The 56,452-nt window shown below is 69.7% G+C and carries 56 protein-coding genes (1 of these 56 cut by a window edge); 35 read left to right on the top strand and 21 right to left on the bottom strand.

Features of this window, described 5'->3' with window-relative positions; genetic code table 11:
• Both ABFX54_RS07140 and ABFX54_RS07135 read right to left on the bottom strand, forming a co-directional pair.
• Positions 1 to 95: the beginning of a lysylphosphatidylglycerol synthase domain-containing protein gene (locus ABFX54_RS07140; RefSeq protein WP_346102471.1), read on the bottom strand. Its footprint begins 817 nt before the window's first position; the window shows 95 of its 912 coding nt (coding positions 1–95); it begins with the start codon at positions 93 to 95; the stop codon falls past the left edge of the window.
• Positions 92 to 919 carry a class I SAM-dependent methyltransferase gene (locus ABFX54_RS07135; protein ID WP_346102469.1) on the bottom strand — a complete coding sequence of 276 codons (828 nt, stop codon included), beginning with the start codon at positions 917 to 919 and terminating at the stop codon, positions 92 to 94. Before ABFX54_RS07135 ends, ABFX54_RS07140 begins: the two co-directional genes overlap by 4 nt.
• Positions 920 to 1,011: 92 nt before the next feature.
• Between ABFX54_RS07135 and ABFX54_RS07130 the strand changes: the two genes are divergently transcribed.
• The 3 genes from ABFX54_RS07130 to ABFX54_RS07120 are packed head-to-tail and all read left to right on the top strand — an operon-like array spanning position 1,012 to position 4,179.
• Positions 1,012 to 2,127: an SPFH domain-containing protein gene (locus tag ABFX54_RS07130; protein WP_346102467.1), complete on the top strand. Its 1,116-nt coding sequence runs from the start codon at positions 1,012 to 1,014 to the stop codon at positions 2,125 to 2,127.
• Between the two features lie 60 nt (positions 2,128 to 2,187).
• Positions 2,188 to 3,210: a hypothetical protein gene (locus tag ABFX54_RS07125; RefSeq protein WP_346102465.1), complete on the top strand. Its 1,023-nt coding sequence runs from the start codon at positions 2,188 to 2,190 to the stop codon at positions 3,208 to 3,210.
• A 9-nt stretch (positions 3,211 to 3,219) separates the two neighbouring features.
• On the top strand, positions 3,220 to 4,179 hold the full coding sequence (locus tag ABFX54_RS07120; RefSeq protein ID WP_346102463.1) for a lysylphosphatidylglycerol synthase transmembrane domain-containing protein: 960 nt from the start codon (positions 3,220 to 3,222) through the stop codon (positions 4,177 to 4,179).
• On the opposite strand, the gene ABFX54_RS07115 is transcribed toward ABFX54_RS07120, so the two are convergent.
• The 3 genes from ABFX54_RS07115 to ABFX54_RS07105 form a co-directional block, all read right to left on the bottom strand.
• The gene (locus tag ABFX54_RS07115) at positions 4,080 to 5,141 is read right to left on the bottom strand and encodes a glycosyltransferase family 4 protein (RefSeq protein ID WP_346102462.1); all 1,062 of its coding nucleotides are present in this window, start codon (positions 5,139 to 5,141) and stop codon (positions 4,080 to 4,082) included. The two genes, ABFX54_RS07120 and ABFX54_RS07115, sit on opposite strands and share 100 nt — an antisense overlap.
• 2 nt (positions 5,142 to 5,143) lie before the next feature.
• Positions 5,144 to 6,073, bottom strand: a complete 930-nt coding sequence (locus ABFX54_RS07110; protein WP_346102460.1) for a glycosyltransferase family 2 protein — start codon at positions 6,071 to 6,073, stop codon at positions 5,144 to 5,146.
• A gap of 95 nt (positions 6,074 to 6,168) precedes the next feature.
• The gene (locus tag ABFX54_RS07105; protein WP_346102459.1) at positions 6,169 to 8,280 is read right to left on the bottom strand and encodes a glycosyltransferase family 39 protein; all 2,112 of its coding nucleotides are present in this window, start codon (positions 8,278 to 8,280) and stop codon (positions 6,169 to 6,171) included.
• Between the two features lie 224 nt (positions 8,281 to 8,504).
• On the opposite strand from ABFX54_RS07105, the gene ABFX54_RS07100 reads away from it, so the two are divergent.
• From ABFX54_RS07100 to ABFX54_RS07080, 5 genes are all read left to right on the top strand, one after another.
• Complete coding sequence (locus ABFX54_RS07100) at positions 8,505 to 9,947, top strand: hypothetical protein (protein ID WP_346102457.1); 1,443 nt, start codon at positions 8,505 to 8,507, stop codon at positions 9,945 to 9,947.
• Between the two features lie 218 nt (positions 9,948 to 10,165).
• Positions 10,166 to 11,821 carry an LCP family protein gene (locus ABFX54_RS07095; RefSeq protein ID WP_346102455.1) on the top strand — a complete coding sequence of 552 codons (1,656 nt, stop codon included), beginning with the start codon at positions 10,166 to 10,168 and terminating at the stop codon, positions 11,819 to 11,821.
• Between the two features lie 176 nt (positions 11,822 to 11,997).
• Positions 11,998 to 13,287 carry an acyltransferase family protein gene (locus tag ABFX54_RS07090; protein ID WP_346102453.1) on the top strand — a complete coding sequence of 430 codons (1,290 nt, stop codon included), beginning with the start codon at positions 11,998 to 12,000 and terminating at the stop codon, positions 13,285 to 13,287.
• Positions 13,288 to 13,343: 56 nt separating this feature from the next.
• Entirely contained in the window at positions 13,344 to 14,306 is a 963-nt protein-coding gene (locus tag ABFX54_RS07085; RefSeq protein ID WP_346102451.1) for a glycosyltransferase, read from the top strand.
• Positions 14,307 to 14,464: 158 nt separating this feature from the next.
• A complete protein-coding gene (locus ABFX54_RS07080; protein ID WP_346102450.1) occupies positions 14,465 to 15,178 on the top strand; it encodes an acetoacetate decarboxylase family protein in 714 nt (237 codons plus the stop codon).
• An 81-nt stretch (positions 15,179 to 15,259) separates the two neighbouring features.
• On the opposite strand, the gene ABFX54_RS07075 is transcribed toward ABFX54_RS07080, so the two are convergent.
• The 6 genes from ABFX54_RS07075 to ABFX54_RS07050 form a co-directional block, all read right to left on the bottom strand.
• Entirely contained in the window at positions 15,260 to 16,144 is an 885-nt protein-coding gene (locus tag ABFX54_RS07075) for a glycosyltransferase family 2 protein (protein ID WP_346102448.1), read from the bottom strand.
• 183 nt (positions 16,145 to 16,327) lie between these two features.
• Positions 16,328 to 17,095 (bottom strand): CDP-alcohol phosphatidyltransferase family protein, encoded by a 768-nt coding sequence (locus ABFX54_RS07070; RefSeq protein WP_346102446.1) that lies wholly within the window; start codon positions 17,093 to 17,095, stop codon positions 16,328 to 16,330.
• Positions 17,073 to 18,113, bottom strand: coding sequence for an iron-containing alcohol dehydrogenase family protein (locus ABFX54_RS07065; protein ID WP_346102630.1), 1,041 nt, complete (start codon positions 18,111 to 18,113; stop codon positions 17,073 to 17,075). Before ABFX54_RS07065 ends, ABFX54_RS07070 begins: the two co-directional genes overlap by 23 nt.
• Before the next feature lie 28 nt (positions 18,114 to 18,141).
• Positions 18,142 to 18,876, bottom strand: coding sequence for a phosphocholine cytidylyltransferase family protein (locus ABFX54_RS07060; RefSeq protein WP_346102444.1), 735 nt, complete (start codon positions 18,874 to 18,876; stop codon positions 18,142 to 18,144).
• Positions 18,877 to 18,997: 121 nt separating this feature from the next.
• Positions 18,998 to 19,621, bottom strand: a complete 624-nt coding sequence (locus tag ABFX54_RS07055; protein ID WP_346102442.1) for a DUF5941 domain-containing protein — start codon at positions 19,619 to 19,621, stop codon at positions 18,998 to 19,000.
• Positions 19,618 to 21,075, bottom strand: a complete 1,458-nt coding sequence (locus ABFX54_RS07050; RefSeq protein ID WP_346102440.1) for a CDP-alcohol phosphatidyltransferase family protein — start codon at positions 21,073 to 21,075, stop codon at positions 19,618 to 19,620. Before ABFX54_RS07050 ends, ABFX54_RS07055 begins: the two co-directional genes overlap by 4 nt.
• A gap of 72 nt (positions 21,076 to 21,147) precedes the next feature.
• Here ABFX54_RS07050 and ABFX54_RS07045 point away from each other — a divergent pair, with 72 nt between their 5' ends.
• On the top strand, positions 21,148 to 22,437 hold the full coding sequence (locus ABFX54_RS07045) for an SDR family oxidoreductase (protein WP_346102438.1): 1,290 nt from the start codon (positions 21,148 to 21,150) through the stop codon (positions 22,435 to 22,437).
• Positions 22,438 to 22,463: 26 nt separating this feature from the next.
• Complete coding sequence (locus tag ABFX54_RS07040; RefSeq protein ID WP_346102436.1) at positions 22,464 to 24,203, top strand: CDP-glycerol glycerophosphotransferase family protein; 1,740 nt, start codon at positions 22,464 to 22,466, stop codon at positions 24,201 to 24,203.
• A 29-nt stretch (positions 24,204 to 24,232) separates the two neighbouring features.
• Here the strand turns inward: ABFX54_RS07040 and ABFX54_RS07035 are convergent, their stop codons facing one another.
• On the bottom strand, positions 24,233 to 25,291 hold the full coding sequence (locus ABFX54_RS07035) for a glycosyltransferase family 2 protein (RefSeq protein ID WP_346102434.1): 1,059 nt from the start codon (positions 25,289 to 25,291) through the stop codon (positions 24,233 to 24,235).
• Positions 25,292 to 25,373: 82 nt separating this feature from the next.
• Between ABFX54_RS07035 and ABFX54_RS07030 the strand changes: the two genes are divergently transcribed.
• The 5 genes from ABFX54_RS07030 to ABFX54_RS07010 all read left to right on the top strand — a co-directional run bounded on the left by ABFX54_RS07030 (position 25,374) and on the right by ABFX54_RS07010 (position 29,906).
• A complete protein-coding gene (locus tag ABFX54_RS07030; RefSeq protein WP_346102432.1) occupies positions 25,374 to 26,813 on the top strand; it encodes an LCP family protein in 1,440 nt (479 codons plus the stop codon).
• A 34-nt stretch (positions 26,814 to 26,847) separates the two neighbouring features.
• A complete protein-coding gene (locus tag ABFX54_RS07025) occupies positions 26,848 to 27,195 on the top strand; it encodes an STAS domain-containing protein (RefSeq protein ID WP_346102430.1) in 348 nt (115 codons plus the stop codon).
• 199 nt (positions 27,196 to 27,394) lie between these two features.
• Positions 27,395 to 28,225 carry a GNAT family N-acetyltransferase gene (locus ABFX54_RS07020; protein ID WP_346102428.1) on the top strand — a complete coding sequence of 277 codons (831 nt, stop codon included), beginning with the start codon at positions 27,395 to 27,397 and terminating at the stop codon, positions 28,223 to 28,225.
• Positions 28,222 to 29,061, top strand: coding sequence for an LLM class flavin-dependent oxidoreductase (locus ABFX54_RS07015; RefSeq protein ID WP_346102426.1), 840 nt, complete (start codon positions 28,222 to 28,224; stop codon positions 29,059 to 29,061). The genes ABFX54_RS07020 and ABFX54_RS07015 overlap by 4 nt, the downstream gene beginning before the upstream one ends.
• Before the next feature lie 182 nt (positions 29,062 to 29,243).
• Complete coding sequence (locus tag ABFX54_RS07010) at positions 29,244 to 29,906, top strand: DUF4097 family beta strand repeat-containing protein (RefSeq protein WP_346102424.1); 663 nt, start codon at positions 29,244 to 29,246, stop codon at positions 29,904 to 29,906.
• Between the two features lie 211 nt (positions 29,907 to 30,117).
• On the opposite strand, the gene ABFX54_RS07005 is transcribed toward ABFX54_RS07010, so the two are convergent.
• A complete protein-coding gene (locus ABFX54_RS07005) occupies positions 30,118 to 30,954 on the bottom strand; it encodes a hypothetical protein (protein ID WP_346102422.1) in 837 nt (278 codons plus the stop codon).
• Positions 30,955 to 31,144: 190 nt separating this feature from the next.
• On the opposite strand from ABFX54_RS07005, the gene ABFX54_RS07000 reads away from it, so the two are divergent.
• Positions 31,145 to 31,333 carry a hypothetical protein gene (locus ABFX54_RS07000; protein ID WP_346102420.1) on the top strand — a complete coding sequence of 63 codons (189 nt, stop codon included), beginning with the start codon at positions 31,145 to 31,147 and terminating at the stop codon, positions 31,331 to 31,333.
• A gap of 48 nt (positions 31,334 to 31,381) precedes the next feature.
• Here the strand turns inward: ABFX54_RS07000 and ABFX54_RS06995 are convergent, their stop codons facing one another.
• Complete coding sequence (locus tag ABFX54_RS06995) at positions 31,382 to 34,714, bottom strand: hypothetical protein (RefSeq protein ID WP_346102418.1); 3,333 nt, start codon at positions 34,712 to 34,714, stop codon at positions 31,382 to 31,384.
• 101 nt (positions 34,715 to 34,815) lie between these two features.
• Positions 34,816 to 35,235, bottom strand: a complete 420-nt coding sequence (locus ABFX54_RS06990; protein ID WP_346102417.1) for a VOC family protein — start codon at positions 35,233 to 35,235, stop codon at positions 34,816 to 34,818.
• A gap of 79 nt (positions 35,236 to 35,314) precedes the next feature.
• Here ABFX54_RS06990 and ABFX54_RS06985 point away from each other — a divergent pair, with 79 nt between their 5' ends.
• Both ABFX54_RS06985 and ABFX54_RS06980 read left to right on the top strand, forming a co-directional pair.
• Complete coding sequence (locus ABFX54_RS06985) at positions 35,315 to 36,121, top strand: NAD(P)H-binding protein (RefSeq protein ID WP_346102415.1); 807 nt, start codon at positions 35,315 to 35,317, stop codon at positions 36,119 to 36,121.
• Between the two features lie 164 nt (positions 36,122 to 36,285).
• Positions 36,286 to 37,251 carry a hypothetical protein gene (locus tag ABFX54_RS06980; RefSeq protein WP_346102413.1) on the top strand — a complete coding sequence of 322 codons (966 nt, stop codon included), beginning with the start codon at positions 36,286 to 36,288 and terminating at the stop codon, positions 37,249 to 37,251.
• Positions 37,252 to 37,290: 39 nt separating this feature from the next.
• Here ABFX54_RS06980 and ABFX54_RS06975 read toward each other — a convergent pair whose 3' ends face one another.
• On the bottom strand, positions 37,291 to 37,659 hold the full coding sequence (locus ABFX54_RS06975) for a hypothetical protein (protein WP_346102412.1): 369 nt from the start codon (positions 37,657 to 37,659) through the stop codon (positions 37,291 to 37,293).
• Between the two features lie 108 nt (positions 37,660 to 37,767).
• Here ABFX54_RS06975 and ABFX54_RS06970 point away from each other — a divergent pair, with 108 nt between their 5' ends.
• Both ABFX54_RS06970 and ABFX54_RS06965 read left to right on the top strand, forming a co-directional pair.
• Entirely contained in the window at positions 37,768 to 39,192 is a 1,425-nt protein-coding gene (locus tag ABFX54_RS06970; RefSeq protein ID WP_346102410.1) for a serine hydrolase domain-containing protein, read from the top strand.
• Positions 39,193 to 39,337: 145 nt separating this feature from the next.
• The gene (locus ABFX54_RS06965) at positions 39,338 to 40,060 is read left to right on the top strand and encodes a MerR family transcriptional regulator (RefSeq protein WP_346102408.1); all 723 of its coding nucleotides are present in this window, start codon (positions 39,338 to 39,340) and stop codon (positions 40,058 to 40,060) included.
• 25 nt (positions 40,061 to 40,085) lie between these two features.
• On the opposite strand, the gene ABFX54_RS06960 is transcribed toward ABFX54_RS06965, so the two are convergent.
• Positions 40,086 to 40,490 carry a YybH family protein gene (locus tag ABFX54_RS06960; protein ID WP_346102406.1) on the bottom strand — a complete coding sequence of 135 codons (405 nt, stop codon included), beginning with the start codon at positions 40,488 to 40,490 and terminating at the stop codon, positions 40,086 to 40,088.
• 102 nt (positions 40,491 to 40,592) lie between these two features.
• Here ABFX54_RS06960 and ABFX54_RS06955 point away from each other — a divergent pair, with 102 nt between their 5' ends.
• Together ABFX54_RS06955 and ABFX54_RS06950 are read left to right on the top strand one after the other, a co-directional pair.
• Complete coding sequence (locus ABFX54_RS06955) at positions 40,593 to 40,946, top strand: winged helix-turn-helix transcriptional regulator (protein ID WP_346102404.1); 354 nt, start codon at positions 40,593 to 40,595, stop codon at positions 40,944 to 40,946.
• Between the two features lie 99 nt (positions 40,947 to 41,045).
• On the top strand, positions 41,046 to 42,119 hold the full coding sequence (locus ABFX54_RS06950) for a hypothetical protein (RefSeq protein WP_346102402.1): 1,074 nt from the start codon (positions 41,046 to 41,048) through the stop codon (positions 42,117 to 42,119).
• A 51-nt stretch (positions 42,120 to 42,170) separates the two neighbouring features.
• Here the strand turns inward: ABFX54_RS06950 and ABFX54_RS06945 are convergent, their stop codons facing one another.
• Complete coding sequence (locus ABFX54_RS06945; RefSeq protein WP_346102400.1) at positions 42,171 to 42,743, bottom strand: DUF4240 domain-containing protein; 573 nt, start codon at positions 42,741 to 42,743, stop codon at positions 42,171 to 42,173.
• 5 nt (positions 42,744 to 42,748) lie between these two features.
• Here ABFX54_RS06945 and ABFX54_RS06940 point away from each other — a divergent pair, with 5 nt between their 5' ends.
• Positions 42,749 to 42,946: a helix-turn-helix domain-containing protein gene (locus ABFX54_RS06940; RefSeq protein WP_346102399.1), complete on the top strand. Its 198-nt coding sequence runs from the start codon at positions 42,749 to 42,751 to the stop codon at positions 42,944 to 42,946.
• A 193-nt stretch (positions 42,947 to 43,139) separates the two neighbouring features.
• Entirely contained in the window at positions 43,140 to 43,799 is a 660-nt protein-coding gene (locus ABFX54_RS06935) for an ankyrin repeat domain-containing protein (protein WP_346102397.1), read from the top strand.
• 184 nt (positions 43,800 to 43,983) lie between these two features.
• Here ABFX54_RS06935 and ABFX54_RS06930 read toward each other — a convergent pair whose 3' ends face one another.
• Together ABFX54_RS06930 and ABFX54_RS06925 are read right to left on the bottom strand one after the other, a co-directional pair.
• Positions 43,984 to 44,121, bottom strand: a complete 138-nt coding sequence (locus tag ABFX54_RS06930) for a hypothetical protein (protein ID WP_346102395.1) — start codon at positions 44,119 to 44,121, stop codon at positions 43,984 to 43,986.
• Positions 44,122 to 44,912: 791 nt separating this feature from the next.
• Positions 44,913 to 45,713, bottom strand: coding sequence for a hypothetical protein (locus ABFX54_RS06925; protein ID WP_346102393.1), 801 nt, complete (start codon positions 45,711 to 45,713; stop codon positions 44,913 to 44,915).
• Between the two features lie 423 nt (positions 45,714 to 46,136).
• Here ABFX54_RS06925 and ABFX54_RS06920 point away from each other — a divergent pair, with 423 nt between their 5' ends.
• From ABFX54_RS06920 to ABFX54_RS06870, 11 genes are all read left to right on the top strand, one after another.
• Positions 46,137 to 46,745 (top strand): HNH endonuclease, encoded by a 609-nt coding sequence (locus tag ABFX54_RS06920; RefSeq protein WP_346102391.1) that lies wholly within the window; start codon positions 46,137 to 46,139, stop codon positions 46,743 to 46,745.
• Positions 46,746 to 47,856: 1,111 nt separating this feature from the next.
• Entirely contained in the window at positions 47,857 to 48,564 is a 708-nt protein-coding gene (locus ABFX54_RS06915) for a hypothetical protein (RefSeq protein WP_346102389.1), read from the top strand.
• A 55-nt stretch (positions 48,565 to 48,619) separates the two neighbouring features.
• Complete coding sequence (locus tag ABFX54_RS06910) at positions 48,620 to 49,645, top strand: hypothetical protein (protein WP_346102387.1); 1,026 nt, start codon at positions 48,620 to 48,622, stop codon at positions 49,643 to 49,645.
• Between the two features lie 441 nt (positions 49,646 to 50,086).
• Positions 50,087 to 50,398, top strand: coding sequence for an SCO3933 family regulatory protein (locus ABFX54_RS06905; RefSeq protein WP_487047318.1), 312 nt, complete (start codon positions 50,087 to 50,089; stop codon positions 50,396 to 50,398).
• Positions 50,391 to 51,722: an FtsK/SpoIIIE domain-containing protein gene (locus tag ABFX54_RS06900; RefSeq protein ID WP_346102383.1), complete on the top strand. Its 1,332-nt coding sequence runs from the start codon at positions 50,391 to 50,393 to the stop codon at positions 51,720 to 51,722. Before ABFX54_RS06905 ends, ABFX54_RS06900 begins: the two co-directional genes overlap by 8 nt.
• Before the next feature lie 24 nt (positions 51,723 to 51,746).
• Entirely contained in the window at positions 51,747 to 52,442 is a 696-nt protein-coding gene (locus ABFX54_RS06895; RefSeq protein ID WP_346102381.1) for a DUF2637 domain-containing protein, read from the top strand.
• A 14-nt stretch (positions 52,443 to 52,456) separates the two neighbouring features.
• On the top strand, positions 52,457 to 52,795 hold the full coding sequence (locus tag ABFX54_RS06890) for a hypothetical protein (RefSeq protein WP_346102379.1): 339 nt from the start codon (positions 52,457 to 52,459) through the stop codon (positions 52,793 to 52,795).
• Positions 52,796 to 53,045: 250 nt separating this feature from the next.
• Entirely contained in the window at positions 53,046 to 54,353 is a 1,308-nt protein-coding gene (locus ABFX54_RS06885; RefSeq protein WP_346102629.1) for a replication initiator, read from the top strand.
• Positions 54,350 to 54,526, top strand: coding sequence for a helix-turn-helix transcriptional regulator (locus ABFX54_RS06880; RefSeq protein WP_090930191.1), 177 nt, complete (start codon positions 54,350 to 54,352; stop codon positions 54,524 to 54,526). The genes ABFX54_RS06885 and ABFX54_RS06880 overlap by 4 nt, the downstream gene beginning before the upstream one ends.
• A gap of 3 nt (positions 54,527 to 54,529) precedes the next feature.
• Entirely contained in the window at positions 54,530 to 54,919 is a 390-nt protein-coding gene (locus ABFX54_RS06875) for a hypothetical protein (protein ID WP_346102378.1), read from the top strand.
• The gene (locus tag ABFX54_RS06870) at positions 54,819 to 55,526 is read left to right on the top strand and encodes a tyrosine-type recombinase/integrase (protein WP_428834505.1); all 708 of its coding nucleotides are present in this window, start codon (positions 54,819 to 54,821) and stop codon (positions 55,524 to 55,526) included. Before ABFX54_RS06875 ends, ABFX54_RS06870 begins: the two co-directional genes overlap by 101 nt.
• 321 nt (positions 55,527 to 55,847) lie before the next feature.
• Here the strand turns inward: ABFX54_RS06870 and ABFX54_RS06865 are convergent.
• Positions 55,848 to 56,452: DUF4240 domain-containing protein (locus tag ABFX54_RS06865; RefSeq protein WP_346102374.1), on the bottom strand; the 605-nt coding region annotated here is incomplete at its 5' end.

Genomic DNA, 56,452 nt, shown 5'->3' with positions numbered 1-56,452 from the left:
AGCGCGACCGCCAGAAAGCCGTATCTGACCAGCCGGCGACCCATGGACCGGCGGCGCGGGACGGGCTCCACCGTCGTGTCCTCTTCGACGCTCACAGCGGGCGGACCAGTTCGGGCGGCTGCGGCAGCGTCGCGCCCACCGGCCGGCGCGGCGTCTTGGTCGCCACCCACAGGTATGTCGGCACCACCGGCAGCAGCAGCTTGAGCACGCCGCGCGGCGCTCGTGACAGCACCGCCTTGACCATCTTCCCCGGCAGCCCGGGAAACAGCTCTCCCCCGGCGAACTTCGTGGGCGTGGCGAGCACCGGGAACGTGTAGTCCCACACGTGGAAGGCGCGCAACATCCTGCGCAGCCCGCGCCGCGTCCTGAACCGCTCGTAGTAGTGGTCGGCCCGCCCGAAAGCGCGCACGTAGCGGTCGGCCAGGCCGGGCGGCAGGTAGGACAGGAACGGCAGCTTGTAGTGCGGCTCCATGATCCCGAGCCGGTTGCCGAGACCCAGGTAGAGCGTCCCGTCGTCGGACAGCACCCGGTGCATCTCGGCCACCACGGCGTCGGGGTCGACCACGTGCTCGTAGATGTGGTTGAACACCAGCACGTCGATCGAGCCGTCGGGGAACGGCAGCGCCGTGCCGTCGCCACAGACGAACGCCACCCGCTCGCCGAACCGGTCGGCCGCCTTGCGCAGCCCCGGCACGTCGATGTCGATGCCCAGGGTGTGACCGGCCCCCGCGCCCGCCAGCTCGTCGGCGATGAACCCGGCGGAGCAGCCCACGTCGCCCACGGTCAGCCCGCCGAGCGGCCCGTGGAAGTGTTCCAGCACCGCGATGATCTTCGCCGCCTTCCGCCTGCGCTTCGCCTCGTCGAGCATGGCGGACTGGAACTCTGAGTATTCGAGCTGCGCGACCCGTTGCTTCACCACGGTTCCCCACCGTACCGACCTCCGCGCCACTACGACGTCAAACGCCTTTGGTACGGTGACCGACCGGCGAAACCAGCACGGACGGGGGCGAAGTGGCGCTGTTCGACAAGATCCGCGGCGAATTCATCGACATCGTCGAGTGGCTCGACGACACCCGCGACACCCTCGTCTGGCGTTTTCCGCGCCACGACAACGAGATCAAGATGGGCGCCCGGCTGGTCGTGCGCGAGTCGCAGACCGCCGTCTTCGTCAACGAGGGCCGGATCGCGGACGCGTTCGCGCCGGGGACCCACACGCTGGAGACACGGAACCTGCCGGTCCTGTCCACGCTCGAGGGCTGGAAGCACGGCTTCCACTCGCCGTTCAAGGCCGAGGTGTACTTCGTCAGCACCCGCCAGTTCGCCGACTTCAAGTGGGGCACGCAGAACCCGGTCATCGTGCGCGACCCCGAGTTCGGACCCGTGCGGCTGCGGGCGTTCGGCTCGTACGCGGCAAGGGTGACCGACGCCCCGGCGCTGCTGCGCGAGCTGGCGGGGACCGATCCGCAGTTCCGTACCGAGGAGGTGGAGGGCTACCTGCGCCGGCTCGTCGTGGGCCGGCTCGCGCCCGCCCTCGCGAGCGCCGGCGTGCCCCTGCTCGACCTCGCCGCCGACCAGCACGAGATGGGACGGCGGCTGGCCACGGCGCTGACCGCGGACCTGGCCGGAGTGGGGCTGGCGATCCCCACGTTCACGATCGAGAACGTCTCGCTGCCCGAGGAGGTGGAGCGGGCGCTGGACAAGCGGTCGCAGATGGGGATCGTGGGCGATCTGGGCGACTACGCGAGGTTCCAGGCGGCGAACGCGCTGGAGAACGCGGGCGGGGCCGCGGAGGGCATGGGGCTGGGCATGGGCATCGCCGCCGGCCGGCAGATGGCCGAGTCCCTGGCTCCCCAGAACCCGCGCCCGTCCGGGCATCCCCAGCCGTCCGCGCCGCACCCGTCCCAGCCTTCTGACGGGCCGCCGCCGCTGCCCGGGAACGAACGCTGGTTCATCGGGGTGAACGGTGCACAACGGGGGCCGTTCGGCGCGGCGGAGCTGCCCGGCAGCGGGCTCACTCCGGAGAGCCTGGTGTGGAAGACCGGGATGTCCCAGTGGATCCCCGCCCGCGACGTGCCCGAACTCGCCGCACTCCTGCACGACACCCCGCCCCCGCTCCCACCCTCCTGATCCACCATGGTCTCACCCGCCCAGACCCCCGCCCGTCCCTGCCAGGGTTGCGGCGCGAGCGTGGCGTTCGCTCCCGGCACCGCCGTCCTGCGCTGCCCGTACTGCGGTGCCGAGCAGCGCATCGCCGCGCCCGCCAGGCAGGTACGCGAGTTCTCCTACGACGCCTTCACCGCCAAGCCGCGCGTCCGGGCCCTGGCCAGGCACCAGCTCAGCTGCCCTGGCTGCGGCGCCCGTACGGACAGCGACGCGCTGTCGCGCTCCTGCCAGTTCTGCGGCACCCACCTGGTGGCCGACACCGCGCGGGACGACCAGATCGCCCCCGAGGCGGTGCTCCCGTTCGCCCTGGACCGGGGCCGCGCGCGGGAGGCGCTGCGCACCTGGGTGAAGAGCCGCTGGTTCGCCCCGAACCGCCTCAAGAAGGTCAGCGAGGCGGAGACGATGAAGAGCACGTACCTGCCGCACTGGACGTTCGACGCCCAGACGGTCTCCGACTACACCGGCAAACGCGGCGAGCACTATTACGTCACCACCACCCACACCGACTCGGACGGCAACCGGCGCACCCGCCGTGAGCGGCGAACCCGCTGGTACCCGGCCTCGGGAAGGGTGGCGCGCGGGTTCGACGACGTGCTGACCCCGGCGACGAACCGGGTCCCGGCCGAGCGGCTGACCGCCCTCCAGCCCTGGCCGCTGGCGCACGCGCTGCCGTACGACCCCGCCTACCTCGCCGGGCACCACAGCCTGCGTTACGACCACGAGCCGCAGGCGGGCTTCGAGCAGGCCAAGCAGATCATGGGCGAGGTCATCCAGGGCGACTGCCGCCGCGACATCGGCGGGGACGTGCAGCGGGTGTCGTCGGTGCGCACGAGCTACTCCGGCGTCACGTTCAAGCTGGTGCTGCTGCCGGTGTGGGCGGGCAACTACCTGTTCGCCGGCAAGACGTACCAGGTGCTGATCAACGGGGCGAACGGGGAGGTGCAGGGCGACCGGCCGTACAGCGTGGTCAAGATCTCGATGGCCGTGGCCGCCGTCGTGCTGATCGTCGCCGTGGCCGTCTGGCTATACCTGGTGAACCACGCGTAACCTGAGCCAATGCTCCGCCGCCTGCTGCGCATCGTGCTCGCCCTGGTCGCGCTGGGTTTCCTCGGCTACGGGCTGGCCGCCAACTGGGACGACACGACCACGGCCCTGGCCGCGATGTCGCCGTGGGCGGTGCTCGGGGCCTTCGCGGCGGTGCTGCTCGGCCAGTTCCTCATGCTGCTGGCCTGGCGGGAGATCCTGGCGGGGCTCGGCACGCGGGTGCCGGTGCGGATCGCCGGGCGGATCATGTTCGTGGGGCAGCTCGGGAAGTACATCCCGGGGGCGGTGTGGGCGTACGCGGCGATGATGGACCTCGGCCGCGACCACGGGAGCCCGCCGCGGCGCACGTTCGCCACGATCTCGCTCGGCCTGGTGATCAACCTGGGGGTGGCGATCTCGATCGCCGCGGCCACGCTGGGCCGGCTGGAGGCGGTGCGCGAGGCGTGGTACCTGGTGCTGCTCGTGCCGGCGATCATCGTGTGCCTGCATCCGAAGGTGCTCACCTGGGGCCTCAACCTGGCGTTGCGCGTCGCGCGGAAGGAGCCGCTGGAGAGCGTGCTGCCGGGCCGCACGGTGGTGGTCGCGGTGGCGTGGACGGCGCTCGGCTGGTTCGTCTACGGCGTGCACATCTGGCTGGTCGCGGGCAGCGCCGACCTCTACCTCGTCGCCACCGGCGCGTACGCGTTCGCCTGGGCGACCGGCATCCTCACGGTCGTGGTCCCGGCCGGCGTCGGGGTCAGGGAGGGCGCGCTGGTGCTCGTGCTCGGCCCGGTCATCGGCACGCCGGCGGCGCTGGCGGTGGCGATCGTGTCGCGGCTGGCGTTCACGCTGGCCGACGCCGCCGCCGCGGGCATCGCGTTCCTGCTGGGCCGTCAGGCGCCGAGCAGCGCCCCCGCGTACGCCGACCAGAACGGCTCGGGATCGACCGCCTTGACCCCCGACCGCAACCTCTCTGGCTCGCCCGAGGCGTAGAACCGCTCGATGGCCGCGCGCAGCGCCTCCGCGTCGCCCGGCTCGACCAGCAGCCCGTCCACGCCGTCGGTGACGTGGTCGGCCAGCGCCCCCACCCGGGTGGCGATCACCGGCACGCCGTGCTCGTGCGCGAGCCAGACGTTCTGGCTGGCCGTGGCGCTGCGGTAGGGCAGCACGAGCGCGTCGGCCGCGGCGAACAGCTTCGGCACGTCGCCGGCCGCCACGTAGCCGGGCCGCAGCTCCACCCGCTCGCCCAGGCCCAACTCGGCGATCAGCGCCTTCGTCTCGTCGAGCCCGCCCCAGAACTCGCCCGCGACGGTCAGCCCGATCCCCTCGGGCAACGCCCGCAGCAGCAGGTCGAGCCCCTTGTACGGCCGCACCATGCCGAAGAAGAGCAGCCGCCGGTGCACCTCGGCCGACCGCTCACCGGTCGTCGAAGGCAGGTGCGGCGGCAGCGCGGCCACCTCGACCGGACTTCCGGTGAGCCCTCTGGCCAGCGCCGCCTGCTGCTCGGAGTGGGTCAGCACGGCGTCGGCCCGCTTGAGCAGGGCCGTCATCAGCGGCCGGTCGTACGGCTTGCGCTCGTGCGGCAGCACGTTGTGGCAGAGCGCGATCGTCCGGATCCTGCGCCCGATCCCGAGGAGAATGCCCAGGTAAGCAGGCACCTGCACCGGGCTCAGCACCGCCAGCACCACCAGGTCGGCCGAGCGCAGCCGCCGCCCGGCCGCCACCCAGCCGTCGGGCCGCCGCCAGTCGAGCCGGCGCGCGGTTTTCTCGTAAGGCGTGCCCTCGGGCGCGGAGATCGTCTGCTGCCCCGGATAGAGGAAGGACGGGTATTGCGCCCGCCACGACTCGATCACCACGTCGTGGCCCAGCGCCGCGAGGCGGTGCGCCAGCTCGGTCGTGTGCTGCGCCCCGCCCCCCTTGTACGGATATGTCGGGCCGACGATCGCGATCCGCAACGTCACTCTCCCCGCGAGCGCACGATCAGGTCGGCCAGCAGCGCCACGGACCCGATGAGCATGCCCGACAGGAAGATCATCACGGTGTTGGCCGGGAAGTAGAACGGGTGCTGGACCATGTCCCAGACGCCCTTCACGAACCCGATGCCCACCAGCCACAACGCCGGCGGCATGAGGACCTTGAGCGGGTTGAAGTACATGATCATCCGCAGCACCTGGAGGATGTAGCGGTAGGCGTCGGAGACGAAGCTGAACTTCGACTTGCCGGCCCGCTTGGCGTATTCGGTCGGCAGGTAGTAGACGTCGTGCTGGTTGGACAGGAACGACAGCGTGATCGTGGTGACGCAGGAGAACCCGGGCGGCAGCAGCCGCAGGTAGGGCTTGGCCACCGACTTGCGGAAGGCGCGCAGGCCGGAGTTGAGGTCGGGGATCTTCTGCCCGGCCAGCATCTCCGCCACCTTGCGGATCACGAACTTGGCGGGCACGCGCAGCAGCTTGTGCGAGCCCTCCTCGCTGGTGCGGGCGCCGACGACCATGTCGATGGCGGCGTCCTTCTCCAGGATCTGCACCAGCTCGGGGATGCGCTCGTTGGCGTAGGACATGTCGGCGTCGGTCCAGACGACGATCTCGCCCCTGGCCTCCTGCGAGCCGATGCGCCGCACGGTGCCGGCGCCGCCGTTGCGGTGGAAGGCGCGGATGCGCAGGTGGGGGTAGTCGGGCGCGGCCTGCTTCAGCTTGGCCAGCGTGTCGTCGGTCGAGCAGTCGTCCACGGCGACCAGCTCGTAGGTGTAGCCGCTAGAGTCCATCGCCTTGGTGATGCGCTCCACCTCGTCGATGACGTGATCCTGCTCGTTGTAGCAGGGCAGGACGATCGTGACGTACGGCGCTTCTTCCACGGCAATTCCACTCTTGGGGGTCTCAAGCGTGCTCACGGGGGTCGAGGTTACTCTGCCCAGCCGAAAGGCGAGTCCACATCGGCCTACCGGGAGCTCCTGATTCGGGACAACTTCCAGTCTGGACCATGCGATCAGGCGACGGCCATCCACACGTTCATCCGCAGGGACCACGTGGCGTTCGGGGCGTCCACGAGTGAGCGTTCGTCCTGGCGGGTGACCAGGCCGAGGATCTGCGTGGCGGTCCCGTACGGGGAGACCTGGCCCTGCTCGGCCCCCAGCACGACCGGCACGCGCCCCGCCGCCCGCACCCGCTCGGCCAGCCTGCGCACCTGCTCGGGCGGTGCGGTCTGGCCCTGGTCCGGCCTGGACACCTGCGCCGCGGGCAGGCCGCACATGCCGCGGACGACCTGGGTGAACCGATCGGCGGTGACCCGCTCCACGATCAGCACGGAGGCGTCGCGCGGGATCCGCGCGCACATCGCCTCGACCGCCGCCGCCTCGCCCCGCTCGACCGGGGTGAACGCGGTGCCGATCGAGGTCACGGCCGGCGGCACGAGCACGAGCACCACGGTCAGCACCGCCCCCCACTTGCGCACCAGCGGCCCGTGCCGGTCCGCGAGGACGTGCAGCCGGGCCAGCCCGTACGTGGCGAGCAGGATCATCCCGGGGATGACGATCGGGACCAGGCGGCGCGCGGCCCACGGATGGTCGGGGGTGATCTCGGGGCGCAGCAGCGTCGTGACGGTCGTCCAGCCCACGATCGCGAGCGGCAGCAGCCACTCGAACGGCGCGCCGTCACGCAGCAGCTTGCGCACCAGCAGGGCGGCGCCGAGCGTGGCCAGCAGCACGACGGGGGCGCCGAGGTACCAGACGACCCAGTGCAGGGAGCTCTCGAAGTAGAGCCGGGTGCCGTCGAGCGGCATGCCGTTCGCGCGCTGGATCTGCTGGATCATCTCGAACGTGCGCACGTCGTCGGGGTTGGCCGGCACGCGGGTCACGGTCTGGTACCAGGGGCGGGCGTACAGGAGCGCCATCAGCAGCAGCACCAGCCCCGCGCCCGCCGGCGGCGCCCACGACGGCAGCCGGATCCCGGCCAGCGCCGGCGCGGCGGCCGTGCCGGCCGCGATCAGCACGAGCACGCCCGCGCAGATGAGCAGCAGCGGCCGCACCGACCCGGACAGGTAGGAAAGATAAGGGCGAGCCAGTACGTACGCCGCCAGCATCCCGATCCCGGCCCCGGCGATCAGCCCCGCCAGCAGCCCCGGCCCCACCACCCCCTGCGGCCTGCCGCGCCGCCGCATCGCGATCAGCAGCCCCGCGAACGCCAGCACCGGCAGCACGTCGCGCAGCCCGTCCACCCTGACCAGCACCGCCAGCCCGAACGCCAGCCCGGCCGGCAACCCCTTCCACCAGGCCGGGCGGGCGAGCGCGTCGTACGTCAACGCGAGCCCGCCGAACAGCAGGATCAGCGACGGGATCTCGCTGAACGTGGTGCGCGAGGTGTAGAGGATCGGCAGGCTCACGGCGAACGCGAGCGCCGCGAGCACCGCCCAGCGCGCGCCCGACAGCCGCGCCACCACCCCGGCCAGCGTCAGCACGGCCAGCGCGCCCAGCACGGCCGGGATCAGGAACGGCGTCCCGAGCCAGTTCCCGATCGCGAACAGCAGCGGCGGGCCCGGCATGAACTGCGGCACCACGGCGCCGTTCTCGGCGTAGAAGCCGACGCTCTCGAAGATCAGCTCCGGGTCGGGGCCGCCGAACGCCCCGGCCTGGGCAGGGATGGGCAGGGAGCCGTGGCCGGCGATCCAGGCGGCGTACTGGGCGTAGGTGGCCGGGTCGCGCCTGACGGCGAGCTGCTCGCTGTGCATGATCGCGTTGAACGCCCCGGACGCCACGGCCACCGCCGCGACCCCGCCCACCTGCCACCAGGTGGCCGCCGAACCGGCCTCCCCGGCCGTGGCACCGCCCGGCCGCGACGCGTCCCCGCCCTTCGCGCCACCCGGCCGCGACGCGTCCCCGTCGTTCGCGTCGCCCGGCTTCCGTGCTTCCGTGCGGCGGCCGAGCCCTCGTGTGCCCGCCCAGCACAGCAGCGCCGCCGCGGGCACGCCGAGCAGCGTGGCGAGCGGCGGCGTGACCCGGCCGAGCAGCAGCAGCGGCAGGCCCGCTAGCTGCCAGCCCGCCACGGCCAGTGCGGGCAGTACGGACAGCGCGGCGAGCACCCGGCCGGGTCGATCGACTTCCATGGCTGAGCGAGCGTATCCAACCCGGCACACCCCGTGCGCACGGCACCCGCCGATCTTGCCCCCGCCCCGCGAACCCCCAGGTGGCACCGTCCGCGCCCACCGCACGGGCCGCTCAGGCGGCACGAGTCCGCCCCGATCCCGGGTAGCGTACGGACCACGCGACCAGCGGGCACGTGGCCCTGCGGTCAGGCGCGCGCCGGAGGAGCGGGAGGAACGTGCGGGTGATGTCGGAGGCTCGTGACGCCGAGCCCGCGAAGACCGGCCGCGGCCACCGCCTGCCGCGCGACCCGAAGCCCTGGGCGCGAAGGCACGGCTGGTTCCTGGCGGTGCTCGCCCTCGGCGCCGCCCTGCGCGCGCTGGCCATGCTGGGTTACCGGCCCGCCCTGTGGTTCCCCGACACCTACACCTACGTCGTCACGGTCTTCAGGCCCCGCCCCGACCTGGTGCGCCCGGCCGGCTACTCGATGTTCCTCAAGCTCCTTGAGCCGCTGCACGCCTTCGCCGCCGTCACGGTGGTGCAGCACCTGCTCGGCCTGGCCGCCGGCGTGCTGATCTACCGGGCGGCACGCAGGGCCCCGCGCTGGGCGAGGACGCTGGCCACGGCGCCGGTGCTGCTGGACGCGTACCAGATCGAGCTGGAGCACCTGCTCGTCTCGGACACGCTGTTCATGTTCCTGGTCGTGACCGCCGTGGTGCTGTGCACCACGAGGCGGTCCACCCCGGCGACCGGCACGGTGGTGGCGATCGGGCTGCTGCTGGCCGCCGCCACGCTCACCAGGACCGTCGGCCAGCCGCTCATCGTGGTGGTGGCCGCCTGGTTCGTGCTGCGCCGGCGGTTCAGGCCGGCCGCCGTGCTGCTGGCCGCCGCGCTGGTGCCGATCATCGCGTACGGCGCCTGGTTCCACGCCACCTACCAGCGGACCGGCCTGATCGGCGCGAACGGCGTCTTCCTGTACGCCCGCACGATGTCCTTCGCCGACTGCGCCAAGATGGACCCCCCGCCCGACCTGGCGGTCCTGTGCGACCCGCGCCCGCCGGAGCGGCGGCCCCCGTCGCAGGAGTACATCTGGGCCAAGGACTCCCCGCTCGTCCTGCGGCCGGGCATCACGTTCACGAAGGAGAACGACGACCTGGCGGCCAGGTTCGCGACGCTGGCGATCACCAGTCAGCCGCTCGACTACGCCGCCTCGGTGCTGACCGAGCTGGGCCGCACGTTCACCTGGGATCGCCCGGTCTACCCCGATCCCGAGATCTACGCCTACTACCAGTTCCCGGTGGCCCCTCCCGGACCACCTGGGCGCTATCCCGCGCAGGTCGGCGCCGAGTATGCCAAGCTCTACGAGCAGGGTGCGATCGGTACGGAGATCGTCGAGCCCTACGCCGGATGGCTGCGGGCCTACCAGAGTCTGGTGCGGCTGCCCGGCCCGGTGCTCCTGGGGATCCTGCTGGTGCCGCCGGTCGCGGCGATCGTCCGCCGGCGCCGGAGCAGGCGTCCCGGCACGAAGCAGGCGGGCGCGCCCGCCTGGGCGGTGTCCTGGTCGGTGGCCGTGGTGCTGCTGGTCACTCCGGCCGCGGCGGCCGAGTTCGACTACCGGTACGTGCTGCCGGCCGTGCCCCTGGCCTGCCTGGCGGCCGCCCTGAGCATCAAGTCGAAGCCTCGGGCCTGACCACCGAGCCTGACGACCGAGGACGGATCGGTGGCAGGAAAGAGTTTGGCGATGATATTCCACCCAATGTCCGGCTCTGAGTATGCTGTGCCGCGGAAACATCACACCCGGGTCACGGGCCGTTCCGCACGATCGGGCACGTGGCACGCCGTACGTGACCTAGTCTCGTGGCGCGGAGCGACCAAGCCGGCGGCGCAAGGAGTGAGGCTAGGGGGCGTATGAGTGACTACAGAGGCGTGCCGCCGGTAGTCGATCCCGTGCACGACCGCCGAGGTGCCCCGACGCAGCCGGGCAGCCGGATGGCCCGCCGGGCGGCCGCCGACGCGCCGCCGCCCCCGCCGCCACCGGACCCGCGGCACTCCCACGGGCACCGCTCGGGCGGCTCCGGCAACGGCCAGACCAAGATGCGCGTGCTGGCCTGGGTCAGCATCGGCCTGACCTCGGTGATGGTGGCGGGCACGCTGACGGCGTACACCCTCTACCGCGACGCCTTCGGCAACATCAACGAGAAGAGCGTCAAGGAAGACATCATCAACCCCCGCCCTCCGGACACGGGCGCGCTCAACGTGCTGCTCGTCGGCTCCGACACCCGGGCGGGCAAGGGCAACGCGCGCTACGGCCAGCAGCTGGCCCGCACGGCCGACGCCGGCGGCAAGCGCACCGACACGATCATCCTCATGCACATCTCCCCGGGCCGGGACAAGGCACGGCTGATCAGCTTCCCGCGCGACTCCCTGGTGCAGATCCCCAAATGCAAGAACGAGGCCACCAAGCAGGAGATGGCGCCGCGCCGGGACATGATCAACTCGGCGTACAACTCGGGCGGCATCGCCTGCACGATCTCCACCATCGAGACGCTGACCGGCATCCGGGTCAACCACTTCGTCGAGGTCGACTTCAGCGGCTTCAAGAACATCGTGGACGCGCTCGGCGGCATCGAGATCTGCCTGAAGTCGGGCGTCAACGACAGGGCCTCCAAACTGGTGCTGCCGGCCGGCAAGAGCCTGCTCAACGGCGAGAAGGCGCTGGGCTACGTACGCCTGCGCAAATACGGCGACGGCAGCGACATCCAGCGCATCAAGCGGCAGCAGATCTTCCTGAGCAAGGTCGTGGCCAAGGCGACCAGCAGCGACCTGCTCACCGACGTGGGCCGGCTCAGAGGCTTCATCGCGGCGGCGGCCGGCTCGGTCACCATGGACCCCGAGCTGGCCAACGACACCGAGCAGCTCATCCAGATCGCGATGAGCGCCAAGGAGATGACCGCCGGCGGCGTCAAGTTCACCACGGTGCCCTGGGGTCCCGCCCCCGACGACCCGAACCGGGTGGTCTGGAAGGAGCCGGACGCCACCGAGCTGTTCACCTCGATCAAGACCGACACCGAGCCCGTCCCCGCGCCCACCGCCACCACGAGCGCCAAGCCCAAGGTCGCGATCAAGCCCGAGCAGGTGAAGGTCCAGGTGCTCAACGGCACCAAGACCGTGGGCAAGGCCCGCGAGGTCGCCGACGAGCTGGCCAAGCAGGGCTTCAACGTCGTCGGGCTGGGCAACTTCGAAGCGCCGGGCGGCGTGAGCCTGCCGAAGAGCGAGATCCACTACGCCAAGACGGTCGAGACGGCGGCCGACCACGCCGTGGCGCTGGGCGCCTCGGTGCTGCCCAAGCCGCAGGCCGCGTCGGGCAAGGTGGCGGCGACGAACGCGCAGCCGTACACCACCGCGAACCCCGCCACCACGGCGGGAGCCGGCCCGAAGAAGGGCACCCCGGTGATCCAGCTGGTGGTCGGCGAGGACTTCGAGTCGGTCAAGGTGACCAAGCTGCCCGACAGCGTCAACAACAGCACCATCACCGCCTCCGAGCAGAAGAACGTCTGCACCTGAGCCTCAAAGTTCCCTGTGTAACGGGACGATCTGGGCCGCTGCGTGAGACAGGACCCACGAGTGCGGGATAGTCTGTTTCGGGTCGGCGACGCAGCGCGACACGGAGCCGCAAGGGTTTTCCTGGTCGTGTTGCCGTCGTGTTCCCCGGACCCGAGCGAAGCTGAGCGACTCCCCTAGTGTCTGAGACCAGATCCTCCCGACCGGTCACGCCCCCGCGGAGCCCAGAGGAGGGCCCCGCAGACACGGGGGCCCGGTGGCCGCTTCCCGAGGAGACCTTCTGGAGCGAGGCCACCGACCCCCACGGAGTCGCCCCGGGCGAGCGCACCGCGCCGCAGGCGGCGGTGCCCCCGGTGCAGGCGAAGGCCCCCACCCAGGCCCCCACCCAGGCTCCCGCTCAGGTCCAGGCCGCGGAGTCCGGCGCGAAGCGTCAGGAGCGGCCGGAGCCGCGCCCCCAGCCCGAGCAGCCGAAGCCGCGCAAGCGCGATCCGTTCCTCGACAACGTCAAGTTCATCCTGATCGCGCTGGTGCCGATCGGCCACTCGCTGGTGCCGACCCTGGCCGCCGACTCGGCCAGGGCGCTCTACATCTTCATCTACGTCTTCCACATGCCGCTGTTCGTGGTGATCAGCGGTTACCTGTCGCGCAACTTCTGGAACTCCAACGCGAAGACCAACAAACTGGTCGACACGTTCCTCGTCCCCTACGTGATCGTCGAGGTCGGCTACGCGGCGCTGCGCTTCTCCCTCGGGCAGAAGTGGAGCCTGACCATCATCGACCCGGCGTGGCTCAACTGGTATCTGCTGGCGCTGCTGTTCTGGCGGCTGTCCACCCCGGTGTGGAAGCGGATGAAGTACCCGGTGCCGGTGGCCATCGCGATCTACCTGTTCGCCGGGTTCTCCCAGATCTCCGGCGACTTCAGCATGGACCGCTTCTTCGGCCTGCTGCCGTTCTTCGTCATCGGCCTGGTCCTGCAGCCCGAGCACTTCGAGCTGCTCAACCGCCGCTGGATCAAGATCGTCTCGGTCGTCACCGTGCTCTGCGCGGCGGCGGTGGCGATCCTCATCGCGCCGATGGCCAAGCTCGGCCCGTTCTACTACAAGAACAGCTACCAGGACCTCGACCTGTCCTGGTACATGGGCATCGGCCTGCGCCTCGGGCTGCTCGTGTGCGCCCTGGCCATGTGCTTCGCCGTGCTGGCGCTGGTGCCCAGGCGTGAGACCTGGTACACCGACCTCGGCACCCGCACGCTCTACTGCTACCTGCTCCACGGCATCCCGGTGCTGATCGCCAAGGAGATGGGCTGGCTGGAGTTCCCGTGGCTGCACGGGCCGCTGGGCGTGCTGGCGATCAGCACGAGCTGCTTCGCGCTGGCCATCATCCTGTGCCTGCCGGAGACCCGTACGGTCTTCAAGTGGGTGCTTGAGCCCCGGCTGGTCTGGCTCTATCGCCGTCCCTCCCGAAGTTAAGCGGCCGTTCCTTCCGCATTAACGTCTCCGATTTGGGAGGCGCGGAGCATCGACACATGCGCGCATGTGTCGCCACCACCGTCCATCATCCCGAGGACGCCCGGATCATGCACCGGCAGATCAGGGCGCTGCTCGACGCGGGCCACGAGGTGACCTACGTCGCTCCTTTCAGCTATTTCAACGTGACCCCCGCCATGGGGCTGACCGCGGTGGACGTGCCGCGCCAGGCCTCTTACAGCCGGGCCCGCGGCGCGCTCAGACGCGGCGTGCGGGGCGCGGACCTGCTGCTCGTGCACGACCACCGGCTGCTGCGCGCGCTGCCCCACCGCCGTCCTCCGGTCGTCTGGGACGTGCGCGAGCAGGTCACCCCCAGGCAACTGGCCCGTGCCGGGCGGCGGCACCGGCTGATCACGCCCGCCGAGGTCCCCGAGGCGACCCTGGTGGCCGCGAGCCCGCCGCCACCGGGTGACACGAGGGTCGTCCACCTCGGCCGCCTGTCCGCGGAACGCGGTGTGACCGAGCTGATCGGCTTGGCCGAGCGGCTGATCCCGCACGGCATCAGGCTGGACCTGATCGGCGGTGCGGCCCGCGAGGTGCGGCCGCTGCTGCGGGACGCGCAGCGGGTCGGGCTGCTCGACTGGTTCGGGTACGTGCCCAACCGCCACGCCCTGCGCATGGCCGAGGGCGCGCTGGCCGGCCTGTCCCTGGCCGACGACACGGTCAGGGCGCTGCCCACCAAGATCATGGACTACATGGGCCGGGGCCTGCCCGTGATCACCACCCCGCAGGGCGCCTCGCTGGTCGAGGAGGCCGGCTGCGGGCTGGTGGTGCCGCTGAACGTGGACGCGGTGCTGAACGCCGTACTGGACCTGAAGGAGGACCCGGCGCGCCGGGCCGAGCTGGGCACGCTGGGGCACGCGCGGGCCCGGCTGCGCCACCACTGGCCCGACCACGCCGCCGCCTTCGTCCGCCGCGCCGAGTCCTGGGCCGGGATCCCGACGCACGCCCTCGCCGTGTGACCACCGCCCGCCCAGCCGGCCCGCGCACGTTCTCGCCGTGTCACCGCGTCACCGCGCGCGAGCCCGCTGCCTGGTCGCCAGGGGGACCATGGACATCGCACCTGGACGACACCGGGCCGGGAATGGCCACACGGGCCGCCGGTTGATGTACTGGGTCCATGGCATCGCATCTGATCCAAGGCCGGACGGTGGGCATGCCTGTGCGGGTGAGGGACGCCGAGGTGTGCAGCGCCTTCTACCCGGTGCGTGCCGACGCCGCCAGGGCGGTGATCGCGTACTCCGGCCTAGACGTGGCCGAGGTCCTGCCCGGCAAGGCCGTCTGCGTGCTCGTGTTCGTGGACTACCGCGACGGTGATCTCGACACCTACCACGAGTTCGGCATGGCCTTCCTGGTCCGCCCGCCCGGGCAGCCGGGCTCCACGGGGCTCCGTGACCTGCGCCAGGCCGGGATCTTCGTGCACTGGCTGCCGGTGGACCAGCGGTTCACGCTGGAGGCCGGGCGGACGTTGTGGGGCTTTCCCAAGGAGCTGGCCGACATCGAGTTGCGGCTGGCCTCGCCGTACAAGAGGTGCATCCTGCGCAAGGACGGCCGGCTCGTGCTCGACATGCTGGTCAAGCCGGGCCTGCCCGTGCCGGCCGGCGGCGCCATGGCGCCGCTCGACGCCTTCACGCACCGCGACGGCGTCACCCGGCGCGTCCCCTGGTCCGTACGCGCCCGCGGCGCGAGGATCCGCCCCGGCGGCGCGCTGATCCGCCTGGGCAACCACTCCATCGCCAAGGAGCTGAGCGAGCTGGGGCTGCCCAAGCGGGCCATGTTCAGCACGACCGTCTCGCACGCCGCGATGAGCTTCGAGGACGCCGCGACGACCTGACCCGCCGCCCGGGACTCGCCACCGCGCCGCGACCGCGCCGCGACCGCGCTGTGCCGCGACGACGCGGCACGACGGGGTGGCTCAGACGATCGGCGGGCGGCCCAGCTTGACCATGCGCCACGCGGTCCGCCACGCCATCGGCCGGCGCTCGCCTGCGGGCGTGCGCAGGCCCTCGAAGAAGCCGGCGAACCACGCCTTGAGCGCCGCGGAGGCGCCGCGCTCGCGGATGACGGTCAGCACGACCCAGTTGGTCAGGTAGAGCAGCGCCAGCGGCCACGGCAGGTTGCGCCGGGCCAGCCAGACCCGGTTGCGCGCGTTGAGCCGGTGGAACTCGGCGTGCCGGGTCGGGGGCACCTGGGGGTGGTACATCACCGTCTCGGCGTCGTACTCGATCCGGTAACCCTCGCCCAGCAGCCGCCAGGCCAGGTCGGTCTCCTCGTGAGCGTAGAAGAACCGCTCGGGAAGACCGCCCACCTGGAGGAAGGCCGAACGTCTGATCGCCGACGCGCCGCCCAGGAAGGTGGTCACCGGCGAGGAGCGCTGCGGGTCGCCCGAACGCAGCCGCGGGACATGGCGGCGCTGGCCGATGCCGCCGTCAGGATCCATGATCCGGAAGGAGATCACCGCCAGGTCGGGCTCGGTGGCGAAACGGTCGCGCACGTGCGCGACGACCTTCTGGCTGGCATACCAGCCGTCGTCGTCGAGAAAGAGCACGACGTCTCCCGAGCACTCCTCCACACCGCGATTACGGCCGGCGGGAATGCCCGTGTTCTGGTCGAGCCGGATCGTTTTCACGACCGCGGCCGACCCCTCGGGTGGCGTCGCCGACACCGCGGGCACGTCGGCGCCGTTGCCCACGATCACCACTTCGACGTCGCCGTCGACCTGGTTGAGCGCGGACTCGACCGCCCGGTTCAGCTCCGCGACCCGGTTGCCCATGGTGAGGATGACGCACGAGATCTTCAACGAATCATCGTCCTGACGCGTTGAGAGCACGAGCGGAGCATTCTTTCATGATCACCGAGTCTGCTGGGTTTGCATGGTCTGGATGGTGAAGCTAAGCGTATCGGAACCGGCAGTGAACCCCCACCGAACGGCGGACGTCCGATCAATACGACGGACGAGGGGCGCCTCCGGTTCCGACAGAGATCAAGCAAGTCTTCTCGATGCCATGATGCTGATCAGATGCAGTACGGTCTGCACCGCCGCCGCCAGCAGGCAGGCCACGACGAGCACCCGGGTGGCGGTGAGATTCCCGGCGAACACGTCGATGACCGCGGTCGCCAGCGCGAGCAGGGACAGCTCGATGGGCTGCATGATGCGGTGGAACCGCGTCGCCGCCAGCACCCGCCGGCCCAGCCCCAGCAGCCCCGACCTGAACTGCACCGCCGCCGCCTCGGTCGCGGCGCCCAGCCCGCCCTTGGCCCTGGCCACCTCCACCAGGTCGCTCTCGGCCTTGATCAGGATGGCGCCGAGCGCGGCGGCGAAGCCGAACACGGTGTACCAGTCGGGCAGCACCTCGGAGGCGCGCCAGCCCAGCCCGGCCAGCACGGCCGCCTCGGCGAAGTACGCGCCGACGCGGTCGAGGTAGACGCCGGCCAGGGAGGTCTTGCCCATCCAGCGGGCCAGCTCGCCGTCGGAGCAGTCGAGCAGCAGGTAGACCTGGATCAGCAGGGCGGCGAGCACGGCCGCCCACAGCCCGGGCAGCGCCAGCACGAACCCGGCCGCGACGCCCGCGACCGTCATGATCCAGGTGAGCTGGTTGGGCGTGACCGAGGTCTTGGTCATCATCCAGGTCACGTAGATGGACAGGCGGCGCATGTAGAGGACGCCGGCCCAGTGTTCGCCGTTTCTGCGCTCCAGGTGGCCGGGTGGCTGGGCCACCTGCCGGAGCTCAGCTACCGAAGGCCCGGACATAGTCCCCCACCCGATCGCGGATCTCGGAGTCCTGCATGCGCAGGTGCTCCAGGATCGTGTAACGGCCGGGACGGGTGGCCGGGGCCAGCGCCACGACCTCGGCGAACTGCTCGGCGCTCAGCCCGATGTCACCGGGGACGACGGGCAGCTCGTGCTTGCGCAGGCAGTCGACGACCTGCTTGACGCGGGCCTCGTCCTCCCTGAGGAAGAAGCAGAAGGCGGCACCGATCCCGGCGAGCTCGCCGTGGTTGGAGGTGCCGGGAAAGAGCTGATCCACGGCATGAAGGATCTCATGGTCTCCGCCGCTCGCGGGCCGGGACGACCCGGCCACGACCATCGACATGCCGGACAGGATCAGCGATTCGGCCAGCACGGTCAGGAACGCGTCGGACTCGATGGAGTCGGTCCGCCCGATGAGCGCCTCGGCGGCGGTGCGGGACATCGAGCAGGCCAGCCCGTCGATGGGCTCGCCGCGCTCGACGTTGCCGAGCTGCCAGTCCTCGATGGCCGACAGGTTGCTGACCACGTCGCCCACGCCCGCGCGCACCAGCGCCTGGGGCGCGTTGTGCACGAAGTCGAGGTCGACCAGGATGGCCAGCGGCATCGGCACGCCGAACGTGCCCTTGCCGCCCTCGTAGATCAGGGAGGCGGTGGGCGAGCAGATGCCGTCGTGGGACAGGTTGGTGGCCACGGCCACCATCGGGATGCCGGCCAGCGACGCGGCGTATTTGGTGGCGTCGATCGTCTTGCCACCGCCGACGCCCACCACGACCTCGTAGGCGCCCTTGCGCAGGTCGGCGCCGAGCGAGACGGCCGCGTCGACCGACCCGTCTGCCACCCGGAACACCTCGGCCTCGCCCAGCGTGGGCGCGATCAGGCTCTCGATGTGGTCGCCCTGGCCGCGGCCGACGGCCACGGCCACCCGGCCGGAGGTGGCCACGCGGCTGTCGGCCAGCAGCGCGCCGAGCTCAGCCACCGCGCCCCGCCTGACGTCCATGGTCAGCGGCGCCGGCAACATCCTCGCGAGAAGCGGCATGCGCGCCCCCTCAGTAGCGAACGGCTATGGTGCGGGCCTTGGCCAGGTCGTCGTGGTTGTCCACCTCGACCCAGTCGACCTCGCCGATGGGCGCGGCGTTGATGGTCTCGCCACGGTCGACCATCTCCTGGTAGCCGTCCTCGTAGTAGAGCTGGGGGTCGCGCTCGAACGTGGTCTTGAGCGCGTCGGCCAGCCGGTCGGCCGCGCCGGGCCTGATCAGGGTGGCCCCGATGTACTCGCCGTAGGCCTCGGCCGGGTCCATCAGCTTGGTGATGCGGCGCAGCGAGCCCTCGGGCGAGAGCGTCACCTTCATCTCCTCGTCGGCCAGCTTCTTGACGTCGTCGACGGCGAGCAGGACGTCGCTCGCCTCGGGGGCCGACAGCAGCGTCTTCTCGACCGAGACCGGGTGCACGGTGTCGCCGTTGACCAGGAGCACGCCCTGGGCGAAGTAGTCGCGGGCGCACCACAGGGAGTAGGCGTTGTTCCACTCCTCGGCCTTGTCGTTGTGCACGAGGGTGAGCTTGACGCCGTGCCGCTCCTCCAGGGCGTCCTTGCGCTCGTGTACGGCCTGGGCCGCGTAACCGACGACGACCACGACCTCCCGCAGGCCCACCTCGGCGAGATTGCGCAGCGAGATGTCCATGATCGTGGTTTCGCCGTCGACCGGCACGAGCGCCTTGGGCAGCGTGTCGGTGTACGGCCGCAGGCGTCGTCCGGCTCCAGCGGCCAGAACCATTCCCAGCAACGTGCACTCCTCAGTCGAGCAGGTCTGTTCGGATTCGCGGAGCGTTACGCGGACGTCCGCGAGCGTCCCACCATAGGCCCAAAGAGTATTCGTCTTTGCACCCCGTGCGGGTAATCCGGCGTTAGTCTTGCGTTCCCGTATCGGCCGTTTCGGCCCCGGACACCGGGGCGGCGAGCCAGCAGGTCAGGCTCTCCCAGCCGAACAGGGCCCACAGATAGACCGCGAGCACCACATAGCCGCCGGTCAGCCACCCTGAAAGAGCGGTCAGCGAGACCACCATCATCCGCCCGTCCCAGCCGAGCCCGAGGGTGGCCAGCCACGGCGGCGGGTAGACGCGCTGGCGCAGCCGGTAGACCAGATCGTAATGGTGGAAGGCGAGCGCGCCGAGCAGAAGGAAGATCAGTACGGGGTTCAGCCGGTGGGCGAAGCCGACCGCGGCGATGAAGGCGTACTCGACGAGGCGCAGGATCGGCGGCACGAGCCAGTCGAAGCGGCCGTCGTGCGGGTGGGTGCTGCCCGGCCCGGCCAGCAGCAGCGTCACGGCGGGCGCGAAGACGGCCAGCCCGTCGGAGCCGGCCACGCCGATCAGCAGCAGCATGCCCGTGACGAACGTGCCGGCGAGCACCGGAGGCAGCGGCGGGAGCTGCCCGGCCACGAGCAGGCCCATGGCGCGCGAGAGCGGCCCGTCGTCGCGGTAGGCGACGACCGCGCTGTTGGGTACGGGGGTCAGGTGAACCGTCGTCATCGTGCCGACCTCGCGATCCGTCCGGCGAGCTGATAGAGGGCCGCGACGCCGCCCCAGCAGAGCAGGGACAGGAACGTGACGCGCGCGTTCCAGCCGGCGGCGGTGACGGCGATCAGCGCCATGCGCTCCCCGATGGGCAGGACGACGATCTTCTTCAGCCAGCGCGCGACCGTGCCGCGTTCGAGCCTCTGGGCGAGCTTCAGCACGCCCCCGTGGTCGCGGCGGACGTCGTGCGACTCCATCAGGGAGCGCGCGGGCCTGCCCCACATGGCGCCGACCTTGGCCGCGTCGGCGAGGGCTCCGGCGTACGTGGCGTCGATGGCGTGCCTGACGACCTGGAGGATCATGGCGCCCACGGCCAGCGGCCAGATCCCGGGACCGGCGAAGCCGAAGGCCAGGCCGACGTAGACGACGTATTCCTTGAGCCGGTCGGACATGCCGTCGGCCCACGCGCCGAGCGGGGAGAACGTGCGGGTGTAGCGGGCGAGCTGCCCGTCGAGGCAGTCGAGCGCGAACGACAGGTAGAGCAGCACCGCGCCGGCCAGCCGCCCGCCCTGCGTGCCGGCGGAGAACCAGACAGCCGCGAGCAGGGCCAGCCCGGCCGAGACGCCGGTGACGGTGTTGGGCGCGAGCTTGAGCCGGACCGCCGGTCTGACCAGGTGGCGGGTCCAGGACGAGACGAGGAACGTGGCGAGGAAACCGTCGTCGTCCTTGACGGAGGTGTCGAGCCTGACCTGCTCCTCGTCCACCTCCGACAGCCTGACGACGGCGGCGTCGGCGGCGTTCTGGCCGCTCACCCGCTCGGCGTGCAGCGGCCCGATCGCCGCGGCGCGCACGCCGACGCCCGATCTGACCAGGCCGACCAGCAGCAGATCGACGGCCTCGACCGCGGTGACGGGGCCGAGCTTGCCCGCCTCTGACAGCTCGGCCAGCTCTTCCGCGATGTCGGCGAGCGAGGTCAGGTCGGCCTCGCCGGCCTGCAGCACGCCTCTGAACGTGGCGTTGGCCTCAGGCACGAGGTGGAACGAGCTGCCCGCGGCGACGACCTTGCCGCCCTCGACGCGTACGGGAGGCCGCAGCGGCGAGGTGACCACGTCGTGGGCGATGAGCGCGGCGGTGTCGCGGGAGGGGTGTTCGAGCAGCAGCGCGAGCGCCTCGGTGTGGGCCACCAGGTCGGCGGGGAGCACGGCCACCGTGCCGGTGGTGGTGCGCGCGATCTTGGCGACGCCGCGCAGGTCGGCCCCGAGGCCGCCGCCGGCGCTCACCACCAGGACGTCGCGGACGGGCAGCACGGCGAGCTGGTCGTGGAGGCGGTCGAGCAGGGTGCCGTCACCGCTGGAGAGCCTGCACGCGGGCGTGGTGGCGAGCAGCACGGCCGACGTGGTCGTGCCCCCGCGGATCAGTGAGTCGGGCAAAGCGCAGATCTCCTCCCGGCCGGGGTGGAGTGCGGTCACTTGGGGGTGCGTAGACACAGCGTAGCGACAGGTCACCGCGATATCACGGACCAGCGGCACTACGCTGCCGGTATGGATTCACCGCTGCGGTCGGTTGGAGTGCTCCTCGCGGGCGGCGTGGGGCAGCGGGTCGGGCTCAGCACGCCCAAGCAGCTCATCGAGGTCGCGGGCCGGACGATCATCGAGCATTCGCTGGCCGTCTTCGAGGGCGCGCCGGAGATCGACGAGGTCGTGGTGCTGATGACACCCGGATACGCCGGCCGGGTCAGGGAGATCGTCGCCGCGGGCGGATACCGCAAGGTCAGCAAGGTCGTGGACGGTGGCGCGAGCCGGACGGAGAGCACGTGGCGGGCGCTGGCCGCGCTCGGCGCGGCGGAGTGCAACGTGCTGCTGCACGACGCCGTACGCCCGCTGCTGGAGCCCCGGATCATCACGGAGTGTGTCAGGGCGCTGGAGGCCCACGAGGCCGTCAACGTGGCGATCCCGAGCTCCGACACCGTCTTCGTGGCGGTTCCAGGGCCGGGCGGCGAGGTGATCGGCGAGGTGCTGGACCGGGCGCGGCTGCGGCGCAGCCAGACCCCGCAGTGCTTCCGGCTCTCGGTGATCCGCGAAGCCTACGAGCGGGCGATGGCCGACCCCGGCTTCGGCGACCTGCCCGCCACCGACGACTGCGGCGTGGTGCTGCGTTATCTGCCCGAGGTGCCGATCCACCTGGTGGCGGGCAGCGAGCACAACATCAAGGTCACCCATCCGGCCGACCTGCGCATCGCGGAGCTGCTCTTCGGGCTGCCCGCCGCCGTGCCGACCGGCGCCGCCGACCGGCTGGCCGAGCAGGTCGTGGACGTGGTGGGCGAGTCGGCGCCGGCCGGGCCGGCCCGTGGCGCCGACGTACGCGTGCTGACCAGGGCCGACGGCGTGCGGCCCGAGGACTTCGACACGGTGGCCAAGGCGCTCGACGACGTGGGCCCGGCCGATCACGTGGTGCTGGCGGCGGGCGCGAGCTCATCGGGCGACCTGGTCACGGCGAGCGGCGACAGCGTCGCCGACGTGGTCGCCGCCGGCCAGCTCGGCGCGCTCAACGTGGCCCGCGCCGCCCACCCCTATCTGCGGGCCGCGGCGCGGCGGTCGCGCCCGAGCCTGCTGCTGCAGGTGCCGCCGGGATCCGGGGCCCTGCTACGCGCGGGCGCAGCCGCGGTGGCCGCGCTCACCAGGGCGCTGGCCCGCGAGTGGGCCGCCGACGGCCTCAGGGTCAACTGCGTCAATACCGGCGCCTCTCCCCTCCTCGTCTCGCAGACCTCGCTGGACATCCTCATCTCCGACCTATCAGGGCAAGTCATAGACGTGCGCGTGGACGGCGCTTGACCTGAGCATTGTTACCGTGCGATCACATGAGGAGACTCATCGTGATCGCGGCCCTGCTCGGCTGCTACCCCGCGCTGCTGGTGACGGCGCTGTGGCCGGCTCCGCTGCTGTTCGGCGCGGTGGCCGTGGCCTCGTACGCCGTCGAGTGCGTCGCGCCGCACGCCGCACGCCCGCTGCCCGACCTGCTCGGCAAGGTGCACCTCGGGATCACGCTGCGCTTCGCGGTGCGCGAGACGCTGGCGCTGCTGCTGGTGGCGCGGACGGCGGGGGCCGATTCACCGTGGTTCGTGGCGCTCGCGGCCGGCGTGCTCGCCCTGCACGCCGTACGGGCGCTGCACACGGGCCTGGCGATGCGGTTGCGGCAGACGCTCAGCCGCATGCCGGTGACCACCCGCAACATCGACGTCTCCGCGCTGCGCATCCCCAAGATGCCGCCCAGGCGGCTGCGTGACGCGCGCAGCGTGCCGTTCCTCTACCTGGACACCCTTCCGGTGCTGGGCGCGGTCCACGGGGCCGTGCTCGCCACCCTGGGGGCCGGGGTGGCGCTCGTGGCCGGGCTCGTGGCGGCGCTCGCGCTCATCCCGTACGTGCGCCGCGCCCTGCCCCTCACCGACCGCGCCAACGTGCTGCGGGTGATCGGCGAGCAGGTCGAGCGGTACGCCCCCGAGATCATCCTGTACTTCTCCGGCGCCACCGCCGCCGCCTACCAGGCCAGGATGTGGCTGCCCACGCTGGAGCGGCTCGACCGGCGGGCCATCGTCGTGCTGCGCGAGCGCGGCATGGCCGCGCATCTCGAAGGCACCAGCCTGCCGATGGTGTGCATCCCGTCGTCGGCCGACCTGATGAGCTTCCGCGCGCTGGCCGGGGCCCGGCTCTGCCTGTATGTCGCCAACGTCGGCAGAAATGTGCACATGCTGCGCATCCCCACCCTGCGCAGCGCGTTCCTCAACCACGGCGACAGCGACAAGGAGGCCTCGTTCAACCCGTTCTCACGGGTGTACGACGAGGTGTGGGTGGCCGGCCCCGCGGGCCGCGACCGCTACCGCAAGGCCAAGGTGGGCGTCAGGGACGAGAACATCCACGAGGTCGGCCGGCCGCAGCTGGAGGGCATCTCGACGGAGGGGCCCGGCCTGCCGTACCGGACCGTGCTCTACGCCCCCACCTGGGAGGGCTGGAACGACGACCTGTTCCACACCTCGCTGATCACCATGGGCCCGCGCATCGTGCGGGCGCTGCTCGACCACCGGCCGCCGCTGCGCGTGATCTACAAGCCCCACCCGCTGACCGGGCATCGCGACAAGAGCGCCACCCGGGCGCACAGGAAGATCGTGGCCATGATCGAGGCGGCCGAGCTGGCCAAGTCGAAGGCCCGGCATCCCTCGCACGGGACCGGGGAGGAGGAGCAGCGGATCAGGCACCTGATCGTGGACGGGCCGGAGCCGCACCTGTACGACTGCTTCAACGAGTGCGACCTGCTGATCAGCGACATCTCCAGCGTGGTGGCCGACTTCCTGGCCAGCGAGAAGCCGTACGCGGTGACGAACGTGGCCGGGCTGCCCGAGAGCGCCTTCCACGAGCGTTACCCCAGCGCCGAGGCGGGGGTGTTGCTCGGCGAGGACCTGTCGAACCTCGCCGAGTTCTTGGACGGGGATGACACCCTGGCCGGGGCCAGGGTCAAGCTCAGGAGCCGGCTCTTCGGCCCGGAGTATCCGGACGCGCTGACCCGCTTCAACGCCGCCGTCGAGCGGGTCTTCGCCGGCTCATGACCGCACGCGCCTGAATCGGGCAGGACCGGCTACTCGCCGAAGCGCGGCGCGGGCTCCTCTCTCCTGACGGCCTGCCCCGGCGGGCGGGCCAGCTTTCTCGGGCTGGTCAGGAAGCCCCAGCCCCAGGAGCAGTGCATGGTGGCGTACACGAGCGGCAGCCGCAGCTTCGCCGCCCCCGGCAGCCCGCTGCCCGTCACCGCCGAACCGGCCACGATGGCCAGCGCGTAGCCGCCGGGGACGATCAGCGCGAGCGGGAAGAACGGCGAGACGAGCAGCCCGAGCAGCATCGCCAGCACCGCGGCGGGCGGCGCCAGGTAGCGCAGGTTGATCGTGCCCTCGTGCGTGCGCGAGACCACGCGGCGCCAGCGGCCGTAGTGGAAGTACTGCTTGGCCAGCGCCTTCGCGTTGGGCCTCGGCCGGTAGGAGACCCGCATGCGCGGCTGGAACCACACCAGGCCGCCGGTCTGGCGGATGCGGTGGTTCATCTCCCAGTCCTGGGCCCGCTGGAAGTGCTCGTCGTAGCCGCCGACCCTGGCGAGGGCGGAGCGGCGGAAGACGCCGAGGTAGACGGTGTCGGCGGGACCCGCCGTGCCGCCCACGTGGAAGGCGGCGGCGCCCACGCCGATCTTGGACGTCATGGCGCAGGCGACGGCCTGCTCGAAGGGGGTGATCCCCTCGGCCGCCATGACGCCGCCGACGTTGTCGGCGCCGGTCTCCGCCAGCGTCTCGACGGCGACGCGCAGGTAGTCGGAGGGCAGCATGGCGTGCCCGTCGACCCTGGCGACGATGTCGTTACGCGAGGCGGCGATGGCCGCGTTGAGCGCGTTGGGGGTGCGGCCCGTCGGGTTGGGCACCACCGTCACCCGTCTGTCGGCCGCCGCGATGGCGTCGGCGACCTCCTGGGTGCGGTCCTGGGACGGACCCACGGCGAGGACGACCTCGATCTCGCCTGGGTATTGCTGGGCGAGGACCTGATCGACGGCCTCGCGGAGGTGCCGCTCCTCGTTGAGGACCGGCATGATGACGGAGATGGGGGGCCAGCCGCGCGTCTCCGCGGGCGCGTGCGGCGAGTCGGGGAACTGCTTCATGGCGGGGCTCACGCTACTGTACGACCAGGGGAGGAGGGCAATCGAAGGCCCCGATCCACCGGGGTGACAAAAGGGGGACGGCATGCGCGACCCGGGCGAGGAGGACGGCGGTGTGCTCGTGGGCGGCGACGCCTACGGAGGCGTCAAGCTGACACCCGTCCGCACCCGGAGGCCGCGCAGGAGCGCCAGGGCCCGCCGCCGCAACGTCGTGCTGGCCGGTCTGCTGTCCACGGGCGTGCTGGTCACCACGGGTGTGGTGTGGGCGACCCCGCGCCAGATCGGCACGGTGGACGCCGGGGTGACCGCGCCCTCGTCGTCGGGCGCCGAGAACATCCTCATGGTCGGCGTCGACAAGCGCGACGACCTCACCCGCCAGCAGCAGAACCGGCTCAAGCTCGGCCGCGAGGCCGGCCAGCGCACCGACACCATGATGGTCATCCACCTGTCGGAGGACCACAGGAAGGTGACCGTGGTCAGCCTGCCGCGCGACACCTGGACCACGGTTCCCGGCAAGGGCGACCACAAGATCAACTCGGCGTACCAGTTCGGCGGGCCCAAGCTCGCCAAGCAGACCGTCGAGGCGGTCACCGGGCTGCAGATCAACCGCTACATCGAGGTCAACATCCTGGGCTTCATCGACGTGGTCGACTCACTCGGCGGGGTCACCGTCTGCACGCCCGTGCCGATCAACGACACCAAGATCGCGCTCAACCTGCCGGCCGGCACCCACCAGCTCGACGGCGTGCAGGCGCTCGGCTACGCCCGCACCCGCGCCACCGCCCGCTCCGACCTCGACCGCATCGACCGGCAGCAGCAGGTCATCTCGGCCCTGCTCAACCGGGCGCTCAGCGCCGACACGCTGGCCAACCCGGCCAAGCTGGCCTCGTTCGTCAACTCGACGCTCAGCACGGTCAAGGTCGATCCCGACGACGGGCTGATCGGTCTCGCCACCCAGATGCGCGACGTCTCGCTCGACGACGTGACGTTCGCCGAGGTGCCGCTGTCCGACGTCGACTTCAAGACGCCCACCGGCGAGTCGGCGGTGCTGTGGGACAAGCAGGCGGCCCGCGAGATGTTCGCCGCGATCGACGCCGACCGCGACCCGGCCAAGCCCACGCCGAGCGCCGCCCCGACGCCGTCGGCCAAGCCGTCCGCGATCCCGCCCGGCGAGATCTCGCTCAAGGTCAAGAACGGCACGCTCATCACCGGCCTGGCGGCGCGCGCCAAGACGGCGCTGGTCGCGTACGGGTTCAAGGTGCCCGGCGATCCCGGCAACACCACCAAGAAGGACTACAAGAAGACCATCGTCCGCCACGGCGAGGGCCAGGAGGCGGCGGCGAAGGTCGTGGCGGCGGCCATTCCCGGGGCGGAGATCCGCAAGACCGACACCGAGGGCATCGAGGTCATCCTGGGCAGCGACCAGCTCAAGGTCAAGCAACCGAAGGCGAATGCCACGCCATCCGCGAAGCCCGGCGTTACACCAACCACCAAAACGGCAATGGACAACATATGTAAGAAATAGGCATATCTTTCTGGGCTCGGGGCAGGTGAGGCCAATGGTGGTCAGGTGTTGGCGGGAGGGCCCCTTCACGGTGGTCCGTGTCGTGGGCGACCTGGACGTCGCGGGCGCGCCCCGGCTCCGGGCCGAGCTGGAACAGGCGCTCGGCGCTCCTGCTCCCCTCAACCTGATCGTGGACCTCACCGAGGTGCCGTTCTGCGACTCGGTGGGCCTGGGGGTGCTCGTGGCCACGCTCAACCAGGTCCAGCGCCTGAGGGGGCGGATGGTGCTGGTGGTCGGGCCGGGGATGATCCGGCATCTGCTGACGATCACGAACCTCGACCGGCATTTCGCGACCAGCGAATCCCTCGACGAGGCCCGTACGGCGCTGGGCACCGCCGCCTGAACACCCTCCCTGAGCTCGGTCCGAGCTCCGCTCGGCACTCAGCTCGGCGCGGCTTTGCGGTGGAGGCGCGCGAGAACGTGATCTCCGCTTGATCGCGCGGACGTGTGCGAGAACATGATGGTCATGTCATCGCGGGCGCATCTCCTCCCGACGTATCAGGCGTCGCGGGAGAGCCCTCTCACGTGCGGAGGCTTCCACGTTGTTCGACGAGTTCCCCGAGCCCGCGCGCTCCCAGCTCAGGGCCGCCCATGACGAGGGCAGGACCCAGCCTGAGTGGTGCTTCGCGGAAGGGCGGGCGCGCCTGGCCTACTGGGCGCCCTTCCCCGGCTCGGAGCCGGCGATCGTCTGGCAGTTCGACCCGGGACCCGACCCTCTCGCCGCCGCCGGCCTGCTGCGCCGCAGCCTGGACGCGATGGGGCTGACCAAGATCATTCATGACATCCCGCTCAAGACCGGGCTCACCCCTGTCGTCGATCGCGCCGTCGAGCACGAAGCACTCATCGAGGCCGGATTCACCATGGAGGTGGAGCGGCTGCTGCTGGAGTGGGTGGCGGGCAGCGACGTCCCGGACGATCCGGGGCGGCTGACGTACCGGCCCGCGCGCCGCATGGACCCCGACGCGGTGATCGACATCCTCGTACGCGTCTCCGAGGGCTCGCTCGACCACGACACCCGGGTCGAGGTGGCCACGTCGGGCGCGGAGAAGGAGGCCCGATGGATGTACGACGACCTGTTGAACCGCAAGGCCAAGCCCGGCTGGTTCGTCATCGGCCACCTTGGTGACGTCCCCGTCGGCCTGGTGGCCCCCGACGACCACTCGATCGCCTACATCGGCGTGCTGCCCGAGCACCGCGGCCGCGGCTACGTGAACGACCTGCTGGCCCACGGCACCCGTACCCTCGCCGAGGCCGGCCTGCGGCGCATCGTCGCGGCCACCGACGTCGCGAACGTCCCGACCGCCGACGCCTTCCTGCGTGCCGGATACTCGGAGACCGGCCGTCTCTACCGCTACTACTGGAGGGCATCTTGAGACTCGGAGTCATGTTCGACCGCGACCTGCCGCCCGAGCAGCTCGTCCCGTTCGCCAAGACGCTCGACGAGACGTCCGTGGACGATCTCTGGGTGGTCGAGGACCTGGGCTGGACCGGCGGCGTCTCGTCCGCCGCGACGGCGCTCGCCGTCACCTCCCGGCTGCGGGTGGGCATCGGCATCACCCCCGCGCCGCTGCGCAACCCCATGCTGCTGGCGATGGAACTGGCCAACCTGGCCCGCCTGCACCCCGGCCGGCTGGCCGCCGGCATCGGGCACGGCGTGGGCGCCTGGATGGAGCAGGTGGGCGCCGCCGTCCCGTCGCCGCTCGCCCTCCTGGAGGAGACGATCACGTCCGTACGCGCGTTGCTGCGCGGCGAGAGCGTGACCCTCGACGGGAAGTCGGTCCGTCTGGACGGCGTCACGCTGGTGCACAAGCCCGCCGTGCCGCCGCCCGTGCTGGCCGGAGTCAAGGGGCCGCGCTCGCTGGCGCTGTCCGGCCGGGTGGCCCAGGGCACGATCCTGCCCGAGGGCGTCGGCCCCGACCAGTTGCCCGGAGTGGTCGAACGGATCGGCGCGACCGAGGAGCACGAACTGGTCGTCTTCGCCTACCTGCGCGGGACCGCCGAGCTGGACGAGGCCGCGCAGTCGCTGCTCGACGGGCAGGCGGAGTTCCTGGGGGTGGCGCCAGAGGACGTGGCGATGGCGTCCGGGGCGGCTGAGGAGGCCGCGGAGTGGGTCAAGAGCCTGTGGGCGGCAGGGGCGGACACGGTGGTGCTCCGCCCGGTCGGCGCCGACCCACTCGGCCAGGTGCGCACCCTGCTCGCTGCTCTGTAAGCGACCGAGGCCCCGGCCGAACGGTTCCCGGACCGGCCGAACGGATGAGGGAGCCGCGGGCGGTTCGGCCGGATGGCCGATGGGGGCTGGAGCGGCGCTCGGCCACGATCGTGACCATGAGGCAGATCACGGCATTTGCGGCATGCGCGGCGTTACTCGTCGCGACGACCGGCGCTTGTGGCGTGGAACTCGAAGCGGACGAGGTCCACGCCACCCGGTCGTTCCCGTTCACCGGAACCGACCTGAAGATCAACGCTTCCCTCGGCGGCGTGCGCGTGCTCCCTGGCACGAGCGGCACCGTACAGGTGGAGCGCTGGCTGCGCGGCAAGGCGGCCACGGACGACCCCGCCTGGTCCCTGCGCGACGGCGACCTGCACCTCAGCGCGGACTGCAACCTGGTCTTCGGCGACTGCGGCGCCCGCTACCACGTCAAGGTCCCGCCCGGCGTGAAGCTGTCGGTCGATGCCGGGGACGGCGTCATCCTCAACGACCTCACCCAGGACGTGGACGCGGTCAGCGGGGACCGCATCCAGGTGACGGGCGCCTCCGGCCGGCTGCGGCTGCGCAGTGAGGGCCCGGTCACGGCCGAGGGCCTCAAGTCGGCCGAGGTACGGGTACGCACCTTCGACGGAGCCATCGACGTGGCGTTCACCGCCCGGCCCACCAAGCTCGACCTGCAGTCCACGGACGGGAGGGTGACGGCGAGAGTGCCCTCAGGTGCCTACGCGGTCACGGCGGGCAGCAAGGAGGGCAGCGAACGTTCCGAGGTCGAGCACGACGGCAGGAGCGACAGCACGATCGTGGTGCGCAGCACGTCGGCCGACGTCCGGATCCTGCGGAACTGACCCGGCGGCTCTCAGGCCGCGATCCGAAGGGACGGCCCTCGTGCGGGGTGCGGCCCTGTCGCCGCCCGGCGGCGACAGCGGCGCACATCGCACCCGTACGCTCTCCGGCCCGCCGCCACCGGGAGCGTCGTACACGCTCCCCGGCCCGCTACCACCGAAGCGCCGTGCACATCCTCGGCCCGCTACCGCCGGAAGTACGTCATACGGCGTGCTACTGCCAGATTGCGGCGTACTTGCCGTTCTCGGCGTTGACCTGCACGGGGTGAAGACCCTTGGCCTTCAAGTCGTCGACGCGCTTCTGGTAGCCGGCGGCGTTCATGTCCACGTAATGAGCCCAGGACTTCACCCCGTCCTTGCGCCACACCGCGCTGTAGGTGCCGTCGGGCGCCACGGAGACCTTGACCGGCCGGAAGCCCTTCTGCCTCTTGGCGTAGTACTCGGCCTGGTGCTGCTGCCTGCTCTTGCCGTACGTGTAGTACCAGGCGCCGGAGCTGGCGCTCCAGACGCCGACGTAGCGGATGTCGCCGGGGGTGCCGTACGCGTCCACCGAGCTCAGCGCGAGGCCCTTGGCGGCGGCCTGCTTGTTGGCGGCGCCGAACTGGGCGGGCGTGAGCCCGGACTTGGCCACGAACGCGCCGCTCTTGCGCTCGAAGACGGCGGTGAACACGGGCGAGTCGGCCGGGCCGGTGGCGGAGACGGAGGTCGGCTGCGCTCCCTCCTTCACGGCGGCGTCGAACCGCTTCTGGAACCCACTGGCCGACATGCCCTGCCAGATGCCCCAGTCGTTGGACGCGCCGCCCTTGATCCAGACGGCGGCGTACCGCTCCCCGTCCGAGACGTTCACCGTGATCGGCCGATAGCCCTGGTTCTTGAGCCGCGTCACCCGGCTCACGCTCTGACTGGCGCTGAGCCCGTGGTAGGCGGCCCAGGCCGGCGCGCTCTCGGCGACGGCGGCCGGCGCCGCCGTCCCTGCGGTCGCCGTCCCTGCGGTCGCCGCCGCTCCGGCTAGCACGGAGGTGATGATCGCGATCTTTTCAGAGGTCCTCATGACCCTCCCATGACGACTTCTTGACTCGGTCGGTGATGAGGACCGACCCTAACAGCCCTCGTCAACACCTCGCAGGCCCGCCTCACGCCGCCCAAACAGCACGAGATCGTGGAAAACAGGGCTCGGCCTGGACATCAGCCGCACCAGCGCCCACGATGAGGGCCAGTCGAGCGTTCCTCATGGAGGACCCATGAAGGCTCACCAGCGCGGCCCCGTCCGCCGCGTGGCCGCGTCCGCCGCCGTCATCCTGGCCACCTTCGTCCTGACCTCCGCACCGGCCGCCCAGGCCGAGCAGGTGGGCGGCGGCACGGAGACGGACTCCACGGTGGTGCGGACGCCGCAGTCCGACGAGTGCGACTACGCCCGCACCGACCTCTGACCGGACCTTCACACGCCGGCCCGAGCCGTCAGCGGCCAGGCGCGGTGCTCACTCGTCGGCCGTCGTGACGCGCCGGGCCTGGTGGGCGGCCTCCGGGTGGTCGGACGCGCGTACCCGCCGCACCAGCTCCCGCCAGGGCGCCGCCCAGCCCGATCGGGGACCGCAGGACGCGGCCAGCGCCATGGCCAGCAGCGCGCCCTTCTCCCCCTGCCCGGCCAGCCACTCCGCCTGCGGCAGCACCTGCTCCAAAGGCACGTCGCCGGCCGACTCGGCCAGGTAGTGGCCGTTCTCGACCGCGGAGAGCACGCCAGGGACCGTCGCCACCAGCCGTTCCAGCGCCGGTCGGGGGTCGTCCCAGTCGACGGTGCCGGCCAGCGGCTCGGCGGCCAGGTCCGGCGGGAGGTCGTCGGGCAGCCCGGGCACGATCGGCTCCCTCTGAGCCCGGTGCCACCAGCGCAACTGCGCGACGAGATCCCCCAGCCGCTGGGCGGCCGGGCGGTCGCGGTCGGCTCCCGCGTCGGGTTCTGCGGGCGCGGCGGCGAGGGCGCGTACGGTCCGCCGCAGCACCCGCGGCTCGTAGCCCGAGCACGCACCCGTGACCAGCCCGCCTACGGCGGCCTGCCAGCCCGCCGTGTCGTCGAGATCGCGGGCGATCCCGGCCAGCCGCTCCATGGCCTCGGGCGCGTACGCCACCCAGCGGGGCAGCGCCGCGACGGCGAGCAGCCGTACCGTCCGCTCCTCCGCCAGCGTGGCGGCGACGACCAGCCCCCCGAACGCCGCCCGCCACCGCCCCGGCACGTCCAACGGCCGCGTATCCAGCACAGGAGCCACCAGATCCGCCACCGCGCCACCCGGCGCACCACCGGCCACGCCGGGCGGCACGCTCCGCGCCATGGCGACCGCCTCCCTGAGAAGGTCCCAGGCGCCCGGTTCGTCGAGCAGGCCGAGGGCCGCCGAGACGATCGCCACCCGCACGTCCTTGTGCTGCCCCTCGGCCTCCCACAGGCGGCGCAGCCGCGCCATCGCGCCGGGCGCGCGGTGCCGGGCCAGCAGCCGGACCGCCTCCTTGCGCGCGGTGACCTTGCCCTCGGCCAGGACCGGCTCCAACGCCGCCGGCAGCTCCGCCGGCCGGACGAACCGGGCCGCCCGCGCCGCCGCGGACACGGCCACGTGGGCGTCGTCCGAGCCCGCGTACTCCAGCAGCTCGGCCAGCACCTCCTGCGGGCGCGCCGTCCAGGGCAGCGCCGCCAGCCTCGCCTGCCGCAACACCGGCTCCGCCTCCAGGTCGCGCAGCCGCCCGGCCTCGATCGCCGGGATCTCGCCCATCATCCGCACCGCCTGGGCCCGCTCGTGCAGCGGCAGCGACGTGTTCCACACGACCCGTTCCAGCAGCTCCGCGTACGCCTCGCGCTGCCGCGCCGTCCACCGCCGGACATACGGCCGCGAAACGTAACGGACCCGCCGCACCCCGCTCTGGGCGAAGCGCCCCTGGTGGGCCCGCCGGCTCAAGACATGACTCAGCAGGTCCGTACGCCGCGCCGTCAGCTCGTCGAACACGGAGCCCAGCGCCACCACGGACGGATCGGCCGCCAGCAGCCCCTCGACCCGCTCGCCCCTGGTGCGCGGCGGCTCCAGCCAGAGGTCGACGGCCCGGATCGCGTCGGACTCGCTGGTGGCCGTCAGCGCGCGTTCCAGCGCCCGCCGCAGCTCGGGCAGGTCGTGGCCGCGCCGGCCGAGCGCCGAGGCGAGCAGGAAGGCGAGCTGGTGCCGGTCGTGGCGGGCCTCCGCCTCCAGGTAGGGGGCGAGCCGGCGTACCAGCTCGCCTTCCTGGCCCCGCCGCAGCACCTGCGACAGCCGGTGCACGGAGACGATGCCCACGGAGCCGGCCAGCCGTTCGAGTACCCGCAGCCCGTACTGCAGCAGGGCGGCCTCGTCCTGCCGCGCGCCCTCCTCGAAGATCGCGGCGGCCAGACGGGAGAGGTTTCTCCGCGTCTGGTAGGAGCAGTCGCGGGCGTTGACCGCGTCCTCGACGAACCGGTCCAGCACGGGCACGTGCCCGGCCGTCCACAGCCGCGGCGGGATGCCGGTCAGCGCCTCGACGGCGGCCTGGCGTACCGGGTCCTGCTCGTTGCGCAGCCGCCGGAGCGCGTCCAGCATCCGGGTGACGACCTCGGGATCGCGGGCGCGCCCCGAGCAGGCGATCAGGTTCCGGTAGCCGTCGGCGCGGTCGAGCGCGTCGGAGCGGCGGGTGGCGGCCCGCAGCACGGGCTCGGCCTCGTCGTACGGGAGGAAGGCGGTGATCTGCCGGGTCTGCCGCGGATCGTCGGCGACGGAGCGCAGCTCCAGCATGCGGCGCGCCTCCGCGACCCGGCGGCGCAGCGGCAGGACGTCCAGCAGGTAGGGGGAGTAGATCGCCTGGGACTGGTCGGCCCCCGCCATCACCTCGGTGAACAGCGCGTCCCTGCGCGCGGGCGCCACCGAGCGCAGCAGGTTGATCAGCGACGGCTCGTCGTCGCGCAGCGCCCGCCCCAGCTCGGCCAGCCGGGCGTCGGGAAGCAGGGCCAGCCGCCGGCGGACGGACCTGCGCCGCAGCAGACGGGTGAGCTGGTGGCGGTGGCCGGGGGTCAGGTAGAGGGCCAGCGTACGCACCGGATCGGCGTCCAGCAGCCGGCCCGCGCAGTGCCAGCTCCGGTTGGTCGGGTAGCGCTCCAGCAGCGCGATCACCCGCTCGGGGGCGTGCGTGGCGGCCACCTCGATGCCCGAGGTCGTCGCCGTCCACCAGGCCTCGCGCAGCGGACGGGGCAGCTCGGCCAGCGCCGACTCGGCGTGGTCGAGCACCGTGTGGGGATGCCGCCTGGCCAGGGCGCCCCAGTTGGGCACCGCGTACGCCAGGTCGCCGAGCCGGGCCGCGACCGCCTCGGCGGAGCAGACGGCCAGCAGCCCCGCGGCCTCGCGGTCGCCCCAGCGCCCGCATGCCTCGTCGACCAGGCGCTCGGCCAGATCGCTCCTGCGCTCGCGCCGGACGGCCCGGTACGCGGCCGCACGGTGGGCGGCGGGGGCGTCGCGGACGATCTCCATGACGGCGTCGTCGGGGATGCCCAGCCTGATGGCGTGGCCGATCGCGTACTGGGATATGTCGGGATCCGGGTCGGCGGTGGCGCGGACGAGGTGCGGGAGGTGCCCGGCCATGACAGCCAGCCGCGCCGCGAGCAGCCGCTCGTACGGGCCGCGTTCCGACAGAGCCGTGAGCAGGGCCTGGAGCTCGTCCGGCCGGCCCGCCAGCTCCCTCCCGCGCTCGGCCAGGCGGCGGGACCGCTGTCCGTGGGACAGGGGTTCGACCTCGTTGAGCAGTTCGTCCGGGGAGAGGGATTCAGGCCGCATAATCGCCTCATTATGGCGCTCGGCCATCGAGCAAGGCGCGTGCTTTTTCCGCCGCCGACCGGCCGCATGGGCGCTCCTCGTCGTGGCCGCCCACGCTCATCTCACGTCGTCGTGACCGATCCGGCGACCAGCTCCACCTCGAAGCCGTCCGCGTTCTCCAGGTAGGCGGCGTAGTGCGCCTCACCGCCGGCGTACGGGTGGCGGTCGGGGAACATCAACGTCCAGCCGTACGCAGTCGCCCGCTCCGCCAGGGCGTCCACCCGCGCGCGGTCGCCGGCGTGGAAGGCGAGGTGGTTCAGCCCAGGGCGGAGGCGGTCGTGCCGCCCGGCGCTGAGCGCGGGCGACTGCTCGAACACCAGGTACGTCGCCCCGAGCCGCCAGCTCCGGCCGTCCTCCCACTCCTGGTACGGCTCGTAACCGAACTCCTCCAGCAGCCACCGCCAGGCGGCGACGGCCCGCCGCAGGTCGGGCACCCAGATCTCGACATGGTGCAGCGCACCGACAGCGGGTTCTCTGGTCATGCCCCCGATTGTCCTCCCGCCGCTTGACCTCAAGTTTGGTTCAGTTCCTAACGTCGCTGGTGACGAAAGGAGCAGGACGATGACGACATTGGTGACCGGCGCGACGGGGAACACCGGCAGGCACGTGGTGGCGGAGCTGGTCCGCCGGGGAGAGCGCGTGCGAGCGCTGACCCGCGACCCGGCCAAGGCGCGCTTCCCCGACGAGGTGGAGGTGGTCGAAGGCACCCACACCGCGCCACAGGAGCTGGGCCCCGCCCTCGACGGCGTCAGCCGGTTGCACGTCACGGTGACGGCGGGACTCGCCGGGGCCGCGCCCGAGCTGGTACGGCGGGCGGTCGACGCCGGCGTGCGCCGGATCACCGTGGTGTGGGGCGGGTACGTGGGCCCCGCCGAGCAGGCCGTGGCCGAGTCGGGGGTGGAGTGGACCCGCCTCGAACCGCAGGAGTTCATGTCCAACGCCCTGACCTGGGCCCACTCGATCCGCGCCGAGGGGGTCGTGCGCGAGCCGTACGACCACCCCGGCGCGCTCGTCCACGAGGCCGACATCGGGGCGGTGGCGGCCGTCGCGCTGCTCGGCGACGGCCACGCGGGCCGCGCCTACAACCTCACCGGCCCCGAGGCGCTGAGCACGAGCGAACGGGTCGCGATCCTGGGCCGGGCGATCGGCCGCGACCTGGCCTTCGTCCCCATCACGCCAGAGCGGGCGGTGAACCGGCTGGTGGCCACCGGCGTGTCGCGGGCGGACGCCGAGTACGTGATCGGCTGGCACGCCGCCGCGAGCATGGAGTCCAAGACCGTCGTCGACACCGTCGAGCGGGTGACCGGCCGGCCGGCGCGCACCTTCACCCAGTGGGCCACCGAACACGCCGGCCGCTTCGCCTCGTAACGGCGAACCCGGCTCCGCATAGGGGGCGAAATGCCCGCTGCCGACATGGTTGGATCAGACCGACCCGACCGGCGGCCCACTGGGGAGCGGCGATGCGATCGGCACGGCGATCAGGCGTCACGACCATCCGGCCGGCGAGGCGATCAGCGGTCGCCCTCCTCACGATGACGCTGCTGGCGCCCCTGCCGTCCGGAGCCGCGCAGGCATCCGTACCGTCCGGCGCCGCGCAGGCGTCTGCGAAGAAGGATTTCGTCCGGTACGCCGACAACAGTTGCGTCGGCAAGAACGGCAAGGTCCGCCGGTGCGCGCCCTGGCGCCTGCGGCTGCGGAGCGGCAGGGTCGTCCGGCTGCCGGACGCGAGGGTGTTCACCGGCGAGGGGATCTTGGCCAAGACCCCGTTCGCACTCTCACCCCACGGCAGCCAAGCCGCCTATTTCCGACTTTCGGACAACGCCCTGGTCATCCGCGAGGTCACCACCGGCAACGTACGCGTCGTTCCCGGCCTGAGGTATCCCGTCACCGGGCCGCCCCCGCTGCTCGCCCTCTCCCCCGCCGGCCGTTACGTCATCCTCAAGCGCGAGGCCCTGATGCCCGCCCCGCCGTCGGAGCCCCTGAACCTGCAGGTGCCCCGGAAGGTGGTGGACACCGTCACCGGGCAGACGCGCACGCTGCCGCCCGGCGAGCTGCCGCTGAGCTTCAGCCCCGACAACGCCCACCTGCTCACGTTCCGGCAGGACGGCGACTACAACGTGGTCTACTCGACCAGGACGTGGACCGAGGTGCGGCGAGGCCCGCGTCTGAGCGGCCGCTTCGGCTCGCTCGCCATGGACGGCACCACGATCGCCCACCTGCGCGACGAGAATCTGCCCGACCACATCGTCTTCACCGACGTGACGACGGGCCGGAGGACGGCCAGAGCGCCGATCAGCCTGCCACCCGGCGAACTCGGCCACTGGCTGCTCTTCGACCGGGCGAACAACCTCGACGTGCGGACCAGCACGACACCGAAGGGCCGGGTGACGCGGACCTACCGCTTGCGCCGGGTGAACGAGGGCATGCGCGTGCTCGACACCTTCAAGCACCACCCGCGCGACACCTTGGACGTCGTCGCGGGTGGGTCCCTGCTCTGATCGGGGCCACCCGGCGGGCGTCAGTCCGACCAGGACTGCTCAGGAGCAGGTGAAGCCCTGCGGCGCGTCCCGGCAGAAATCGCGGAAATCGGTCAGCCATTCGGCGGTCGCCGAGTAGTTGCGGTCGAGCTCCTCGCGATGGAACTCGAAGGTGTCGGGTTCCGTGGTGACCGTCCCGTCGAGCAGCACCCGCCCCTCACCGGGCACGCCCGGCAGGTAGCCGTCGAGGAAGACGGCGATCTGACGGGCTTCCGCGCCGCTCAGCTCCACCCGGCCGTTGCAGCCGAGCGCCATCAGCGTCTCCTCGTCCAGCACACGGCCCCGCTCCAGCAACTCCAGGGTCGGCCGCCAGTTCCAGGCGTTGGCACGCAGCGACCTGCCGTCGGGCGTTCTGAGCGTCCAGGACACGCGATCCACCGTACCGGGCGCCCGGCGCCGGCATGGGGGACGGCGACGGCGTCCGTCCCCAACAAGCCCTTGACCTTGCCCCAGGGGCAAGCCTGGACGATGCTCCACATGAACACCATCGCGCTCCACACCGTCGAGACCCACTTCCGCGAGCAGATCGCCGCCGCCTGCGAGTCCGGCGAGGTGCCCGGCTTCGTCGCCGGCGTCCACCACGCCGGCGAGCAGATCATCGTCGCCCACGGCACCGCCAACCTCGCCACCGGCGCACCGATGCTGGAGGACACCGGCTTCCTCTTCGGCTCGGTCACCAAGGTCCTGACCACCACACTCGTCATGCGGCAGGTCGAACGCGGGCGGATCGGCCTGGACTCGCCGGTGGTCGCCCACCTCCCCGAGTTCGCCCTGGCCGTGCCGGACGCGGCGGACAAGATCCTGGTCCGGCACCTGCTCTCGCACACCAACGGCATCGACGCGGACCTGTACTTCCCCGACGCCAAGGGCCGCGACGCGCTGAAGGCGTACGTGGACGGCCTGGCGAGCGGGTGCGGCACCCTGTTCGAGCCGGGCGAGCGGCTCAGCTACTCCAACGGCGGCATGATCGTCGCGGGCCGCCTGCTGGAGGTGGTGACCGGCCTGCCGTTCGCCGACCTGCTCGCACGCGACGTCTACGCGCCCGTCGGCATGAAGGACTCCAGTACGTCCGCCGAGCAGGCCATCCTGCGCAGCACGGCCGTCGGCCACTTCCCCGACCCCGAGACCGGGCTGCTCCGGCCGACGAACATGTTCACCCTGCCCGAGACCTGGGGACCGGCCGGCGGCACCCCGATCGGCACGGTCGCCGACCTGCTCGCCTTCGGCCGCACCCACCTCGCGGGCGGCGTCGCCCCATCGGGCACGCGCGTCCTGTCGGCCGAGTCGGTCGCGCTGATGCGGCAGGTCTCGTACGACATGGACAGCCCGAACGTGCCGCCGATGGGACTGGGCTGGGTCCTGTACCCCTTCGGCGACACGACGGTGCTCGCCATGTCCGGCGCGTCGCCTGGCGGGGTGTCCCTTCTGTGCGTCGTGCCCGAGCACGACCTCGTCTTCGCCGCCTTCGGCAACACCCCGGGAGCTCTCATGCTCCAGGACCGGCTCCTGTGCCGGCTGCTGACCGACCACCTCGGCGTCGCGCTGCCCACGCTGGTCACCGGCGTGCGCGAGGACGTCGATCTGACTCCGTACGTGGGCACGTACCGCTCCGACCAGCTCCGCATCGACGTCAGCATCGTGGACGGCCAGTTGGAGGAGCGGACGACGTACGAGCCGGCGGACGAGTCGCAGGAGCGGATCTTCACCGAGTTCGCCGGCGGCACGACCTCCGCACCGCCGCAGCGTTACGTGCCGATCCGGCCGGGTCTGTTCGCGCCCGCCGGATATCCGATGGAGGTCTTCGACGGCTACCTGAGGCTGCTGCTGGTCTCCTTCCACGACGTCCGCGACGGCCGGGCGCGTTACCGCAACGCCGGCGGCCGCCTCACCCGCCGCACCTGACCCCCGAACCGCCTGACCCGCCTTTGCCCGCCCGAACCACCTGACCCGCCTTTGCCCGCCCGACCCGCCTGACCACCAGACCCGCCTGACAGCCTCCTTGGCCGCCCAACCCACCCGTAGACCGCTTGATGGAAGGATTCCCGGCATGTTCACGATCGGCCAGTTGGCGAACTACGCCGGGGTGACCACCAAGGCCATCCGTCATTATCACGAGCGCGGCCTGCTCCCCGAGCCCGGCCGCGACTCCTCCGGCTACCGCCGCTACACCGCCAAGCACGCCATCGACCTCGTCAAGATCAGAACCCTGGCCCGTGCGGGCGTGCCACTGGCCCGGATCAAGGACCTCCTGGACGCGGACCCGGACATCCTCACCGCGGCCGTCACCGAGATCGACCTCGACCTCCAGGACCGCATCGCGCAACTGGAGCGCCTGCGCGACCAGCTCACCCAACTCCAGGGCGGCGACCAGCTCTACGTCTCCCCCGAGGTCGCCGACCACCTCGACACCCTGCGCGACATCGGCGTCAGCGAGCGCCAGATCCAGCTGGAACGCGACGGCTGGATCCTCATGCAGACGGCCTCACCCGAGGACGCCGCCGTGTGGATCGCCGAGAAGCACGAGCTCATCGCCGATCCCGAGTTCCGTGCCCTCTACCTCGAACACGACGCCGCCTACGGCTGGTCGCCGGACGACCCCCGGCTCCCGGGGCTCGCGGACCGTACCCGCGACTGGTTCGCCCGCCACCACAGCCGCTCCGAGACCCGCCTCGTACAGAACCCGGCCGTCGCCCGGCTGGCCCAGCAGTCCCAGCCCGAAGCCTCCTCCCCGGCCTGGACCCGCCTGACCCGGCTCCTGCGGGAGGACTAGGGGCGACACCGGCTCGGCCGGACGACTACCCGGACTCGCCGCCGGCTCCCGGTTTCACGCCGAACGGGTTGTCAACGGCGTATCGCCAGCGCCCATCCTCCCCGCGTCGGGCGACATCCGTAGCGGTGCCCTCGATGTGCACGGGGTGGCCATCACCATCCGTGCCATCGATCGTCCAGTCGACGATCAGCAAGGCGATGTCGCCCGTGGTGTAGACGTGTCGCGGCCGGACGTCGATCGGCAGCCCGAGACTCAGAAATCGCTCGTTGGCGGCGCGAGCGTCCCGTCCCGTCAGCCCTGAGCCCGGTTCCGGTACGAACACCGCACCGCTCTCATAAACCTCCGCCACCGCCTCCGCGTCACCGCTGTTGAACCGCTCGGCGAACACCGCCGGCACGTCCTCGGGACGTTCGGCAAGCTGCCGCATCATCGCCGCACCCCTTTTCCAGCAGGTAGAAATCACTCAGACGCGGCTACGCTAGGAGGCGCCCTCGTGACTCACCAAACAGTTGGTCACCAACCTCGGCCGGGAGTGCCCGACGACCCTCGCGCGCAGGTCACCGAACCCACCCCCTCCTGCCCGGTGGAGATCACCCTCGCCGCCCTGCACGGCCGCTGGACGACCCTGGTGATCCGCGAATTCCTGCGCGGCGACCACACGTTCACCGAACTCCGCCATGCCCTGCCTGGGCTGTCGGACAAGGTCCTTTCCGAACGGCTGGCGCACCTGACGCGCGCCGGCGTACTCGATCGCCGCCGCCACCCCGGTTGGCCGCCCCGGGTCCGCTACACGCTCACCCCGCACGGACGCCACCTCGGCCCTGTCCTGCAAGCCCTCTGGGACTGGGGCGAGCGACACCAGCCACCCCCACCGGCCGACACCTGACGGCGTCAATGGCTCCCACCGGGGCATTGCCGTGGAGCAGACACCGGCCGATCATCGTCACTACACTTCTCCGATCGATCTTCTCCAGGAGAAGGTGGCATGACCCAGGAGCGGAACACGTCATCCCCGAAAGCGGCGCTGCTGCGTTTCAGCGCCGCTTTGACGGCGTCCGGGCCGGTGATCCTGACCGCTTTCGGAATCGGCAGGCAGACCGTCGGCTGGTTCTGCGCTCCACTGCCCTCCGCTTCCCATCCCTCAGCGGAAAACCCCTACCCGGCGGAAGAGTTCGAGGGTCCGTACTCGCTGGCGGGCCCCTCCGGATGGGGCTCCTACGCGCCGGACGACGTGCCGGGCGAGCTCCTGTTCTGGGGTGTGCTCCTGCTCCCGATCATCGTGGCCGGCCTCATCATGAACGCCTCCCACCGCGCCACACTCACGGCCGTCGCCACGATCGCCACCGTGCTCGCGTACGGACTCGTCATCGCCTTCTTCTTACCCGGTCCCGACCCGTGCACCGGCCGGCCCCATGCCGTCACCCCGCCCTGGCTCCTGATCACCTGCTACCCGCTGTCCGCCGGAGCCCTGCTCCTGACCGCCCGATCACCTCGCCCTCGCGGGAGGTACGGCCTCATCCTTTGGGCAGTCGCCGGAGTAGCCGCAGCGTGGCCGGCGCTGTTCGACCGAATCCCGCCCATGTACACCATGTTCATCACCGGCGACGGTGTTCGCCTTATTGAGGCGTCCGTCTGGGACGGCCTCGCGTCGTGGTTCGGCGACGCCGACAAGATCGGCCTGCCCCTCATCCTCGTCGCCCTCGCCGCGATCACCACGGCCACGGCTCCCCCACGCTGGAGACGCACAGCCGGCTTGACGTCCGCGGCGGCCCTGCTCCTGTTCGTCCTCGTCGAAATCGCGTCATACGTCAGCCACGGCACAGGCGTCTTCGACCTGCTTCTCACCGCTTCAACACCCTGGCGCCTGCTTCTCGCGGCCGCACTGGTCGCATCGGCCGCCTGGTACCCGCCACCACGTTTCTCCTGGACCGGCACCGTCCGCCTGGCCAGAAATCTGATGCGCCGCCCGCGGGCCAGAACGAGGTACGTCACCGTCACCCTGTTGATCGCCGCCGGCGCCCTCTGGCTGATCGCCTCCTCCTTCACCCCGACCCGCTAGGAGAACGACCGGGCAAGGCGCGGAGACGTCGGCCCTGATCCAGGTAACGCGCTATCCGCGGCAGCCTGCGAGCCACCTCCCGCTCATCGTCGAAATCCCACGGCTCCCCCGGGGGCCGCCACCGATGGCCGGAACCAGCGGAAACCCGCTCTCAACAGCCCGAGCCTTCAAGACTTCGCGGAGCCCGTCGGCATCTTCTCCGGTCGCCTTCTCATCGGCGTAATACGCCATGTAACCCAGCGATTCGAATCCGGGGCGAGGTGATTCCCCCGTGCCGTCGTACGACTCCTCCAGCTCCACCATCCGCAGAACCTGAGGCGCCTCGACCAGCCGATCAGGGCAGCCGGTCACCATCTCGAACGTCTCGCGTCCCAGGCTGGCGAGCCAGCGCACGAAGTACTCGCAGCCGTCCAGCGAACCCATCAGGAAGACGAACCAGTACGCCGCGTAGAGATCCACGGTGCAACCGCGGTTCATCGTGCTCGTCCACAGGTCGTGATCATCGACGATCCCATCGATGGGGCGCCGCGCGAGCTCGTCCACCAGCCACGCGACCCGCGCTTTCCTCGTGCTGCTCTCACGCCCGGAACGCTCGATCACATCCCAGAACTCATCGATGGTCATGCCGCGTGATGCTGGCAGCTCCGGCCCACCACGTAAAGATCGTGGCGACCGCACTCGGCATCTCCCACGCCCGCGTCTCTCAGATCGAGAACGGCGATCTGGACTCGATGGAACGCGACACCATCCGCGCTCACGCGGCCGCCCTCGGTGGCCACGTCGATGTGACGATCAGCCTCCGACCGCACTCGGTACGGGTCACCTGACCGCCGGCGGACCATGCGCCCGCCGCTGATCCCAAGCAGGGGCCGCCACCGCTCAGGTGAGCGCCCAAGGATTCTCCGGGCGTCACGCGGCGGCGGTGTGCACACTGGCCGGCCGGCGCGGGGCCGGCAAGACGCGGCTGGCCGCGACCTGCAGACTCGATGGACATCCGGCGACCGAGCAGAATGGTGTCACATGGGGCACGACGAGGTTTCCACATGGGACGGCGTCACACTGCGGTCGACTTACAGCGACAAGGTGATCGAGGGACGCGACAAGCTGGCCGACGCCGCACGTGACAGCGACTGGTCCACGGTCCTGGCTCTCCTCGAAGCGCACCCTGACTGGGTCAACAGCGGCAGAGCCGGCGGCAGCAGCTGGTACGCCCCGCTGCACCAGGTCGCCTGGCACGGTGCCGACGCCGACATCGCTCACCGGCTGGTCGCGCACGGCGCCTGGCGCACACTGCGCACGGCTCAAGGAGAGCGGGCGGTCGACATCGCCGATCGCAGGGGACACCATCATCTCCTGGTACCGCTCACGCCGGTTGTCCACCACCAACTGCCCGCAGAAACCCTGAGCTCGATTCAACACCACTTCCACCGGCTGATTCACGACCGTGCCGACGACCTGACCACCGAGCACCAGTTGCGTCTCCCCGAGCTGGAGCCACTCACTGAGCAACGCAACCCGGCCTGCTGGTTCGCCGTCCCCGGCATGTACGGCGGTTTCAGTTATCGACTGACCGGGGCCGAACTGACCGTGGAAAGCTGGAGCCGCATCGCCGGAGGATCAGGCCGGCGACACGTCATCGACGAACACGGCGCACGGCTTGTCGCCGAGGGTTTCGTCTGACCGACAAATCCAGACACGGCCTCACTGGCCCCGGTCACAGCGGCGCACCAGTCACAACCAGGTGATCGCCGTCGCCGGCCGATCTCTTTCAAGAGGACCTACGGGACGGCCGGTGCGGCCCCTTACCCGTGATTGACGTGCCTCCGAGCCAAGACAGCCAAGCGGGTCTCCTGCTGACCAGCCATCACGCGTCTGCGGTGCGGGACTCGGGCTGCCAAGCGTCGATGAACTCGTCAACCAGGTGCCGGCTCTCGGCGAGGGCCTCTTCCCCTCCGGCCAGCTCGACGTGCTCGGCGCGGTTCCACTTCTTGAACGTCGTCATCGGTCTACCCCACCCCTTCACCTTCAGGCTGGCGATACACAAGCCGCTCAACTCACCCACGAGCGACCTACCAGCGCGGGACCGCCCTCCGCGAGCCGATCCAGCGCGTCGACGACAAGCCGATGCGGCCCCTGGATCGCGCCCTGCTCCTGCGAGCGGACACGGGTGCGTGACATGCGATCGTGTGAGGTTATAGGACCCGTTCCGGTATTCAGCTGACGCGGCGGGGTTTGAGCTGGGGTTTGGGGGGCCGTGCCCCCCAAAAGACGCATTCTGAGCTTCTGTGCGCGAAGCACCGCTTTTGCGATGACCGTGCTTTCCCCCCGGGCCTACTTGAGGAGCTGCCGGGCCATGACCATGCGCTGGATCTGGTTGGTGCCCTCGTAGATCTGGGTGATCTCCGGTGCACCACACAGCCACCAGCGGAAATCTGTCGATCATGAGCATGACCTGGGGCTGCTGCTGCGACTGACTCTCGTCGTTTCTCGCCGTTCTCGGCCACCCCACGGAACAGGGACGGAACAGCGACAGAAAGTTGCTCATGGCGATCCCGAAGTAGGGTCCGCCGCTCATCACCGTCGATGGCACCGTATGCCGCTGGCCCGTCCGCCGTAAGCCCACGTCCTGTCAGGGAACAGCTGGAGCCTGATGACGTTCACGGTGAGACTGGCTGGCGCTCCGGTTCGCACATCTGTTATTGGGCTCCGCAGGTGTGCTGCGGGGTAGTTGGAGGTGCCACCGACGGCATCGACTTCCGTGCAATCCGCATGTAGACGACGCCGACTTATCGCCTATGCGTTGAATCCGAAATTGTAGGGCGATCCCTTGCGGTAATCGATGGCTTCAAGAAACACAGCTTCGGCATCTTGCAGCACAGACAAGCGTGGCTCGTGATCCTCATCTGGATTAGCCGCAGTGAAAATCAGGTCAGTCCACCCGCCCAGCCGCTTAGACCAGACACTTAGGTGGTCGGGAACCCAGAGAACCCAGATTGAATCGAGCCCGTCGTAACTTCTCATGTCTGGCAGGAAAGGGCCGATCACCTGATGCTCATACGTTTCCAGGGCGAAGTTATCGAATGGATGGATGACGAGGAAGGCATTTTGGGAGGAGGCTTCGTCCGTCTTCGTCGCTAGGCCATCGCACGCTCGCCTCAGAAGCACGTCCGCCTCGGCCAGGATGTCCGCAGCGGCTTTGACCTCAACAGAAATGCTGAGCCCGGCAGGATTCCCACCGCGCGCACTGACCCTGTCAATCGTGCTGTCCATCGTGCGATAGCCGCTGCCCAGAGACTTGATTTCGAATGCAGCCCGATCCATGCCTTCCGGAAACAGTTCGCGAAAGCCATCCTGCTCCAGGTCGGCAAGACTGTAGAGCAGGTCAACGCCGCCGTCGACATCCACCTCGATCGGCATCCTGTACATGAATGAAGAGATCAGGATCGCGGCAAGGTGCTCACCCGATCGCACCTTGAGGTGGCTCACCGTGTTTGGATCCAAGGCGGCGAGCTCCCTGCTTGCCCATCCGACGGTGCGGTGCCAAATGGCGATCACCGGACTGCCATGCATCTCCTCGCCTACGTCCACGCGCATACCTCAAGGATCTATGGCGTGATCATGCGCGTGCAACCTGCTTTCCGGATGCTCTCTAGGGATCAGGATCCGGCTCCTGCCTTCAAGTGCAACCAACGAAAGGAAGGAAGGATCTAAGGTTCGGGCCACGCCCCTTCAGAGGGAGAGCACTGTGCCAGACGTCACCGCGGAGAGTGGGATGGTTACCGAGGATGTGCATCGGTACAGCGGCCGCAACGCGGCGCCTTGTGCGCTGGTCAGGCGTGTGATGGTGTGCGGAGCGGTCGCGAGTGTGCGTTGCTGCATTCCGCGCTAGAAGCAGGTGGGAGATCTCGCAGGCCCTCCGAAGGCTGGGCCTGACAAAGAGTTGGCTGGCACGCTAGAAATCTCGGACAATCTTGCCATCGCACCGCGCTGCGCGGCGGCGAAATTTAGGCTCTTCCCATGGCGATCTCGGAGCGGGCCCGGAAGATCATCTGGGTGGAGTCGGGCGGGCGTTGCGCGATCTGTCGACGCCAGGTCCTGACTCCAGGTAGCGAGACAGACGATCCATCGATCTTCGGCGAAGAGTGCCACATCGTCGCTCGCGGGGCTTCCGGGCCGAGAGCCGGCGGCTTGGGCGAGGAGCTCGTAGACCACCACTCAAACCTTCTGCTGTTGTGCAGCGAGCACCACAAGCAGGTCGACGACCAGGTCTCGACGTTCACCGTTGAACGCCTGCACGAGATCAAGAAGTCGCATCGCGAGTGGATCGCGCGCCTGGGCAATCCTGATGGCGGTCCCGTTCGCCTTGTCCCAGATCCCAGCTTTCCGCGACCGCGTCTCCTGACGCCGATCACCACGGGGAACGCTAGCCGCCTCGCCGAAAGCGGCTACCTGGTCGGTGCATGGGTACGCCACATGTTGCTGACAGGCGGACCGACTCAAGCCGAACCCTCGCCGTGGGAAATCCTTCGGGTCGAAGTGATCCCCGCCGCGGACGCCGAGGTCGTAGATAGTGAGGGAAAGCTCGTCACTATTCCCGATCCACCAAATGGTCCTCAAGCGAGCTGAGCGTTCTTGGACACCTCCCACGGGGGTCGCCACCATTCGCCCGGGAGCCGCCTTTGGGGATTCGAACCCGAGATCCCTTTATTACGAGTGAGAACACGATCGTCCGCTGCTGTCCACAGTGCTCTGTTACCCCAGCTCAGACGGCGCTGTGACCGGTCCGAAGGTCCACGGCTATCCATGATCGTCCACGTTTGTTGTTAGCACCCGCGTTACCAAGATCACCGCATCTGGATCAGGAGCCTGTCCCCGAGGCCGCAGCCACCGGTTCTCCGGCCCGCGCCGACCTCCAACGGGCCACGACTCCCACGGCCAGCAAAACAGCAGCACTGCTGTAGCCAAACGCTGGGAGAAGCTGCCACAGCAGCCACGGAAGCTGTCCATCCCAGCCCGCGCAGTTGAGCAGCCTGAAGTACGAGAGCGCGAGGAACACCCAGTCAAGCGCGACTACCAGCGTGACCGAAACAGCCAGCGCCCCCACCGCCGAACTGAGCCGCCGACCCGCCCAAGCGGCGAACGCGCCTGATAGCAGAGCGCTCACAGAGGGCAGAGCGTTGAGGACCAAAACCTGCCCAAACGTGGATGTCACGGGCTCGCGCAGGCGCTCCCACTTCCGTTCGAGACCGGACTGCATCTCGGACGGACTGAGCGACAACGGTCCGCCACATGCCACGCCGCCTGCATCACTGGCAACGAACGCTTGCAGCCACAACGACAGGAAACTCAGGACGCACGTCGCCAGCCCAGCCAGCCACCATCGTAAGTAGCGCCGTCCGCGCATAGCCTGCCTCTCTCGCTACATGATCGACAGCGGCCATTGTCTACCGCTACTTCGATGCGAAGCCACTTGCTGCGGATCACAGCGAGGCCGGTTGTGCCGCCCTACCTGGACACTCAGTATTCAGAAGTTCGCGAACGTCCGCGGCAGTACACCTCGATGGTCACCCAGTTAGTCACTCTAGGGCGCCCTTGCTGCCTCGTACCTACCAACTCCGAATGTGCCCCCACGAAGGATCACTTCGAGCCAGTGCAAGATCGACATAAATCTGATCGCGCGGATCGTCGGTCATCGGCAATGATACTGGGGGGCAGCCGAAGAGGAACAGGAGACGCCATGTGGCCTGAATTGACAGTTCGCTCCTGGCGGGGAGTGCACGACCTGAGAGCAGCTCACGAACATGCGGACTACTCGGACGATCTGCACGATCGCGTCAATGCGAGCATGGAAGCACGTAGAATTCACGAGCTTCGAGGCATGTTTATGGCTCAGACTGCAGAAATTGAAGATCTCTTGCATACACTACTCCGACTGATTGTTGAGCATTGCCCTGAGTGGCTCCCCGCCTCAGCGACTAAGGCGAAAAAGCTACCAGCAAGTCGGGTGCTGGAGATCATTCGCGCCGTTGCCACATCAACAGGGAAAGCCAATGAGCTCCACAATGCTTGTGCACAGATAAGCTGGCTATTGGCTCGTCGTAATCAATTGGTTCACGCGATTGTGCACATTGGCTATAGCTCACCAGGACCAGACGCTCGACGAGAGCCAGTCATTGTCTTACTGATGGAAATACAGGGAAACACCATCCAGGTGCCTTGGGAGTTCGCTCCGAGACTCGAAGATGCTCGGAATCCCGGAGATATAGCATGGGATGGGGATTGCGGAGAGATATCAGAGCTACATCTGAAAGAAGACCTTCGACGGGCGTTCATCGTTCTAGAAGGTGCGGTTGACATATTCCAAGCACTTGGAGCCCCACTGGAGCTTCTTCTTCCGAAGCATAGCGCCCCCAGCGCCGAAGAGACCGAAAGTCTGCCGTTCTGATACATGGGCCCTGCCGCAAAACAAGTAACTGGAGGTGAAATCATTGGCATCGTCTATGGATGAGTTGGAACGAACGGTCGTGCAGCTATGGGAAGCGAAGCGCCTTGCAGCGTGGGGCGATATCCCGCACGGACGACTCGCCCTCCTGCTGCTGGACAATGCCGCTGAGATATCTCTAAGGCGCACGGCGGGCGCGAACATGCTCGAGGCGGAGATGTATAGCAATATGGCCTACAGTCTGCGGAGCGTCGAGCCCGACGACGAAGAGGGCCAGAAACTCAAGGCACAGATCGACGCCAGGACCCTCTCAAACAAGCAGAAAAAGCAAATTGACCGCAACTTTGATGCACTCGTGGACTACGTCTTCAGGGATGAGCAGCACGCACTTGCAATCGAGTACGGCGAGTGCCTGAAGATTTTGCATCGCTACCGCAATGCTGCTTATCATCGCGACACCATTCGTGCGGATATACTTGGACCTGCGGTACAGATTCTTTTCTTCCTGTGCTGCCACCTGATTAAAAGTGAGCGGCAACTTATCAGCGAGATCAGAGAAGCCCCCTCCGGAATTTTAGAAGTTTTGGACGGAGACCTACCAGTGTCCCGCTGGCCAGCGCATTCGTTCGACACTCAGACGATCGCGCACCACGTTGCGGACCGACTTCTTGACCAACTCAGGCTCGATAACTACGGAATCGCGAAGGCTCTATCTGAACACCTCATCGCCAGACTGGACAATCTCGTTCGGGACTTGGATGAGATTGGCGCGAGCGTTCCTCCTGGGATCACTCGCTGGGCTACATTGAGGTTAGTGCAACAGGCGCCTGAGAAGCTTGAGGACTTCCATGCCGAACCAGCGGACGACTTCTGGACTCGTCCGCTGCCGATTACGGAGGAAGTCATCGAGAGCTGGTTCTCAGGCGCCCGCTCATTGCGGGCCATCCCCGTAGCACACGATGCACTTCGCGCCTTCGCAGAGATCGAGCGGCCCTTGGAGGGGATCGAGGAACCCGTGGCTCGATTCATTTGGGATATCGAGCGCCTAAAGCAACAACGCCTTGATTATCTGAGAGGCAAGTAGATTGCGGACAAGTTCTTCCGGAAGGCCATTATCAGTGACCATTGCAAGCAGTGCTGCTCCCAGCAGCTCCCGTCCACCTGATCACCTCGTACGCCGTCGACTCACCGCGTAGCGGCAGTGGGCCGGGGACGGAGTGTCAAGCGCGGCTTCGCGTGTACGTTCGCCGGTCGCCGTTCCTCGATCATGCGTTGTCCTACGGTCAGAGCCGGGCTTGATACGGAGGAGCCGGCCTGCTGGGCTTGCCTGAGTCGATGGTGTGCGAGGTGATCAGCCCCCAGCCACCCCTCTACGTTCAGGGCCGTGTGGCGATCACCTCGGTGCCGGAGTGCTCCCGCCGGAGGCATGCCTTGGCCTCATCAGCTCAGTCCGGGAGTCCGCCTCTCGCATGGCGTCGGTGAACGTCCTGCACGTCGTTCTGCCTGCGCTCGTTGGTGCGGCGGGGTGGCCGGGCGGGACCGGCCCGGAGAGGCCGCACGCCCGGCCCCGCGCCCTCGCGTGCTCAACCGCGACACCGGAGAGATCAAGACCGACAAGAACGGCAACACCGTCTACGAGGTCACCATCTCCGTCGAAGACGAGTTCGGCCGGATCGAACTCGTCAAGATCGGCATCACCGGAGAGCCGCCCATCAAGGCCGGCGACGCCGTCCACGCGGTCGGCCTGCTCGGCTACATCTGGGAGATCGCCGGACGCTGGGGCATCTCCTACCGCGCCACCGCCCTGGTCCCGCAGCAGGAGACCGCCAGTGTCTGACCAACTCTGGTGGATGCTCGGAGTCCTGGCCGCCGTCGCGGCCGGGCTCTGGGCCTGGCACCGCTGGCACTACCGCTCCTTCTGGCTCTTCATCCGCTTCCCGATCACGGCCATCAGCATCCGAGCGTCCTGGCGCAAGGTCGCCCTCGGCTGCAACCTCACCAAGAAGCGTCAGCGCTTCTGGTTCACCACCGTCCCCGGCCTGATTGCCTCAACCGGCGTCGTCCGCGTCCGGCGCAAATGGCAGCGCATCGCCGTGGACACCAAACCATTCATGTGGCTGCCGCTGCCGACCCGCTACGGCTGGCGGGTCACCCTGCACACCCTGGAAGGACAGATCCCGGCCGACTACGCCGACGTCGCCGAACGCCTGGCCCACTCCTGGGGCGTGCACGCCGTGCGCGTCTCCTCCGACAAGCCCGGCCAGGTACGTCTGGCCGCCACCATCCGTGACCCGCTGGTCAAGGTCGATGAGCTGCCGCCGTCCACCGAACTGCTCAAGGTCACCGTGGGACGGCTGGAGACCGGCCAACCGTGGGTCATCGACTTCCGTACCGTGCCGCACTACATCAACGCGGGAGCCACCCAGTCCGGCAAGTCCAACCTGGCCAACGCACTCATCGTCGGCCTGGCCCCGCAACCGGTCGCCCTGGTCGGCGTCGACCTCAAGGGCGGCGTCGAGTTCACCCCGTACGCGCCCCGGCTGTCCGCGCTGGCCACCACACGAGCCGAGTGCGGTGGACTGCTGGACGACCTGGTGGCGCTCATGACCGACCGGATGGGCATGTGCCGGATGGTCACGGCCCGCAACATCTGGCAGCTCCCGCCCACCATGCGCCCGATCCCGATCGTGGTCCTGGTGGACGAGCTGGCTGAGCTGTACCTGATGGCCGACAAGAGTGAGAAGGAAGAGATCGCCAAGACCTCCACGGCCCTGCTGCGGGTGGCCCAGCTCGGGCGAGCGTTCGGTATCTACCTCTGCTGCGGTCAGCGGATCGGCTCCGACCTCGGCCCCGGCGTCACGGCGCTGCGAGCCCAGTGCTCGGGACGGATCTGCCACCGGGTCAACGACCCCGAGACCGCCACTATGACGCTCGGCGACCTCGACCCGGCCGCGCTCGACTCCGCTCGCACCATCGCCGCTGAAACACCGGGCGTCGCGATCGTCGCCAGTCAGGACGGCCAGTGGTACCGGGCCCGCTCCTTCTACGTCAGCGAGCACACCGCCGAACACGCCGCCCGCACCTACGCCGACCAAGCACCGACCTGGGCCGAAGTGATGACCGCTCAGCCCGTGGACACAGCCGACCAGCAGACGGCCTGAACCGACACCGGAAAGGGGGTCGAGATGCGCCACATCGCCGCCTGGCTGCTCAACACCGGCCCTGTCCTGGTCCTGGCCCTCATCGCAGGAGCAGGCTCCTTCACCCACATCCGCGACACCGCCAGCCAGCACGGCCAGACCGGCTGGATGTCCTGGGCCATCGCCATCTGCATCGACCTGACCTGCGTCATGGCCGCCCGCGAACGCCAACGCGACAAGAAGACCGGCCGAACCCAACGAGGGCTGGTCTCCTGGCCCGTCCTGGTCCTGACCGGAGGCACCATCCTGTCCCTGGCCGCCAACCTCGCCCAAGCCACACCGACCGTCTGGGGCTGGATCACCGCCGCCACCCCGGCCGGCGCCTTCCTCGTCGCGGTCTCCATGCTCGAACGCCGCACCACCACCCGTACCAACTCGCTGCAGGACGTCCCGGAGACGTCCTCACCAACCGCACAGACGTCCCATGCCGTCTCCGCAGAGTCCCACAACGTCCCGCGCGCTGACCGTCCTGCGCTGGCCCCGGCTGACGAGGTCGATCGCCAGCACGACGCTCCCGCACCTGATCCGGCCCTCGTGGACTACGCCCGCCACGTCGCCGACGAGCACCACGCCAAGCAGGGCGGGCCGATCACCGCAGACCTCAACCGCGCCCGTCTGGGCGTGTCCGACCAACTCGCTGCCGACCTGCTCTACCTTCTACAGCCCGCACAGGCCCAGTGAAAGGAACGCCCTCGATGTCCACCATCCACCCGCGGCCCGCGTTCGTCGCTGGACTACGCGCCCTGGCCGACCTGCTCGAAGCCCATCCCGACATCCCGACACCTCGTAGCACGATCGTTCACCACTTCGTGCCCGACGCCCAGGACGCCGAGATGTGTGCCGAGATCGACCGCTTGGCCGCCCTGCTCGGCAGCCGCATCGACAGCGAGAACACCCACTACACGACTTCGCTGTTCTTCGGCCCGATCCAGTACCGAGCTGTGGCGATCCTGGCCGAATCCCGTGCCCGGCACGCCGCCCACGACAGCTACCGCGGCTGCGTCACGCCCGACAGTCCACAGAAGGACCGATGACCATGGACGCCATACCTGTCGTCCGCTACCGCTGCTGCACCTGCAACGGCACCGGCCTCACCGACGACCAGACCTGCGCCGACTGCGACGGCAGCGGCATCGACAACCACGGCGCATAACGCGCAGCGCCCCCCGCCTGGCCACACATCCGCCAAGATCCGCGCCAGGCCGGGGGCCATCCACACCAGAGTCACCGGATAGGACGGAACCCATCTTGCCCCACCTTGCCCACAGCCACGCCGTGGCTGGAATGATCCACCGGCTCAACCAACCCGACTACGACCGCTGGGCCAACCAGATCAAGCGCACCGGCGGCTGCCGACAGCCCATCCACCTGCGCGGCAAGGTCGAACACTACGACCAGGCCACCGGCCACCTCCTGCACCGCTACAGCACCACCCAGGAACCCAACGGCGTGCTGCGCGTGCCGTGCAAGACCCGCCGGGTCACCCGCTGCCCGGCCTGCGCCGAGGTCTACCGCGCCGACACCTACCAACTCGTCCGCGCCGGCCTCATCGGCGGCAAGGGCGTGCCCGAGACCGTCAGCTCACATCCCTGCCTGTTCGTCACCCTCACTGCGCCCTCCTTCGGCGCGGTGCATGTCCGGCGGGAGAAGACCGGCAGGGTCCTGCCCTGCCACGCCCGCCGCGACGCCCAGACCTGCCCGCACGGACAGGTCATGTCCTGCACTGAGCGGCACAGCGCCGACGACCCGCGCCTCGGCGAACCGCTGTGCCCCGACTGCTACGACTACGACGGCTCGGTCCTGTTCAACGCCATCAGCCCCGAACTGTGGCGCCGCTTCACCCTCGCCCTGCGCCGCCGCTTCGCCAGGCTCAACGGCTTGACCGTCAAAGCCCTACGCGAACACGTCACCATCGCCTTCGCCAAGGTCGCCGAATACCAGCGCCGCGGCGTCGTCCACTTCCACGCCGTCATCCGCCTCGACGGACCCGACGGACCCAACTCACCACCACCAGCCTGGGCCACCGCCGACGCCCTGGAACAAGCCGTCCAGCACGCAGCAGCCGCCGTCACCGCAGAGGTCAAACCGCTCAACCGCACCTTCCAATGGGGAACCCAGCTCGACGTCCGCCGCATCACCATGAACGGCGACCTCACCGAACAAGCCGTCGCCGCCTACATCGCCAAATACGCCACCAAAGCCGCCGAATGCGTCGGCACCCTGGACCGCCGCATCCAACCCCTCGACAACCTCGACGCCCTACCCATCCGCGACCACGCCCGCCGCCTCATCGCCGCATGCATGCGCCTCGGCGAACACCCCGGCCTGGCCGACCTCCGGCTTACGCACTGGGCCCACATGCTCGGCTTCCGCGGCCACTTCTCCACCAAAAGCCGCCACTACTCCACCACCCTCGGCGCCCTCCGAGCAGCCCGAGAAGAACACATGCGCACCGAACAGGTCACCACCGGACGGCTCCCGCTCTTCGACGAGGACACCGTCCTTGTGGTCGCTCACTGGCAGTACGCCGGACAAGGACTGTCCCTCGGTGACGCGATCCTTGCCGCAGCGATCGAGGGAGGTTATCGATGAACGCCCTAGACAGGCTCTGGACGGTCGAAGACGTGTCCGCCTTCCTCGGTGTGCCAATCGCGACGCTCTACCAGTGGCGACACCACCGGACGGGCCCGAGAGGCCGCAAGATCGGCCGACACCTCCGCTACGTGCCTGAGGACGTCATGTCCTGGGTCCAGGACCAGGAGTAGCCCGTGGCCTTCGTCAAGGACCTCTGGACCAAGACAGTCCGAACCCCGGACGGCAAGCCGCAGAAGGTCAAGACCGCACGCCATGGCAAGGGCAAGCGCTGGCTCGCCGTCTGGGTGGACCCCGACGGTAACGAGCGCTCGACCGCGTACGACCGCAAGGCCGACGCCGAACCCAAGATCGCCACCATGGGCGCCGACATCGCGCGCGGCGACTACATCGACCCGAACGCCGGCAAGGTGCTCTTCGGTGACCTCGCCGAACGCTGGCCGTATCGTCGACCCATCGACCAAGATCCGGTACGAGTACATCCACCGCCTCCACGTCACGCCGAGCTTCGCCAAGCGCCAGGTGAAGAGCATCAAGCCGTCGCAGATCCAGGCGTGGATCAGTGACCTGAGCAGCCGCTTCGAGACCTCGACCGTACAGACGGCCTTTCTGGTTCTCCAAGGCATCCTCGACCTGGCCGTCGCCGACGAGGCGATCAAGCGCAGTCCCGCCAAGTCGCCGATCGTCCAGGTGCCAAAGCGCACCGCCGAGGAGATCACGGCGTGGTCAGACGAACGGGTCCATGCTCTGATCGACGCTCACCCCACCTTCTTCCGCCTGCTTCCGATGCTCGGAGCCGCGTGCGGACTACGGCAGGGGGAGTTGTTCGGCCTGGCCCTCGAAGACATCGACTTCGAGGAGTGCCTTGTTCGCGTACGACGGCAGATCAAGAAGCTGGGAGCCGACCACGTCTTCGCCCTGCCGAAGAACGACCGTGAGCGAGTCGTACCGCTGCCAAACTGGGCCGCTGAGGCCATCAAGCGGCACGTGTCGGCTTATCCCCCGCTGGCCTGCTCCCTTCCCTGGGAGAAGCTTGATGGCAGACTCCGCACACACAACCTGCTGTTCCGCTGGACGGACGATCGCTTCATCAGGGCCAGGAGCTACAGCGAAACCATGTGGAAGCCCGCCCTCGTAAAGGCCGGCGTGATTCCCGGTCCCGATAAGGACTGACGCCAGCGCGTTCGCTTCGTCACCACCCGTAAGGAAGGGCTGCACCAGCTTCGTCATTACTATGCGAGCGTCATGCTCGCTGGCGGGGTCTCGGTCAAAGAACTCGCCGAGTACCTCGGGCACGCCGATCCCGGCTTCACCCTGCGCGTCTAGGCTCACATGATGCCCGGCTCTCACGACCGCGCCCGCAAGGCCATCGATGACCGGCTGTTCCAGCCTCGGGCAACCAGGATCGAGACTCAGGAGCTTGCCTAGCGCTCGACGCATTCCCCATATCAAGCGGACCAGCCAACGGCGTGGTCCGCTTTGTTCTGCCAGGGCTCATTGAGCAAGGCCGTAGTGCCTTGCGAGTCGTGGAAGACGACGAATGAACTCTGCCTCGTCTCCGAAATCCCACTCCTCGTCGTCGGGCTCCGCGTGGTAGGTCAGAAAGGGGAACTTACTGTGGATGCCTCGTGCTCGAACGGCATCGCCCAAGCTGTCCGGTCCTAGGCCGGTTGCCCGTCTGTAGGGCTCGAAGGTGACGTAGGCGAAGGACTCGAACTCGGGGTCGTCCTCACGCGGCCATACTTCTCGCCGGATACAAGTGACCAGCTTCAGGCGGAACTTGCCATCCCGGGACCAGGTCGTCCTCTCGTGAGAGAAGTTCTTCGACAACTCGAAGAGGCGCTGTACTTCAGGCAGCTCAAGGATCCGATCAGGACAGTCGGCGACCTTCTCGAAGGCATCACGGCCGCGGCTGATCAGCCAGCTCACGAAGTATTCGAAGCCATCGGATGACCCAAATCCGGTGATGGTCCAGAACACCGCGTACAGGTCCCAGGAGCAGGCCCGGTTGGCACATACCGTGAACCAGACCTCGAGTCCACGATGGTCGCGTCCGAGGTGCGGTGTAAAAGTGAACGAGCGTAGGTTGCCGTGCTGAA

The sequence above is a fragment of the Nonomuraea maheshkhaliensis genome, from assembly GCF_039529435.1.
Taxonomy (GTDB): domain Bacteria; phylum Actinomycetota; class Actinomycetes; order Streptosporangiales; family Streptosporangiaceae; genus Nonomuraea; species Nonomuraea maheshkhaliensis.
Note: the sequence above shows the minus strand (reverse complement) of the source record. Positions and strands in the feature narration are given on the sequence as shown.

Bases quoted from the DNA above. Each gene is read 5' to 3' on its own strand.
- ABFX54_RS06925 (WP_346102393.1), bottom strand. From the start codon at position 45,713: ATGCGCGTGGACGTAGGCGAGGAGATGCATGGCAGTCCGGTGATCGCC.
- ABFX54_RS07030 (WP_346102432.1), top strand. From the start codon at position 25,374: ATGCGCGACCCGGGCGAGGAGGACGGCGGTGTGCTCGTGGGCGGCGAC.
- ABFX54_RS06990 (WP_346102417.1), bottom strand. From the start codon at position 35,235: ATGACCAGAGAACCCGCTGTCGGTGCGCTGCACCATGTCGAGATCTGG.
- ABFX54_RS06960 (WP_346102406.1), bottom strand. From the start codon at position 40,490: ATGATGCGGCAGCTTGCCGAACGTCCCGAGGACGTGCCGGCGGTGTTC.
- ABFX54_RS06965 (WP_346102408.1), top strand. From the start codon at position 39,338: ATGTTCACGATCGGCCAGTTGGCGAACTACGCCGGGGTGACCACCAAG.
- ABFX54_RS07100 (WP_346102457.1), top strand. From the start codon at position 8,505: ATGTCGGAGGCTCGTGACGCCGAGCCCGCGAAGACCGGCCGCGGCCAC.
- ABFX54_RS06950 (WP_346102402.1), top strand. From the start codon at position 41,046: ATGACCCAGGAGCGGAACACGTCATCCCCGAAAGCGGCGCTGCTGCGT.
- ABFX54_RS07045 (WP_346102438.1), top strand. From the start codon at position 21,148: ATGGATTCACCGCTGCGGTCGGTTGGAGTGCTCCTCGCGGGCGGCGTG.
- ABFX54_RS07065 (WP_346102630.1), bottom strand. From the start codon at position 18,113: ATGTTGCCGGCGCCGCTGACCATGGACGTCAGGCGGGGCGCGGTGGCT.
- ABFX54_RS07120 (WP_346102463.1), top strand. From the start codon at position 3,220: ATGCTCCGCCGCCTGCTGCGCATCGTGCTCGCCCTGGTCGCGCTGGGT.
- ABFX54_RS07095 (WP_346102455.1), top strand. From the start codon at position 10,166: ATGAGTGACTACAGAGGCGTGCCGCCGGTAGTCGATCCCGTGCACGAC.
- ABFX54_RS06910 (WP_346102387.1), top strand. From the start codon at position 48,620: ATGGATGAGTTGGAACGAACGGTCGTGCAGCTATGGGAAGCGAAGCGC.
- ABFX54_RS06970 (WP_346102410.1), top strand. From the start codon at position 37,768: ATGAACACCATCGCGCTCCACACCGTCGAGACCCACTTCCGCGAGCAG.
- ABFX54_RS07000 (WP_346102420.1), top strand. From the start codon at position 31,145: ATGAAGGCTCACCAGCGCGGCCCCGTCCGCCGCGTGGCCGCGTCCGCC.
- ABFX54_RS07085 (WP_346102451.1), top strand. From the start codon at position 13,344: ATGCGCGCATGTGTCGCCACCACCGTCCATCATCCCGAGGACGCCCGG.
- ABFX54_RS07070 (WP_346102446.1), bottom strand. From the start codon at position 17,095: ATGTCCGGGCCTTCGGTAGCTGAGCTCCGGCAGGTGGCCCAGCCACCC.
- ABFX54_RS07035 (WP_346102434.1), bottom strand. From the start codon at position 25,291: ATGAAGCAGTTCCCCGACTCGCCGCACGCGCCCGCGGAGACGCGCGGC.
- ABFX54_RS06930 (WP_346102395.1), bottom strand. From the start codon at position 44,121: ATGACGACGTTCAAGAAGTGGAACCGCGCCGAGCACGTCGAGCTGGCC.
- ABFX54_RS06885 (WP_346102629.1), top strand. From the start codon at position 53,046: ATGATCCACCGGCTCAACCAACCCGACTACGACCGCTGGGCCAACCAG.
- ABFX54_RS06980 (WP_346102413.1), top strand. From the start codon at position 36,286: ATGACGCTGCTGGCGCCCCTGCCGTCCGGAGCCGCGCAGGCATCCGTA.
- ABFX54_RS06890 (WP_346102379.1), top strand. From the start codon at position 52,457: ATGTCCACCATCCACCCGCGGCCCGCGTTCGTCGCTGGACTACGCGCC.
- ABFX54_RS06915 (WP_346102389.1), top strand. From the start codon at position 47,857: ATGTGGCCTGAATTGACAGTTCGCTCCTGGCGGGGAGTGCACGACCTG.
- ABFX54_RS06985 (WP_346102415.1), top strand. From the start codon at position 35,315: ATGACGACATTGGTGACCGGCGCGACGGGGAACACCGGCAGGCACGTG.
- ABFX54_RS07080 (WP_346102450.1), top strand. From the start codon at position 14,465: ATGGCATCGCATCTGATCCAAGGCCGGACGGTGGGCATGCCTGTGCGG.
- ABFX54_RS06880 (WP_090930191.1), top strand. From the start codon at position 54,350: ATGAACGCCCTAGACAGGCTCTGGACGGTCGAAGACGTGTCCGCCTTC.
- ABFX54_RS07040 (WP_346102436.1), top strand. From the start codon at position 22,464: ATGAGGAGACTCATCGTGATCGCGGCCCTGCTCGGCTGCTACCCCGCG.
- ABFX54_RS07025 (WP_346102430.1), top strand. From the start codon at position 26,848: ATGGTGGTCAGGTGTTGGCGGGAGGGCCCCTTCACGGTGGTCCGTGTC.
- ABFX54_RS06935 (WP_346102397.1), top strand. From the start codon at position 43,140: ATGGGGCACGACGAGGTTTCCACATGGGACGGCGTCACACTGCGGTCG.
- ABFX54_RS06945 (WP_346102400.1), bottom strand. From the start codon at position 42,743: ATGACCATCGATGAGTTCTGGGATGTGATCGAGCGTTCCGGGCGTGAG.
- ABFX54_RS07005 (WP_346102422.1), bottom strand. From the start codon at position 30,954: ATGAGGACCTCTGAAAAGATCGCGATCATCACCTCCGTGCTAGCCGGA.
- ABFX54_RS07055 (WP_346102442.1), bottom strand. From the start codon at position 19,621: ATGACGACGGTTCACCTGACCCCCGTACCCAACAGCGCGGTCGTCGCC.
- ABFX54_RS06920 (WP_346102391.1), top strand. From the start codon at position 46,137: ATGGCGATCTCGGAGCGGGCCCGGAAGATCATCTGGGTGGAGTCGGGC.
- ABFX54_RS06995 (WP_346102418.1), bottom strand. From the start codon at position 34,714: ATGCGGCCTGAATCCCTCTCCCCGGACGAACTGCTCAACGAGGTCGAA.
- ABFX54_RS07105 (WP_346102459.1), bottom strand. From the start codon at position 8,280: ATGGAAGTCGATCGACCCGGCCGGGTGCTCGCCGCGCTGTCCGTACTG.
- ABFX54_RS06895 (WP_346102381.1), top strand. From the start codon at position 51,747: ATGCGCCACATCGCCGCCTGGCTGCTCAACACCGGCCCTGTCCTGGTC.